Here is a 57,671-nt window from a genome sequence, read left to right on the forward strand (position 1 = left end):
GGTTTTAGGTAATAATACGAATATAACTTTGCCTAGTGTATATAAACTTACTATCCTTATTTTGTTGTTAGTGTCTTTATTATTTTTTCATTTTAAATCTATTCGAATTATAAAAATGTCATTGAATGATTTATCTAATGGAGATTATTTTTCAAAATCGGTCATTGAGAATTTTAAAAAAGCAGGTATATACTTTTTAGTATGTGCTGTATTACAGACTATTTCTAAAATTTTTAGTTCTGTTTATCGTTTTGAAATAGAATTAGGTGTTGATGTAAGTGTCTTACCATTTATAATCACAGGTTTGTTTCTTATGTTTTTAAGTGAATCGTTTTTAAAAGGACAAAAGCTTCAACAAGAAAACGACTTAACTATATAATCATGCCAATAATAGTCAATCTAGATATGATGCTCGTTAAACGAGACATGAAAAGCAAAGAACTCGCTGAAATTATTGGTATTACCACAGCAAATCTATCTATATTAAAATCTGGAAAAGCAAAGGCGATTCGGTTTTCAACTTTAGAAGCCATTTGTAAAGCCTTAGAGTGTCAGCCTAGTGATATTTTAGAGTATGTAGAAGATTAATCATAGACTTTTATTAGACCTGACAGGTTTCAAAAACCTGTCAGGTTTTATATTATAATTCAACGTCGTCGATTTGCCAATAAAGGTGGTGGTTCGCCATTAAAAGGGTTAAAACGACTAATGGTTTTGGCTTCCATACCAGCAGCACTCATTACGGCTCTGTCGCCATAACGTTCGCGCATTTTGTCCATTGCGTTGGTTAGGTTAAGGTGCATTTCGTTGTCTTCAAATAAATTAACTTGATGTCCACCTTCTACCAAATGGCTAAATTTTACACCAATCAGTCGTACCAAAAGTCGACGATGGTATAGTTTTTTGAATAAATCTAACACCACAGGAATAATATTGTGGTCCATAGCATTATAAGGAATCCTTTGCTGTTGCGTGTACGTCTGAAAATCTGAATATCGAATCTTAAACATCACACAAGCTGTTAATTTATTGCCTCGTCGTAATTGATACGCTAAATTTTCTGCCATAGCAATTACCATCCCTTTCAGCTTCGCCACATCTGTAGTATCTTGATTAAACGTACGTTCTGTAGAAATGGATTTACGCTCGTGGTATTGCACCACTGGCGAATTGTCTATACCATTGGCCTTTTTCCAGATGACAAGTCCGTTTTTGCCCAATACTTTATGCATGAGTTCCATAGGCATATCTTGTATGGTTTGAATGCGTTTGACACCCAAATCGCACAAAGCTTTATAAGTGACATTACCAACCATAGGAATTTTTTTAACCGAAAGTGGTGCTAAAAATGGTTTTTCGGTACCAGACAGAATACGTATTTCATTATTAGGTTTGGCTTCGCCTGTGGCAATTTTAGACACCGTTTTATTAAGCGATAAGCCAAAAGAAATCGGTAAGCCAGTTTCTTTAATGATTTTTTGGCGGAGTTCTGAAGCCAGTTTATGGCAGCCGAAAAACTTATCCATTCCGGTAAGGTCTATGTAAAATTCATCGATGGATGTTTTTTCGTAAAGCGGTACACTTTCCTTAATCACATCTGTAACGGCATTAGAAAATTTAGTGTAAACACCAGAGTTTCCTCTAAGCACAATAGCTTCTGGACACAATTGTTTTGCCATACGCATGGGCATGGCAGAATGAATACCAAAAGTTCGGGCTTCATAGCTACAAGAAGCCACAACACCTCTGTCGCTTGTGCCACCAATAAGTATAGGTTTGCCGTTAAGGCTACTATCCATATGCCTTTCGCACGACACAAAAAAGGTGTCTAAATCCATATGTACGATGCTGCGGTTTTTGTTCATTTTTTAATTTGGGAAATTTCCGTCAGTTCGAGTGGCCATTTTTGTAGCTAAAGCTGAAAAAAAATGGTTGTATCGAGAACCTTATGATTAATGAAAGCTTTTCGATACAAATTTGCTCGTGCCTCACAAATTCACTCGAAGTGACGAAATACTGTTTTTAAAATTCTTTAACTGATAGCCCTTCTCAAATCGATAAAACTGCGTTTATTCTGAAACGTAGGATTTAAAGATTTTACCGCATAACGCGGATCTTCAATAATGGCTAAGCGTTCCATTTTTGAAACTTCAATCGTGACACAATCAAACTCTACCATCACTTTTCCTATAATGCTATAAATGCCTTTCCCTCTAAAAGGGTATTTGGCAGCAATAGGAGGAAAGTGAACGGTGTCTAAAAAATCGCCATCGCGATCCAGAAAGGTTCCAAAATGCATTATTTTTCCATTGGCTGTTTTGGTGTTTTTTGTGGTTATTAAATAGCCTTCAATAATAACTAGCTTATTTTCTAGCTTTATAAGGTGTTTTGCTCTTAAGTTACTAATCGAAGGTTTTTCTAGTAGAAAGAAAGGATTACAAAGTGAAAAACCGAGTAATTCGATAGAGTCGAAAGCATTTTCTAATTCTGTACTTGGCAATTCTGGTGTGTTATAGTTAATCCGTTGGGTTTTAAATAGTGTAACGACCTCGTCTTGAATGACGGTTTTACTAATTTTTAAATGCGCTTCCCAAAGCAATTCACGTTTATTAATATTTGTAAACCGAAAAGCATTTATTTTTATTAAAATAGACATCTGCTCAATAGAAATGGGGACACGTTCTATAAAGTCATCTAACGATTGAAAAACCCCATTTTTTTCACGTTCATTAAGTATGCGATTGATGGTTTTAGATTCTAGAGATTGCAAAAACATAAAACCCAAGTAAATGGTTGTGCCTTTTATAAGGGCTTGCGTAAACGAACGATTTATACATGGTGCTTCAATAGTGGCATTGTGCATTCTGGCTTCGTGTACGTAGAGTTCTGTGCTATAAAATCCACCAAAATTATTGATGGTGGCTGTCATATATTCCAACGGATAATAGGCTTTTAAAAACAGACTTTGATAACTTTCTACGGCATAAGATGCGGAATGCCCTTTGGCAAACGCATAGCCAGCAAAACTTTCAATTTGTCGCCAAACATCAGCGACTAAAGCTTCAGGTTTACCGTCGTTTATACAATTATCGAAGAATTTTTGTTTCACTTTTAAAAACTCATTTCGCGAACGGAATTTTCCAGACATACCACGACGCAACATATCCGATTCGCCCAAATCTAAACCACCAAAAAGGTGCGCAACTTTTATCACATCTTCTTGATACACCATAATGCCATAAGTTTCTGGCATAATTTTTTGCAACACAGGATGTGCTTCTTTTCGTTTTTCGGGATAACGATAGCGTAAAATGTATTGCCTCATCATACCGCTTTTGGCAACACCAGGTCTAATGATAGAACTTGCCGCGACTAAACCTAGATAATTATCCACTTGCAACTTTTTTAAGAGCATACGCATGGCTGGCGATTCTACATAAAAGCAACCAATGGCTTTGGCATGTCGTAGTAAATCTTTTATGCGTTCATCTTTTTTAAACCCTTTTATATCATGGATATCAATTGGAGGTTGTTCTGTGTAATTGGCGTCAATAATTTCTACTGCTTCCTTTATTTTTCCTAGACCACGTTGACTCAGAATATCGAATTTGTACAAGCCAATATCTTCGGCAACCACCATATCAAATTGTGTTGTTGCAAACCCTTTTGGTGGCATAAATGTGGCACAATACGTATGAATGGGTTCTTCAGAAATTAAAATGCCACCAGCATGAATCCCTAAATAATTAGGAAAGCCTTGAATGTATTCCGCATATTTAATAACCAATTGTGAGAGTGTATCGAGTTGATTAAGATTGTATTTTCTTCGGGTTAATTTGTCCATTTCGGCTTTTGGTAAGCCAAAAACTTTTCCTAATTCACGCACCGAAGCCTTAAATTTAAACGTATTGTAAACCGCAATAAGCGCTGTGTGTTTAAAGGTTTTGAAAATGTAATTGGTAATATCATCTCTATCGCGCCAAGAAAAATCGAGGTCGAAATCTGGTGGATTTTGTCTGAATAAATTAATAAAACGCTCAAAATATAAGTCGAGCTCAATGGGATCTACATCGGTAATCCGCAACAAATACGCAATAATACTATTGGCACCACTACCACGACCAACATAGTAATAATCTTTGCTGCGTGCGTATTCTAAAATTTTCCAATTGATAAGAAAATAGGACACAAAGTTTTGTTGTTTTATAATATTAAGTTCTTTTTCAATACGGTCATACACCTTTTGCCCTACATCAGTTCCGTAGCGATACGGAATGCCATCGTAAGTCAATTGTTTCAACAGTTGATAATCTGACCTTTCATTGTCTGTCAGGCATTTTTGGTTTTTAGGTGCTACGTTTTCAAAATTAAAATCCGCCTTACAGCGTTGTAAAAGTTGTTCGGTATTACTAATGAGTTTTGGGTATTCGGCATAGGTGTCGCACAGTTCATTATAAGGCAACATGATGTCGTTTTCGCTGCCTTCTTCAGACTTTGGAAGTTTACTCAACAACGTGTTATTATCTATAGCACGTAATAAACGATGGGTGTTGAAGCCTTTTTTATTTTGAAAGGATACCGTTTTTAAAACCACGAGTTTGTGTTTGAATTGGTTCCATTTTGAAAATTTAAGTCGATTAAGGTTTTGAGGAGTGATGCCTAAAAATTCATTGGGTTTTAATTCGAAATCTTTTTCGGATTGATACGGATAAATCACGAAACTATCTGGTATCGCTTCATCTGGTCGTTCAGGAATTTGTACGTCTGAATTATGAAGAAACTTTGAAAGGTAATTATTGATATTGTGAAAGCCATTATTATTTTTAGCAATAAGAATAAATTGTTGTTTGGCGCGGTTTCTAAAATCGACACCAAGGACGGATTTGATTTTATATTTCTTAGATAAACGCATCACATCTAGGCATGCCGATGTGCTGTTGATATCAGTTAATGCAAGGGTTTGTACGCCATTTTCTGAAGCAATAGCGAGTAGTTGCTCTGGCTTTATGGTGCCATAACGAAGACTAAAATAGGTGTGACAATTTAAATACATAAAAACGCTGTTTTTTTGATAAAAGACCGCTTTGCTTTTAGAGATAAGAACAAAGACTAAATTTTAACGAACTGATAAAGAGATATCAATGGATTGCTAAAAATATTTGCGTTCTACCCTTGATTATTTCTATTAGCAGATTGTAAAATTAGCTACTATGTGTAGTTTTTATTGCTTACATTTGTAGTAATATTAAATAAATCTCAAATTGTAATGAAACCTATTCAGGCCAACATAAAACATTTACGCGCGCTTAGAAAGCTGTCTCAAGAGCGTTTTGCAGACGAACTCAACTGGACACGCTCAGTTGTGGGTTCTTATGAAGAAGGGCGTTCTGAGCCACCAATAGACCGTTTAATAGACTTGTCTAACTTCTTTGATATTCCTATTGATATTTTAGTAAAAAACGATTTACGTAAGGCAAAGGACACCTCGTTTATAGAAGTAGGAAATAAGCGTGTGTTGTTTCCGGTAACGGTTAGTGAAAACAATGAAGATCTCATTGAAATTATACCAGCAAAGACCTCTGCAGGATATTTATCTGGTTATGATGACCCAGAATATATAGAGCAACTTCAAAAAATTAAATTGCCGTTTTTGCCCACAGGTACGCACAGGGCATTTCCTATTAAAGGCGATTCTATGTTGCCAGTAAAAGATGGTGCTTTTATAGTTGCAAAATTTTTGGAAGACATTGCTGATATTAAAAATGGACGCACGTATATTATATTAACTAAGGATGATGGTTTGGTTTATAAAAGGGTTTATATTCCGGAAGGAGATATAACGAGTTTATTATTAAGTTCAGATAATAAAACGTATCAACCGTATTTGGTTAAGCGTGAAACTATTTTAGAGGTTTGGGAATTTACTTGTTGTATTAACACTCAAGAATATGATGAAAAGGAATTGAAATTGAGTAGTATTATGATGTTGTTTCAAGAATTGAAAGTTGAGTTGGAGGCTGTGAAGCAGATGTAATTTCAACAGATTAACTGTCGTCGAAAAAGATTAGACATAAAAAAAGCGCGAAATTAATATTTCGCGCTTTTTTAATTTATATAATGAAGAGATTAATCGGCTAAAATAATTAGCTTATTATCTTTCATTTCTAATGTTCCAGAATTGATAGCTAACCAAACACCTTTATCAGATTTAGTGAACTTTTCTTCAACCTCTTTTTCAAGAGTAACTGAACCAGCAACTTTTACATGTCCTTCTTTAAGAATAGAGACAATAGGAGCGTGGTTGGTTAACATTTCAAACTCACCATTTACACCAGGAACCGTTACTGAAGTAACTTCTCCGCTAAATAATGTTGCTTCTGGTGATACAATTTCTAAATACATAATCTTTTAAGTTTGCAGTCGCAGTTTGCAGTTTGCAGTCACACTTTGGGCTGAATACTGAATACTACTAACTGATTTACGCTTCAGCTAACATTTTCTCTCCTGCTTCAATAGCTTCTTCAATAGAACCTTTAAGGTTAAATGCCGCTTCTGGTAAGTGATCTAATTCACCATCCATAATTTGGTTAAAACCTTTAATCGTTTCTTTAATATCTACTAATACACCAGGAATACCTGTAAACTGCTCAGCTACGTGGAAAGGTTGTGATAAGAAACGTTGTACACGTCTTGCTCTACCTACAGCCATTTTATCTTCTTCAGATAATTCTTCCATACCTAAGATGGCAATAATATCTTGTAATTCTTTATAACGTTGTAATAACTCTTTTACACGTTGTGCACAAGCATAGTGCTCATCACCTAAAATATCAGCAGTAAGAATTCTTGATGTAGAATCTAATGGGTCTACAGCAGGATAAATACCTAACTCTGCAATTTTACGAGATAATACTGTTGTTGCATCTAAGTGAGCAAACGTTGTTGCTGGAGCTGGATCCGTTAAATCATCCGCAGGTACGTAAACCGCTTGTACAGATGTAATAGATCCTCTTTTAGTTGATGTAATACGCTCTTGCATAGCACCCATTTCGGTTGCTAATGTTGGTTGGTAACCTACCGCAGAAGGCATACGACCTAATAATGCAGATACCTCAGAACCAGCTTGTGTGAAACGGAAGATATTATCTACGAAAAATAATACATCTTTTCCTTGTCCTTCACCAGCACCATCACGGAAATATTCTGCTATAGTTAATCCTGAAAGTGCCACACGAGCACGAGCTCCAGGAGGCTCATTCATTTGTCCGAATACGAAAGTTGCTTTAGAATCTTTCATAGCTGATTTATCAACCTTTTGAAGATCCCATCCACCATCTTCCATAGAATGCATAAAGTCATCACCATATTTGATAATTCCTGACTCTAACATTTCACGAAGTAAATCGTTTCCTTCACGTGTTCTTTCACCAACACCTGCAAATACAGAAAGTCCACCGTGACCTTTTGCAATATTGTTAATCAACTCTTGAATTAATACTGTTTTACCAACACCAGCACCACCAAATAAACCAATTTTACCACCTTTTGCATAAGGCTCAATTAAATCGATTACTTTAATACCAGTAAATAAAACTTCAGTAGATGTTGATAAATCCTCAAATTTAGGAGCTTGTCTGTGAATAGGTAAACCAGCTTCACCAGCTTTAGGTAAATCACCTAATCCATCAATAGCATCACCAATAACATTGAAAAGACGTCCGTAAACATCATCACCGATTGGCATTTGAATTGGAGCACCAGTTGAATGAACTTCTGTTCCTCTACTTAAACCATCTGAAGAGTCCATAGCAATAGTACGTACTGTATCTTCACCAATGTGAGATTGTACTTCTAATACTAATTTAGAACCATCTTGGTTGTTAATTTCTAACGAATCATAAATCTTTGGAAGCTCTGAACCAGCAGCGAATTCTACATCGATAACTGGGCCTACGATTTGTGCAACTTTACCTGTAACTTTTGACATTACTTATATGTTTTTGTTTTGCAATAGTTTAAATGCGAAAAATTAGCTTACCTAATCAAGTTGAGTGCATGCGTTTTTCGCGCTGCAAAGATAGGAGTTTTAATTTAAAAAACATATCAAAATTTCGGCTTTTTTAAGCATAGAAAACGCTCCCAATTTGAGAGCGTTTTTATAATTGTATTTAATCTGATTTTACTGTAAAGTTGGCGGGTAATTTGTTGGGTAATTACCAATATCTAATAAGCTACCCGAAGCTTCAAAGTTAGAACCATACGTAGCATCTATAGCTTTCATAAATTCATTTGCCAATAATGCGTAACCTCGAGCTGTTGGATGAACACCATCTAATGAAAATGCACCTCCTGTTACTAAACTTGATGTTAATATAAAATCTCCATCTGAATAACCACCATTATCTAATTGTTGCATTAACGTATTAGCATCTACAAAAGCAAATCCTGCAGATGTTGCTGCAGATTGTAATGTCGCATTAAAACTATCCGTTGCAGTTATAATTTCGGCTTGTTCTTCTGGAGTTAAAACCCACTTATCTGCTAAAGGTATCGCAACACCATTAACAGTGGTTGGATTTCCTGGTATAGCCTCTGTACCAATAAAACTAGAGGCAGGTAATACTAATAAATCATCTTCAGTAGCTTGACGCATACTAACCAAAGCAGCGTTTATAGCCGTTAAATCGGTTAAGTTTTCATCCATAATAACAACTGCATTGCCAGCGCCTTCAGAAAAGTAAATTTTTCTTTTAGCTATTTCAGCCGTTGCTAATTCCTCAGATGTCATACTATCATTAGGAGGAAAGAAGAAAGCAAGTTGAGCAGGATTGGCCATTAGAAACGCTAATGTCGCATCAAGTCCGCCGTTATATGCTCCATAAGCACTTGCACTGTTTAAAAAGCCTGCAGTAGCGGCATCTAAAGGAACAGGGTTATGAGGAACAGTTGTAAAATGTGGAATAGTTGTTACATAAGGAATATTTGCCATTACGCCTTGTGCGCCAGATGCTTGTATTGAATTTACAATAGCACCTATAGTTTGGTCGAACCCTACACCTGGAGGACCATCGATTGGAGTTATAGCTGCTGCAGTTTGATCTCCACCAGAAGTTGCATAACCTAATACGTCGTTATTTCCAATCCATAAAGAAACGAAAGTTGGTTGTTGTGCTAATGCATCTCCTAAAACAGTTGCGTTTGGAGCTGAAGCCATACGAACATAATAAGGGTTTGCAGTTGGCGGAGTTGTCAATAAGTTACCTGGATTACCATAACCGTCATACAACAAGTGATAACTTGCGGCACCAGGAACTCCCATATTATTTTGACTACCAACAGAAGGAGCAAAGGCCTCAGTTGTAGAAACAGCAGGTAAACCAGATGGTCCTGAACCGTCAAAAAAGAGTCGAGGTCCAAAACTTCCGTCAACATTTTGCATTCCACCAAAAAGTAATCCACCAATATTATCATCCATTAATGGTTGAGTAAAACTACCGCCACCTATCGATGCGAATTGTTGCGATAACATATTTGGTATTGAGTTTACTTGTCCTTGAATAAATAAGGCATTATCTGTAAAACCCGCAGTTAGAGAATTACCAATAGATACATAATTTGAAAAATTGGCAGAGCCAGCAGTTAAAGGTGGCAATACTTCTTCTGTTAATGGATTATCTAATTGGTCTTCAAAATCACTTTCATCATTACATGCCGTAAATCCTATTAGAACAGCCGATAATAATATATATTTAATATTTTTCATTTTGCGTTTTTTATAAGTTATTAATCGTCCATGATACATAATACATTGAACCAATATATCCAGAACCAAATATTGTGAAATATTCCTTACCTCCAATATTTGTACCGCCTACTTTTATAATAGATTTTAGGCTTGGGATCTTATAGTTAATCTGTGCATCTACCGTATGGAATTCAGGTACTATACCGTCACCAAATGTTGCTTGCCAAAAATAATCATCACTGAATTTGTAAGCGATGTTGAATCCGAAGTTTTTAAATAACTCAGTATTTCCAAAATGCGCTTTAAATTTGTGTTCTGGAGTATTAAAATTAGTTTCAAAATTTGGATTTGCAGCTTGATCAAAATCTTGTTTTGTGAACGTATAGCTTCCTCCTAGGTCAAAATCACCAAATACCTTTGCAGATAACCCAATAGATGCACCATAAGAATTAACATCAGCTTCGGAATTTGTATATGTGCTGTAAGTTCTGAAATCACTATTAGCTATTGCTGCAATTGCCGAACCATCAGCTACTGAACCATATAAAGGAGCAATAACAACTTCAGACGAGATAAAGTCTTCATATTTATTATAATACGTACTGAAATCTACTGTTAACTTATTAATTTTACCTCTATAACCAATTTCAAAAGAAGTGACTTTTTCAGGAGAAACAAGATCTGGGTTTGCAATCTCTAAAACGGAAGGATCACCTGTTGCACCTAATTGTTGTACAGACGTTGCAGTATAAGAATTGTTATATGCCGCAGCACCAGTTTGCGTATAAGTATTACCATCATTGGCTACAAAATCTCTAGAATAACGATCTAGGTTATCTGGTGAAGAACCAACTAATATAGCTCTACCTGCATCTAAACCAATAAATAAATCTTGTGTAGTTGGATTTCTAAATCCTGTCTGAGCGGAAGCTCTAATGTTATGATTTTCATTTAAAGTTAAACCTAGAGAAAGTCTTGGTGAAACGAAACCGTCAAAGAATTCAGACTTATCGTAACGTGCAGAAGCAGTAACTTTTAAAGCCATCATTTCACTTAATTCTAGGTTTTTCTGTATCTGAGTATAAACACCGAATTCACTATATTTAATAGGACCATCATAATCTGTGTAGATTGACCCTAAAGAATTTAAATCATATTGTCTAAATGAACCACCAACTTGAATATCTGCAAAATCTATTAACTCACTAAAATTGTAGTTACCATCTGCATGATAATACTTAGATTGATCTTGAAATTTAGATCCTGTTGCTAAATCTGGGTCTTTAATAATTCTATCAAAAGCATTGTTAAATTCTTCTGATCCTGGTTCAAATCTTCCGTTTTCAGCTGCTGCTCTTGCCGCGGCATGCGCTTGTTCATCTGTTGCGCCACCACCTAAGGTTGCGGCAACATATGTGTTTATGTAATCACCAAACCATTCTTCATCACTTTTCCAAGATCTGTTAATGTTAATTCCAGTAAATACCATATCATATGAATCTCCCGCTCTATCAGCTACGACATAACCTCTTAAAAAGTAATTATCGTTTTTTACTTCTAATTTGTGTTGTTGTTGAAAGAAACCGTCAATGTTATATCGGTTAGTTCCTTGGTAAATAGTTGTACCTGTACCTACTTTACCAACATATTGGATTTCAAAATTGCTATCAGTAATCGGACGGTAATATAAGCCCCAATCAGCTTTAACACTTTCAGCTTTATGTTCTGTAAGGTCACTTTCGTTATAACCTGTTCTACTAACAAACACGTCTGGTACAATTCCGGTACCACCTGCTAAATCGTTAAGGTTTGCAGATACTTCATCGCCATATACGTTAATACCGTTATAATTTCTGTTGGTTGCTCTCGTACCACCTGGCATATCACTATCAACTTCGCTAGTTGCTGCCCAATCCTTACCATGTAAGTAACCAAAGTTAACCTTTGCAGCAAATTTATCACTAAACTTATATGCCATTCTAACACCTAAGTCAGTATACGCATTATCTCCAGCAGCTTCTTGTGAAGTAATTCCTCTTTTTACAAAAGCACTTATACCTTGATGATCAAAAGGGCTTTTACTTCTCATAAAAAGTATACCATTAAAAGCGTTGGCACCATATAATGCCGATGAAGCTCCTGGAAGTAATTCAACACTTTGAACATCAGTTTCAATCATACCAACTAAATTTCCAATTGGAAAGTTTAAGGCTGGAGTAGAGTTATCCATACCATCAACTAATTGCATGAAACGTGTATTAGCTGTAGTTGCGAAGCCTCTTGTGTTTACGGACTTAAATGTTAAACTACTCGTATTAACATCTACGCCCTTTAAGTTCTCAAGACCTCCATAAAAATCTGCAGATGCCGTATTTTTTATCTCTTTAAGCCCAAAACGCTCTACTGTTACAGGAGATTCAAAAATTCGTTCTGGAGTACGAGAAGCTGAAATTACGACTTCATCTAGCTCATTCCCTTCTTTTAAAGAAATATCCACAGTTTGATTATTTGTAGTTATCTCAACGGTTGCTGTTTCGAATCCTGCATAACTTATTTGGATTGAAAAAGGAGGATCTTGATTTACGGTTAAAGAATAGTTACCATCAAAATCAGTTATAGTACCCGAACTGGTACCTAAAACAACAATATTTGCTCCAGGTAAGGGTAACCCAGTATTGTCAGTAATTTTACCTTTTACTGTGGTTTGTGCAAAAGATACCACGCAAAAAAGCATTGTGAAAAGCTTTAAGATTGTCTTCATGTTAGAAAATTAGTTAATTTATTAGACGAGCAATTTAATTAAATATATGATAATTCGGTAAGAAATCCATAAAAAATTATGCACGCATAGGAAAATTTAAAAAAATAAACGCCTTTAAATTGATGATTTCTCAATTTAAAGGCGTTTTAATGAAAATTTAATAGTCTAAATGTTACTATTCTACAGTAACTGATTTTGCTAAATTTCTTGGTTGATCCACGTTTTTATCTAACAAGACTGCGATATGATAAGATAATAATTGTAATGGAATTGTAGTTAACAGTGGTGTAAGGCATTCTAGTGTTTCAGGTACTTCAATAACGTGATCAGCTAATTCCTTTACACTCTCATCGCCTTTAGTAACTATGCCAATAATCTTACCTTTTCTAGATTTAATTTCTTGAATATTACTTACAACTTTTTCGTAATGTCCTTTCTTAGTTGCAATTACAAATACTGGCATTTGCTCATCTATTAATGCAATAGGGCCATGCTTCATTTCAGCAGCAGGATAACCTTCTGCATGTATATAAGAAATCTCTTTTAGTTTTAATGCACCTTCTAATGCAACAGGAAAATTAAAACCTCTACCTAAGTAAAGACAATTTTTAGAATCCTTGTAAATCTCTGCTACGGTTTTTACATAAGCATCTGACTTTAAGGCTTCTTCTACTTTACCTGGAATAGTTTCTAATTCTATTAAGTGATGTCTAAATTCTGAACTTGACATAGTTCCTTTTGCACGAGCTAAACGTAAAGCAATTAACGTTAAGACAGTAATTTGAGTTGTAAATGCCTTTGTAGAAGCAACTCCAATCTCAGGTCCTGCATGTGTGTATGCGCCTGCATCTGATTCTCTTGCAATAGAAGATCCTACAACATTACAAACACCAAATACAAATGCACCTTTAGATTTTGCTAACTTTATTGCAGCTAAAGTATCTGCTGTCTCACCAGATTGAGAAATTGCAATTACAATATCCTTTTCTGTAATTACCGGATTTCTATATCTAAACTCTGAGGCATATTCCACTTCTACAGGAATTCTTGCTAAATCTTCAAATATATATTCGGCTACTAAGCCAGCATGCCAAGATGTACCGCAGGCAACTACGATAATCCTATCTGCAGCTAAGAATTTTTTCATATTATCCTCAACTCCTGCCATTTTTATTATGGCTTCGTTACTTAATAAACGACCCCTAAATGTATCTAAAATAGCTTCAGGTTGTTCATAAATTTCTTTAAGCATAAAATGATCATAACCACCTTTTTCAATTTGCTCTAAATTTAATTGCAATTCTTGTACGTAAGGATCAACTAAGCTATCATTTTTGATTTTTCTAATCTTGATGTCTTTTCCTCGTCTAATAATAGCCATCTCTTCGTCTTCAAGATAAATGGCATTCTTAGTATATTCGATAAAAGGCGATGCATCACTAGCAATAAAAAATTCATCTTCACCAACACCAATAGCCAAAGGGCTACCAAGTTTTGCTACTACAATTTCATTAGGTTTGTTTTTATCAAAAACCGCAATAGCATAAGCTCCTACAACTTGATTTAATGCAATTTGAATAGCTTTACCAAGTTTAATGTTTTCGTTTTTCTTTACATCTTCAATGAGGTTGACTAATACTTCAGTGTCAGTATCGGACTTAAAAGTGTAACCACGTTTTATTAATTCTTTCTTAAGTGAATCATAATTTTCAATTATCCCGTTGTGAATAATCACAAGATCACCTGAGTTAGAATAGTGTGGGTGAGAGTTTACATCATTAGGCACACCATGTGTTGCCCAACGCGTATGTCCTATTCCTAAAGTACCATCAATAGAAATTTCATTTTCAAGTTTCTCTTTTAAATCAACGACTTTACCTTTGGTTTTAGAAAGTTTAATTTCTTTTCCGTCGTAAAGAGCAATACCAGCACTGTCGTAGCCACGATATTCTAATCTTTGGAGTCCTTTTATTACAATAGGATAGGCCTCTCTATGGCCAATATATCCAACAATTCCACACATAGGTTAATTTTTTAGTTATTTGGTTCTGTATAATAAATTTCTAAATAAACACGCTTATCGGCATCGCTTGTAGCGTTACCATGTAATATTAAACCTCTCGGTGAAACGGTAGAACTTGCAGGTATATTAAAATCTAAATTAGTTGGGGTTTGTACTTCTCTTTGTGTGATCGCTTCTTCAATATTAACATTTAAAGAAACAGCCAAACCTAGTTCTACATTAGTAGAATCCCTCAAAAGAAGATTATTTATATGCTCTGTAATTCTAAATTTATATTTAACACCTTCACTATTTGGATCATCGTTATCAACTCGTTCTAATGGACCAAGATGGTTTACTATTGAAAACGAAGGTAACGTATTATTAATACCATCTAAATAATAATCTACCAACGGTGACTTATTATCTATATCATACAAATAGAGGCGATTAGGTTCGTTGTTCTGCTCATTATTTTGGTCAACTAAGTAAAATATTAGGTTAGCTTCATTGACTAAACGTTTAGAACTTTCAAACTCATTGTTTTCATCGAGATTTACAAAATCACTTCTAAATTTATCAAAGTTTGTAATACCAGCACCTTCATCGTAGAAACCTTGAAACAATTTAATTCCGGCTACAGCTCCTTCACCTCCTTTTAAGTAAATTTCACTATCACCTGTTTCTGAATTACCTTCAGCTATTGGTTGCGTAAAATCGTTGTCGAAAAAATTGATTTTATTTGGGCCAAAGTTTAAAACATAAGTATCTGAGTTTGTAGAATCCACACCATCAGTAGATGTTGTTGTGTTACTGTAATAAATGGTAATATTGGCGTTAGCATTATTTGTATTTAAAATAAAGAAATCACCATCGTTATCTTCATTAGGTTCTGCTACAAAATATAAACCTCTAAAATAGTCCTCAAAATTGTTTTGACTACTTAAAACCGCATCACCTTCTTTGTCTATAATTTTGTTTTGCCAAAATGCATGATCTAATTTAATTCTAATACCTGGATTTTGGGTTTCTAATATAGTTTCAATACCATCATCATCTACATCATTAACATCAGTTAGAATAAAAGGGTCTGAATTGATTTTAATAGTGTTACCCACAACACTGCCTTCAGGATCTTCATTATCAGTAAATTCTAATTCTTCACCCATTAGCGTTGTAATAGTCTCAGTATTAGACGCTGTTTTATTTGAAAAATAAGCTTGACTTTCATTAAAATCGCCTTCAGGATCAAAATCTCTAATGAAATATTCATTCTCATAGATTCGCAATTTTAAATCTTTATAAGTATCACCATTTGGTATAATTGAATCTACATCGTAAACAACGTTTCCATCATCATCAAAACTAGAAGCTGTACTGAAAAATGGAATAGTTACAACCACGGAATCTATTATTGTTTCGTTGCCAAAATCTGGATCAAAAGTTTCAGGCGATAATTGGGTTACGAAACTAGCTGTGGTTCTACCATATACATCATCATAAATACCTAAAGTACTTAAACCTGTTCCAAAATCATTGGTTTGTACAGGGCCCAAAGGCTTTGTGTAAGTGATAATGTTGCTTGTAAAATCTTCTATAGTGAAGTTTGTTGCATTATCTGAATTAACAACATCTGATTCGATCGCTGCAAAATCATTATCACATGCAATAAAACTAAATACAATTAATCCAAAAACTAATAATTGTAAGGCAAATTTATTTCTTTTCATAGTAATTATTTACTGTTAAGTACAGTATTGGTATAAAAATCAGTATATGGATCTGCAAATTCTTCAATAGAAAAATAATCTAAAACTGGTTTTGATAAATCGTTTAAATAGGTATCTAACTCTTCAGATAAATTTTCAGATCCTCTAATAATTGCATCAGAATTATCAATTGCAATTTTCATTAAATTATTATAATCTGGCTGCTCTAATAATTTAGTCGATTCAGTGTCTAGTCCGTCAAAGTTAATTTTAGAGATCATGTTTTTATCTAACGTACCATCAAAAGATTGATTGTATACAGAGGTTACAATTTTGCTTTCAGTAAAAAGAGGTTCCGTTTTGTAAAATTCCTTTAGATATAAAGGTAATAGTGAGGCTAACCATCCATTTACATGAATAATATCTGGAGCCCAATTTAATTTTTTTACAGTTTCTATTACACCTTTAGCAAAGAAAATAGCACGTTCATCATTATCTGAAAACAACTTTCCATTTTCGTCAGTTAAAGTGGCTTTTCTTTTAAAATAATCTTCGTTATCTATAAAGTAAACTTGAATTCTTTCTTTAGGTATAGAAGCTACTTTAATTATCAATGGCATATCTAAGTCATTAATCACTAAGTTTATACCAGATAGTCTAATCACTTCATGAAGTTGGTGTCTTCTTTCGTTAATGTTTCCAAAACGAGGCATAAATATTCTTATCTGACCTCCTTGTTTGTTTACCATTCGAGGCGCTTCAAATGACATTGAAGAAATCTCTGTTTCTGGTAAATATGGAACTACTTCCGAGGACACATACAATATTCGTTTATCTTTCATAAATCTGCTTCTTTTGAAAATTAAGAGTAAAAAACATGCAAAATTACAAAATTTTGGGCAGATTGCTAGTATTATATTATGTTTGCACGCGTTAATTTTTTGTTAGAATTGTGAAAGTATATTACAATAAATCCGAATTATCTAAATATTTAGACAGCCTAAGAGAAAACGGAAACTCCATAGGGTTTGTTCCTACAATGGGAGCATTACATAACGGTCATTTATCTTTAGTTAATAAAGCGCTTAGCGAAAACGACTTTCTTGTAGTTAGTATTTTTGTAAACCCTACACAGTTTGATAATCAAGAAGATCTCGTAAAATACCCAAGAACTTTAGAAGCAGATGTTAATTTATTAAAAACGGTTAATGAAAATGCAATTATTGTCTACGCACCAACTGTAGACGATATTTACGGCGATAAAATAGAATCTAAATCTTTTAAATTTGATGGTTTAGAACATCAAATGGAAGGTGCTTTTAGAGCAGGTCATTTTGATGGTGTAGGAACTATTGTTAAACGATTGTTTGAAATTGTTGAGCCTAAAAGCGCTTATTTTGGAGAAAAGGATTTTCAACAACTACAAATAATTAGAAAGCTAGTAGAATTATACAATCTGCCAGTAAATATAATTGGCTGCCCAATCCACAGAGCTAAAGATGGTTTGGCAATGAGCTCTAGAAATACGAGGTTAACTTCAGCGCATAGAAATGCAGCACCATTTATATATAAAACTTTAGTTGAAGCTAAAAATAAGTTTGAAACTAGAAGTGCACAAAATGTGACAGAATGGGTAGAAATACAATTCAAAACACAAGAACTTTTAGAGTTAGAGTATATCATAATTGCAAGTATTGATACCTTAAAAACTGTAAAAAGAAAATCGTTGAAAAAGAAATATAGAGCATTTATTGCGGTATATGCAGGCGATATTAGACTAATTGATAATATCGCATTAAATTAATTATCTTTGTAAAATGCAAATACAAGTCGTAAAATCAAAAATTCACCGTGTAAAGGTTACAGGTGCAGCACTAAATTATATTGGTAGTATTACTATTGATGAAGATTTAATGGATGCAGCTAACATTATTCAAGGTGAAAAAGTTCAGATTGTAAATAATGACAATGGTGAACGTTTAGAAACCTATTGTATTCCTGGTCCTAGAAAAAGTGGAGAAATTACTTTAAATGGAGCTGCAGCTAGAAAAGTTTCTATAGGTGATACATTAATTCTTATTACATATGCCTTTATGGATATTGAGGACGCTAAAGTTTTTAAACCATCTTTAGTATTTCCTGATGAAGCTACAAATCTTCTAAACTAAGAAGTTGGCTTCCCCTAAATCCATCCTAAAAGTTGTCATTCCTCTTCTATTAGGTGTAGGTTTGGTATGGTATTCACTATCTAAAATTTCTGTACCAACGTTATTACAGTATTTTAAAGATGCGGACTATTCTTGGATAATTCTGGGTGTGTTTATGGGCCTTTTAAGTCATGCATCTAGAGCCTACCGTTGGCTTTTTATGGCAGAACCATTGGGTTATAAACCAAAATTTGGAAACAGTTTTATGGCAGTGTACGCCGCATATCTCATTAATTTTACCATTCCAAGAGCAGGAGAAATTGCAAGAGCATCCATATTAACAAATTATGAAGAAATTCCATTTGATAAAGGTATAGGATCTATAGTTGCAGAACGCGTGGCAGATACTATAATGTTATTGTTAATTATTGCAATAGCATTTTTTTTAGAATTTGAATTTATCTATGATTTTTTCGCTTCAAAATTTAATTCGACCTTGATTTTAGTTGGTATTGCTGTGCTCTTTATTGGTGCATTGATTGTGTTTCTCTTAATAAAAAAAAGCCACAGAAAGTTTGCCTTAAAAGTAAAAGGATTCGTTTCTGGTCTCATTGAAGGTGCGTTGAGTATTTTTAAAATGAAAAAGAAATGGGCTTTTATAGGTCACACCATATTTATTTGGGTTATGTATGTGCTAATGTTCTATATCACAACATTTGCGTTGCCAGAATTACAGAACATTTCTATAGCAGCTATATTAATTGGCTTCATTCTTGCAAGCTTTAGTATTGCAGCCACTAATGGCGGAATTGGATCATTCCCTGAGGCAGTAGTCATTGCTTTTTCGTTATTTAGTATGTTAGAAGAACCAAGTAGAGCATTTGGTTGGATAATGTGGTCAACTCAAACTTTAGTTATTATTGTGATAGGTGGCCTATCGTTATTATATTTGCCTATCTATAATAGAAATAAAACGGCAGCTTAGAAATATTTTTTAACTTGCTAATATTATCAATATAAATATGAAGAATTTTTACCTACTTCTAATAAGTTTCTTTTTTGTGTATAATCTTCAAGCACAAGCTATTTATAAAACAATAGATTCTTATAAACTTGAAGGAAAACGTGAATTAAAAATTCAGTTACCGAGAAATTATGATCCTGAAGAAAAACGAACCTATCCATTAATTATCGTTTTAGATGGAGATTATCTGTTTGAGCCAATAGCTGGTAACATTGATTATCAGTCTTATTGGGAAGACATACCAGATTGTATTGTAGTTGGTATTAAACAAGGAACTACCAGAAATGATGATTTCTTCTATGACGATGAATCTTTTTTTCCAGCGCATGAAGGTGCCGCTTTCTACGAGTTTATGGCAGCTGAATTATTACCATATATTGAGGATAACTACAAGGCATCAAACTTTAGAATAATTGTAGGGCACGACCTTAGTGCTAATTTTATTAATTATTATTTGTTTAAAAACGAGCCTCTTTTTAGAGCATATGTGGCCTTGAGTCCAGATTTTGCACCAGAGATGAAAGATAGATTGAAACAGCGTTTAGAAATTCTGCAACAAGAAACATTTTATTATCTAGCAACTGGTGATGCGGATTTAAAAAGTTTAAGATCTTCAATTATAGAAAGTGATTCCATTATTTCTACCATAGAAAATGAAAAATTACTTTACACATTTGATGATTTTGAAGATGCCAACCACTACGGTTTAGTAGGTAGAGGAATTCCCAAGGCTTTAAATCAAATTTTTGGGCTCTTTAAACCTATAAATGCCAAAGAATATAAAGAAAAAGTTCTCACTTATGAAGGTTCTCCGTACGAGTATCTGGTTAAAAAATACGAAGACATAGAATATTTCTACGGATTTGAAAAAAAGTTGATTGAAAATGATATTAGAGCCATAGCAGCAGCAAGCAATAAAAAAGACGATTTAGAATCTTTAGAAAAATTAACGAAGTTGGTTAAGAAAAATTTTCCAAAATCGATGCTAAGTTCTTATTACTCAGGTATGTTATATGAAAAAGAAGGTAATCTGCGAAAGGCCTTAATTCAATATAAATCTGGATTATTATTGCAGCCTTCACAATTTATAGATAAGGAAATTATGCTCGAAAAAATGTACGATACGCAAGAAGCCTTAAACGATTAAGTGCATTTCATCGAAAAAAATTGACTATTTGACGATAATTAACTATGTTTGGTGTCCCAAAACTAAACCTACTTAATTATGAGAAAAACTATCTTAGTAGTTCTTACTTGTTTTATTTGCGTGCTATCCTATGCGCAAATTTCATACGAAGAGATTTCTTCGTCTCGCTTAAACTCTATTCGACAATTAAAAATTAAGTTACCAACCGATTATGATTCTAAAGCAGATAAAAAGTATCCGCTTATTATCGTTTTTGATGGTGATTACTTATTTGAACCCGTAACTGGTCAAGTAGATTTTCAAACCTATTTTGATGATATGCCAAGCTCAATTGTCGTTGGTGTAATGCAAGGTGAAGAACGAGTTTATGATAGTTACTACGAACCACAAACAGGATTACCTACAGAGTCTGGTATAAGATTCCACGAGTTCGTATCAGAAGAATTATTACCGTATTTAGATGACAAATACAAAACAAGCAAATTTAGAGTTGCCGTAGGTCATGATATAATGGGTAATTTTATAAACTCATATTTATTTAAAGAAGACCTAGAGTTTCAGGCCTATGTATGTATTAGTCCTGATTTCGTTGGTTCCTTGAGAAATTTTGTATCTAAGCGGTTAGCACTTTATAAGAGCGATGTCTTTTATTATATGGCAACTGCAGAAAAAGATATTCCAGCAATAAGAGAGAATATACTATCTACAAACGAATTAATTAAAACCGTTGAAAATAAAAACTTAACGTACTATTTTGATGATTTTAAAGGCGAAACACATTATACTTTAGTAACAGGAGCCATATCAAGATCTTTTGATAAAATTTTCTCAATCTATAATCCACTTCGTGAAAAAGAATTAGAGGAAAAGGTCTTAACATATGAAGGGACTTTAGATGAGTATTTAGTTGATAGATATAGAAGAATAGAGAAACTATTTGGAATTGAAAAAGATATTAGTGAAGAAGAGTTAGAAAAAGTGGCAAAAGTAGCCGAGCAAAGAGAAGATTATAAATCTTTATTTAAGTTAGGAATTTTGGCAAATAAATTGCATCCAGAGACCTTATTAGGTACATTTTACTTGGCTCAATCTGCTGAAAAATTGGGAAAAACTAAGAAGGCAAAAAAGCTTTATGAAGATGCATTAACTTTAAATGATGTAAGTCATATTAATAGAGATTTTATTTTCTCTAAAATTGATGAACTTGCATTGACATTAGTCGATACAGACGATGAGGATGCCGAAGAAGAGGAGGAGGTTGAAGATGAAAAATAAAAAGAAAACACCTTCAACAGATTATTTTTTTGAATCAATATTTAGAAAATCTAAGCAATTCTTGTTATTTAACTTACCTTCAAAATTAGCGGCATTAAAAATTATGGCAATTATATCTTGGTTTAGAGACATCAACTAAAATTGTTTTAATTTAGCTGTTCTTAATTTAAAAATTGATTGTTGTGTAAGCAGCAAAAGAACATGGCTAAAGTAAAAACAACTTTTTTTTGTCAGAATTGTGGAAGTCAGTATGCAAAATGGCAAGGGCAGTGCACGTCTTGTAAGGAATGGAATACCATTGCAGAAGAAGTTATTCAGAAACCTGAAAAAAGCGATTGGAAAACTCCGACAACAACCACTAAGCGCGTATCAAAACCATTACTTATTAATGAAATTGATACCTCCCAAGAGGCACGTTTAGATATGCAAGATGGCGAGTTTAATCGTGTTCTTGGAGGCGGAATGGTTAATGGGTCCTTAACACTTTTAGGTGGCGAACCAGGTATAGGAAAAAGTACGCTTTTACTTCAAATTGCTTTAAAATTACAATACAAAACACTTTATGTTTCTGGAGAAGAAAGTCAGAAGCAAATTAGAATGCGTGCAGAACGTATTAATCCTAATAGCAATAATTGTTACATTCTTACAGAGACTAAAACTCAAAATATATTTAAACAGATTGAAGCTTTAGAGCCAGATATTGTGGTAATAGATTCAATTCAAACCTTACATAGCGATTATATAGAATCGTCTGCAGGAAGTATTTCTCAGATTAAGGAATGCACAACCGAACTTATAAAATTTGCCAAAGAAACGTCAACACCAGTTTTATTAATTGGTCATATTACTAAAGATGGAAATATTGCAGGTCCAAAAATTTTAGAGCATATGGTAGATACGGTTTTGCAGTTTGAAGGCGACCGCAATCATGTGTTCAGAATTTTAAGAGCTAATAAAAACCGATTTGGTTCTACTAATGAACTCGGTATCTACGAAATGCAAGGCAAAGGATTAAGAGAAGTTTCTAATCCTTCTGAAATACTAATTTCAGAAAAAGATGGCGAGCTTTCAGGTAACGCCATCGCTGCAACTTTAGAAGGCTTACGACCTTTAATGATAGAAGTACAGGCTTTGGTAAGTACAGCAGTTTATGGAACACCACAACGTTCTGCCACAGGTTTTAATGCTAAGCGTTTAAATATGTTATTAGCCGTTTTAGAGAAACGTGCAGGTTTCCGTTTGGGAGCAAAAGATGTATTTTTAAATATTACTGGAGGCATCACTGTGGATGATCCTGCAATAGATTTAGCCGTTGTTGCAGCTATTTTGTCTTCTAACGAAGATGTAGCATTACAAAGTGATTTTTGTTTTGCAGCAGAAGTAGGTTTATCTGGTGAGATAAGACCAGTACAACGTGTAGAGCAACGTATTTTAGAAGCTGAAAAATTAGGGTTTTCTACCATATTTGTTTCCAAGTACAATAAAATAGCCTTAAAGAATACGGTTATTAAGATTCAATTGATTTCTAAGATTGAAGATTTGGTTGGATTTTTAGTTTAAAATTCCTTTGAAAAAAGGAATCTCACAGTTATTTACAATTCACGAAGATGAAAAAGCCACTATCATCTACATTAGGACAATTATTCGCATTTATTTGTTATGCTTTATTGGCAGCTTCTATTGGCATTATAGCATATTCATTGGTGGTTAAGGACTGGCCAGGAATAATTGCCGGAATTTTATTTGGAACATTCAATTATATCATCTTTGGAAGAAAATTATTCAGAACACAAGCCATAACTTTTGATGAAAACTATTTCTATTTTAAAGACCAATCTAAAGTTGAATTATCCCGAATTCAAAATATAGAAGATGGAAAAATCACATATTTCCATGATGGCATAGAGAACATTATATATGTAAATCCTTATTATCCTTCAAAAAATCATCAATTATTCTACAAATATTTTAAACTAAAAACCTAAAAATTTAGTAATCTATACATAGCATATAAAACCTTTAACTATTTCCACAAAATTCTGTAATTTCGCACCTCGAAAAGAAAACAGAATAATGAGTACAAAGTTCCCTGAATATAAAGGACTTAACTTGCCAAACGTTGCCGATGAAATCGGTAACTATTGGGAAGCTAATAATATCTTCGATAAAAGTGTAACTACAAGAGAAGGAAAACCACCTTTTGTGTTTTTTGAAGGACCACCTTCTGCAAACGGTTTGCCTGGTGTGCATCACGTTTTAGCACGTGCTATTAAAGATATTTTTCCACGTTACAAAACCATGAAAGGGTTTCAGGTTAAACGTAAAGCCGGTTGGGATACGCACGGACTGCCAGTTGAACTTGGAGTAGAAAAAGAACTCGGAATTACCAAAGAAGATATTGGTAAAAAAATCACTGTAGAGGAATATAACGAAGCTTGTAAAAAAGCCGTTATGCGTTACACTGATATTTGGAACGACCTAACTCAAAAAATGGGGTATTGGGTAGATATGGACGATCCATATATTACTTACAAATCCAAATATATGGAATCTGTTTGGTGGTTACTAAAACAGATTTATGAGAAAGATTTAATCTACAAAGGTTACACTATTCAGCCATATTCACCAAAGGCAGGAACGGGTTTAAGCTCGCACGAGTTAAACCAACCAGGAACGTACCAAGATGTTACAGACACAACGGTTGTAGCACAGTTTAAGGCGAATGCAGAGTCGTTACCAGATTTTCTTCAAAATGAAGGCGATATTTTCTTTTTAGCTTGGACAACAACACCTTGGACCTTGCCAAGTAATACCGCATTAACGGTTGGGCCAAAGATTGAATATGTCTTAGTTGAAACCTATAATCAATATACATTTAAACCTATGAATGTGGTTTTGGCTAAGAATTTAGTCAACAAACAATTCGATGGAAAATTTAAACGTGTTGAAACAAAGCCAGAATTACTAGAGTACAAAGAAGGCGATAAAAAGATTCCTTACTTCGTAGTTAAAGATTTTGTGGGTAAAGATTTAGTTGGCATCACATACGAACAATTGTTACCATACGCCTTACCAAATGATAACCCTCATGATGCTTTTAGAGTAATTTCTGGAGATTTCGTAACGGTTGAAGACGGAACAGGTATTGTACACACTGCACCAACTTTTGGAGCAGATGATGCTATGGTTGCAAAACAAGCAACACCAGAAATTCCACCATTATTAGTTAAAGATGAGAATGGCAATTTAGTACCATTAGTAGATTTACAAGGTAAGTTTAGACCAGAATTAGGCGAATTTGCAGGTAAATATGTAAAGAATGAATATTACGATGATGGCGAAGCACCAGAACGTTCTATTGATGTTGAATTAGCCATTAAATTAAAAACAGAAAACAAAGCCTTTAAGGTTGAAAAATATAAGCACAGTTACCCAAATTGTTGGAGAACTGATAAGCCAATTTTATACTACCCATTAGATTCTTGGTTTATTAAAATCACGGATGTAAAAGGGAGAATGCACGAGCTAAATACCACGATTAACTGGAAACCTAAATCTACAGGAGAAGGGCGTTTTGGTAATTGGTTAGCAAATGCAAACGACTGGAATTTATCGCGTTCTCGTTTCTGGGGAATTCCATTGCCAATCTGGAGAACAGAAGATGGAAAAGAACAATTATGTATTGGTTCTGTTGCTGAGTTAAAAGAAGAAATGGCAAAGTCTGTGGAAGCAGGCGTAATGTCTGAGGATATTTTTGCGGAGTTTGAAGTAGGCAATATGTCTGAAGAAAACTACGAAACTATCGATTTACATAAAAATGTAGTTGATAAAATTGTATTAGTTTCAACATCAGGTCAACCCATGAAACGCGAAAGCGATTTAATAGATGTTTGGTTCGATTCTGGTTCTATGCCTTATGCACAATGGCATTATCCATTTGAGAATAAAAACTTTATTGATAAAAACGAAGCATTTCCAGCGGATTTTATTGCAGAAGGTGTAGACCAAACACGTGGATGGTTCTATACATTGCATGCTATCGGAACTATGGTTTTCGATTCTGTGGCTTACAAAAATGTCGTTTCAAACGGATTAGTTTTAGATAAAAACGGTCAAAAAATGTCTAAGCGTTTAGGTAATGCTGTTGACCCTTTTGAGACGTTATCTAAATACGGAGCAGATGCCACACGTTGGTACATGATTAGTAATGCCAATCCTTGGGATAACTTAAAATTTGATAGCGAAGGGATTGCTGAGGTAAGCAGAAAATTCTTCGGAACATTGTATAACACCTATTCATTCTTCACGTTGTATACAAACATTGATGGTTTCAATTATAGTGAAGCAGATATTGCTTTAAATGAAAGACCAGAAATAGACCGTTGGATTTTATCTGAGTTGAATACTTTAATTCAGAAAGTAGACGATTATTATGCAGAATACGAACCAACCAAAGCTGCGCGAGCAATTTCAGACTTTACACAAGATTATTTAAGTAACTGGTATGTACGTTTAAGTAGAAGACGATTCTGGAAAGGCGATTACCAAACAGATAAGATTTCGGCATATCAAACACTTTATACATGTATTGAAACCATTGCAAAGTTAGGCGCACCAATAGCACCTTTCTTTATGGATCGTTTGTATTTAGATTTAAATGCAGTGACTAAAAAAGAAACGTTTGAGAGTGTACACTTAGCAGATTTCCCTGTTGCAAATACCACTATTATAGACAAGGTATTAGAACGAAAAATGGAAAGTGCGCAAACAATATGTTCACTAGTATTATCGTTAAGAGCTAAGGAGAAAATTAAAGTACGTCAGCCGTTACAGAAAATTATGATTCCTGTTGATAATCAGCAACAAAAGGAAGAAATTGAAGCAGTTGCAGATTTAATTAAACACGAAGTAAATATAAAAGAAGTTGAACTTTTAGAGGATGCTTCAGATATATTAGTGAAACAAATAAAACCAAATTTTAAGGCTTTAGGACCTAAGTTTGGTAAGGATATGAAGTTGATTGCTAGTGCGATAAGTGCTTTTGATGCAAATGACATTAAAAATATCGAGCAAAACGGTAATATTGACGTTGAAGTTAACGGAAAAAAGATTAATTTGGGACTTGATGATGTTGAGATTACATCGCAAGATATTGAAGGATGGCTTGTTGCTAACGAAGGTGCATTAACTGTGGCTTTAGATGTTACAATCAATGAAGAATTACGTAAAGAAGGAATTGCAAGAGAGCTTGTAAATCGTATTCAAAATTTACGTAAGGATTCAGGATTTGAGGTTACAGACAGAATTGACGTACAACTTCAAAATGATTCTCAAGTAGCAGCAGCAATTGTTTCAAATGAGGCGTATATTAAATCAGAAACATTAACTGAAGATTTAAAAATTATGGACACCGTAGACAATGGTATAGAAATTGCGTTCGATAACGTAAATACTAAATTGTTTATTAAAAAACATTAAAAAATATGGCAACAGATACTACAAGCAGATACTCTGATAAAGATTTAGAGGAATTTAGAACTATCGTTTTAGATAAAATTAAAAAGGCAGAGCACGATTTAGAGTTAATTAAAAGTGCATATATGAATGACCATAATAATGGTACAGATGATACTTCACCCACATTTAAAGCATTCGAAGAAGGAAGTGCGACGATGAGTAAAGAAGCGAATTCGGCTTTGGCTATACGTCAAGAGAAGTTTATTAGAGACTTAAAGAATGCTTTAATTCGTATTGAAAATAAGACTTATGGTGTATGTCGTGTAACTGGTAAATTAATTAAAAAAGAGCGTTTAAAGTTAGTGCCTCATGCTACATTAAGTATTGAAGCTAAGAATATGCAGTAACCAATTCCTACGAAGGTAGGAATCTCTATAATTGAGGACTTATTTTGAATAATACAGAAATCATAAAGCCGTGGAATTTTAATTTCATGGCTTTTTTTTTGCTTTTTATATTTAACCTTACAGCTATAGAATCTCAGAATGTTATAGAGAATACTATACAAGCCGATGGTATCACTTCTGTTTCTATTAATGGAAATGATATTTTTAATATTTCGGTGTCAACTTCAGAAACAGATCAAATTAAGATTACTTCAACTTTAGATGGCGAATACCAAAATGATTTTCAAATTGTTGTAAAAGAAGGAAAATCAACATTAAATCTAAGCTTAGAACACGTATCCTTAGAAGAAATACCAGACGATAAACGTAATGCGCATAAGGTAATTGCAGCCACATTACACCTTGAAATTCCTGAATCTCTTAAAGTAAATATTCTTAGCGATATTGGCTCTGTGAGCTTATTAGGGACTTTTAATACGCTAAATGTTGAATTATTACGAGGACAATTTAATATAAAAGGAAAAGTTAAAACAGCAACTGTAAATACGTTAGACGGAAATATTCACGTTATTACTAATAGTGCTACAATTGAAGCAAATTCTAATCATGGTGAAATAGAACTAGATGAGTTTTTTAATACATCTTCTGTTTGGATATTGAGGTCAATTCATGGTGATATTAGAGTAGTAAATAGCTAATTATATATGAGAAACTTAATATTAACTTTTTTATTAATACTAATAAGTTTCACAACAAAAGCCCAAGCCAACGATACTGAAGCCGCCTTGTACAATGTAGGTTTTGGAGCTGTATTTGGTACTGTAGGAGCAATAATCAATAAATCTCCAGATGAGCCTTTAGGTAAAGTGATTAAAAAATCTTTATGGCAAGGCGCTTTAGGCGGTTATATTACTTTTGAGAGTAAGCGTGTTTTAAGAGAAGCAAGAAGACAAGAACAGTGGGAATATTTTTGGATGGCTAAATTGATTAATGCGGCTGGCACTTCTATTAAGGAAAATACAGCGTTAAATAAGAATTTTTACGAGAAATGGCACTTAAATATTGGTTTTAGTAGACTAGAATTTAATACAAAGGATGAGTTCTCTGTAAAGTATAAATTGATGCCTGTAGCATTTGTGTATAATGTAGATGCTCTATTTAGGTATAAATTTGAATTAAAACATAGTCTGCGTGTTGGTGAGTTTGTTTATTCAATTAATCGAAGATTAGAAAATAGTAATTATGACGAAATTGTGGCTTCTGCTACCGCTGGCTATATGGTTTTTAATAAATCATATTTAAATCAAATAGATATTAATGTACACGAAATAATACACTTATATCAATCTAATGACTTTTCTATTTTCAACACTTATCTTAATAAGCCATTAACGAAATGGTCTGCAGAAAACAAAACGGTTAAATGGTTAAACGAACATTTATATACGGAATATCATTATTTAATCTTAAGACCACTTTATATTTTTGAAGCTAATAAAGCAGAGACTCATTATGATAACATCTTTGAACATGAAGCTCAGTACTATGGTAGAGGTTTTTAAAAGGAAAGGTTAAAACAGCAACTGTGAATACGTTGGAAGGAAATATTCGCGTTACTACTAATAATGCTACAATTGAAGCAAATTCTAATCATGGAGAAATAGATTTAGATACATTTTTTAGTAAAATTTCTATTTGGACATTGATTTCAATTCATGGTGATATTACAGTGCTTAAACAGGAATAATCCTTTATTTTTGCCTTTCATTATTTTTAAATATGTCCTTAAAAAAAGCCTCAATTCTCATCGTTTTAATTCTACTGATTGATCAAATCAGTAAAATCTACATCAAAACTCATTTTCAATTAGGTGAGGATGTTAAAGTATTCTCATGGTTTCATATTGCATTTATAGAAAATGATGGTATGGCTTGGGGAACAAAATTGAGCGATTTCACAACCTTAATTTCAGACCGTTCTGCAAAGCTTATTTTAACTTTGTTTAGAATTATAGCCGTTACAGGTATTGCCTTTTGGTTGCTAGATGTTATAAAAAAGAAGAAATCTAAGACTTTAGTATTCGCTATTTCTATAATATTTGCTGGTGCTTTAGGGAATATATTAGATTCTGTGTTTTACGGATTTTTATTTAGTGATAGTATTATGCAGGTTGCTACTTTTTTACCAGCAGATGGTGGTTATGAAAGTGTTTTTCATGGTAATGTAGTAGATATGTTATATTTTCCTTTGTGGAGTGGTGTTTTACCAGAAGGTATTCCTTTAATTGGTGGTAAATACTTTTCGTTTTTCGATCCTGTTTTTAACATCGCAGATGTTGCAATAAGCACGGGAATTGGGATTTTAATTGTATTTAATAAAAAGGCATTTAAATAAATTATGCTGTTTTATTAAATACAGCTTCTAATTCATCTATTCTTACAGGTTTTACAAGGTAATTATGGACTGTAGACAATGATTTAGCTTTGTCTATATCTATTGCGTTAATGGAAGAACTAACCACATATAGTGTAATTGGGTTATTAAACTTATTTTTAATTTTTGTGAAACGCTCTAAAAATTCCCATCCGTCCATAATTGGCATATTTAGATCGAGTAAAATCACTTCTGGTATTTGTTCTTCTTTAAAGTTTTGAAGTAAGGTTTCAAAATAATCGATTCCTTCTTTTCCATCTTTAAATATGAGTAAGTGATCACAGAGTTTTTTAGTCTCAATGATTTTTTTAACCAAATTCACATAGATTTTGTCATCATCAATTATACAAGCGAGTTTTATTTTATTCTTCATGTTATTTAAAATTTAATTGTGAAGGTTGTACCGATATTTAGTTCACTTTCTACTTGTATTTCGCCATCTAATGACTCTATTTGGTTTTTAGTTATAAATAAGCCTATACCTCTAGCGTCTTCATTATAATGAAACGTTTTGTACATACCAAAAATTTTGTCTCCAAACTTCTTCATGTTAATACCAGAACCGTTATCAGAGATTTTTAAAACTACACGGTCATAATTTTTATAGTCTCTAGATGCAGAGATATTAATTACTGGATCTCTGTCTTGGTGTTTATATTTAATAGCATTAGTGATTAAATTTAAAAAAATACTATCTAAATATGCGGGAATATACTTAATAAATTCTGCTTTGCTAAAATCAGCATTTATTGTTACATTATTATTGTCAATAATTTGATTAATTGATGTTGTAACTTGCTCTAAAGTATCGGCAAAATTAACTTCAACTTTAAGCTGGTTAGAATTGGTTTGAATAGAAACCACTTCGTTTAAATGTTCTATAGTAGTATTTAGACTCTCTGAAACATGAGAAATATTATCAAGCAGTTCTAGTTTTTCCTCTACTGTATTTAAATCGTTTATAAGTTGAACTATTAACGTTAAATTACTAGAATGTGATCTTAAGTTGTGTGAAACAATGTGAGCAAAATTGAATAATCTAGAGTTTTGAGACGCCACAATTTCTGAGGCTTTCTCTAAATTAATTTCCTTTTGTATAATGTAGTCTATATCTTGAAAGATTCCGCGTACACCAATAATTTTTTGATCGTCATTATATACCGGTTTACCAATTGCTCTCGCCCAAAACTTTCTTTTGTTGGCCGTTAACATTAATACTTCTGTATCAAAAGGAATACCAGAAATTGCACATTCTTTAAATGTATTGGCAATAAAACTATGATGTTCTTCTGCATATAAAGTCATCGCTATTTTTAGCGAAGGAACAAAATCTACTGGATATTCTAATAAATTTCTAGTAATATCATCCCAGTAACTTTTTTTGTTAACAAAATCTATGTACCAACTTCCTGTAGAGGTCATTAGAGCTGATTCTCGGTAATAGAAATTGTCCTCTTCTAGTTTTCTGCTAGAGATAATATGTTGTGTCAGGTCAGATTCCAGCATTCTACAACTTAAATTTTAAAGAAATGTATTTTTTCGTATTGCAATATACAACAATTTTACACTTAATCTAATTAAAGTGCATTTCGACGATAAAAAATATGTTAAAATTTGTAAATTTTATTGGGTGTTATGCAGAAATCTAGTGCAACATCATCTGTGGAACTATTGAAAATTTCGGTTTCTACTTCAAAGAAGGACAGTCCAATTTTTAAAGTTTCTGGTTGACATTGATTTAAAAAACGGTCGTAAAATCCTTTACCATAGCCAATTCTGTTTCCAACCTCATCAAAAGCTAAAAGTGGAATAAAAACTACTTGTAATTGGTTTGAAGCAATAGGAATGCCATCTATAGGTTCTGGAATATTATAACTGTTTTTTTTAATAGTCGTACTATCAGTTAGTAAGTAGTGCGACATACTGTAATCTTCAAAATTACTTTTAGAGATAATAATATGCTTGTCTTTACCAGCCAATATATTGAGGATATAATCAGTGTTAATTTCCTTTTGTTCTTCAATAGTTAAAAAGATATGGTAGAATGATTTGTTCCATATGTCTAAATTTAATAACCGATTGGCTATAGCTATGCTATGCTCATCAATCTCGGATTCTGTAAGCGATTGCCGTAACGCTTTATACTTAAGTCTTAATTGTTTTTTAGTCACTTTTTTACTTTTGTAGAAATATGAAAAATGGCATCGCCTTGATAGATGATAGGTGATTCATTAATATTAAAAACATAGCCATCATTTGGCGCTTTCACAAAATGGTTAAAACTACCATAAGGATCTGTAATATTGCCTAAGTCATCCCCTTTTTTAACTTCAGAATTAATAGCAACTGTAGCTTTAAACATGCCAGAATATTTTGCTCTTATCCATTTGCTTTCTAACAGATGAATGCAAGTTTGTTTAGGTGGCGAAACTTTAAATTTACTGCTAAGCATTTCAAGATGATGTAAAACACGTTTAACGCCATTTACACCAGTGTTAGTGATAGTATTGTCTATATTAAAAGATTTTCCGCCTTCAAATAATAAAATAGGGATTCCTAATTTGTGACAGGTGTTTCTAAAAGATTTACTTAGGTTTTTAGAGTAATAAATAAAGGGAGCGCCAAAAATTTTAGCCAGTTCATCTAAAGTTTTTTCATCTTTTATGATTCTAATTTGTGCCGCATTAAAGCGATCTGCACCACCAGTATGAAAGTCCATTACTAAATCTGCATGAGGCAAAATTTCCGTTACCAATTTAAAAGCAACTCTGCTCGCTAAAGAACCACCTTTAATTCCTGGAAAAACACGATTGAGATCACGACCATCGGGAAATTCACGATTCATATTTAAAAATCCAAAAACATTAATCACAGGCACACAGATTATTGTACCTCTTTTTGGTTTGTTAATACCTTTAGAAATAATTTGACGTACTATTTCTACACCATTCACTTCGTCACCATGAATACCAGCTGTAATTAAAACAGTAGGTCCTGGTTTTTTAGACCGTTCAATAATTACAGGAACATCAATAGTATTCTGCGTATGCAGTTTTGCGACATTAAAACTCACTTGAGCGCTTTCGCCTAATGCCACTTCTTTACCTAATATATGAAGTATGTCTTTTTGGCTCATATTTAATTATTGGTAAAATTTTAGTTTTTACTACGTTCTATAAATGTAATTATAGCTCTAGCAATATTTTTATGTGTTGCACCTTCAATACCTTCTAGTCCTGGTGTGGAATTCACTTCTAATAATAAAGGACCACGAGCAGATTGTAGCATGTCTACACCACAAACAGGGAGTTTTAAAACCTTCGCAGCATTCATCGCTAGCTTTAGTTCGTCTTGGTCTAGTTTTATAATATTAGCAGATCCACCACGATGCAAGTTAGATCTAAATTCACCTTCCTTACCTTGGCGTTTCATAGCGCCAACAACCTGGCCATCTACAACTAGAGCTCTTAAGTCTGCGCCTTTAGCTTCTTTTATAAATTCTTGTACAATGACTCTAGCTTGTAAGCCATTAAACGCCTCTAAAACGGATTCAGCAGCGTTTTTACTTTCTGCTAAAACAACACCAAGACCTTGTGTACCTTCTAGTAACTTAATAATTACTGGTGTTCCGCCAACATGCTCAATAACCTCTTCTACATCTCTAGAGTAATTAGTAAAAACAGTTTTTGGCATTCCAATTCCGGCTTTACTTAGCCGTTGTAAACTTTTTAGTTTATCTCTAGATCTTAAAATAGCCTCAGAGGATGCAATGGTAAATACACCCATTTCTTCAAATTGACGTACAACAGCGCAACCATAAAACGTTACAGAAGCTCCAATTCTAGGAATAATGGCATCAACATAATCGAGATATCTATCTCTATAATAAATAGTTGGCTTTTCTTTTTCTATTATAATATCGCATTTTAAGGGGTCTATTATTTCTATAGAATGACCTCTTTTTTCGCCTTCTTCAACAAGCCGTCTTGTCGAGTAAAGTTCAGGGTTTCTAGAAAGAATTACAATGTTCATTTAATAAAGGATTTTTTAAAGGATTGGTTTTCTAAATCAACATCGACCATAAATTTTAGTTTTAAAAATTGACGACCAATTAAAACAGGAAACTTCATATCGTCTCTAGTGCTTAAAGTTAAGTTAATCTTATAAGTTTTTCCAAAGAATATAACGGTAGTTTTAATTTTGTATCGGTTTTCTTTGTGCCCATTACTACTTTTTACATCCGTATATGTATAGGTGTTAAAAACAACTTCATCGCTTTTAAAGTTTGGATGCCTATTACTATCAAAAATACAATATAGTTTACCATCTACTTCTCTGATTTTAGAGCAATGAATGGCAGACGTATATGCGCCAGTATCTATTTTAATATCAATATTGTTAAGCTGTAAATCCGGAAAATTAACTCTATCAACACGTCCTAAGATTTTTTTTGTCATAACTTAATTATATAAAAAAGAGGCGCAAGATATAATAACTTTAAGTACTTGTAACTCTTAACTTATAAGTTTTATTTACCTTTGGTTATATGCCAGATTCTCCTTTAGAAATACAAATTAAAACCCTTCCTCATCAACCTGGTGTGTATCAATATTTTGATGCAGATGAGCGCATAATATATGTTGGTAAGGCTAAAGATATAAAAAAGCGTGTAAGCAGTTATTTTAATAAACACCACGATTATGGTAAAACACGTGTTCTTGTAAAAAACATAGCGTCAGTAAAACATATTGTTGTAGAGACTGAAAATGACGCTTTACTTCTAGAGAATAATCTCATTAAAAAGTATAGACCAAAGTATAATGTTCTATTAAAAGATGACAAATCTTATCCGTGGATTTGTATAAAGAAAGAACGTTTTCCAAGAGTTTTTCCAACTAGACGTGTTATAAAAGATGGATCAGAATATTTTGGACCATATACCAGCATGAAAACGGTAAAAACACTCTTAGGATTAATAAAAGGATTATATCAACTACGCACTTGCAATTATGATTTATCTGAAGCAAAAATAGAAGCAGGCAAATACAAAGTATGTTTAGAGTATCATTTAGGTAATTGCAAAGGTGCTTGTGAGGGTTATGAAACTGAGGAAGAATATCAGGCAAATATCATTGCTATTAGAGAGATTTTAAAAGGAAATTTTAAAGATTCTTTACAACAATTTAAAATACAAATGAGGCGTCATGCAGAAGCTATGCAGTTTGAAGATGCTCAAAAAATTAAAGAAAAACTTGAGGTACTAGAAAATTACCAAGCCAAATCAACTATTGTAAATCCTAAAATCAGTAATGTAGATGTATTCTCTATTGTTAGTGATGAGACGTATGCATATGTTAATTTTTTACAGCTAAGTTATGGCTCTATAATAAGGTCTCATACGCTAGAATTGAAGAAAAAACTGCAAGAATCTGATGCAGAATTATTAGAGTTAGCAATTACAGAAATAAGACAACGTTTTGATTCAAGATCTAAGGAAATATACGTGCCTTTTAAAGTTAATTTGGGAGATGATATAAAGGTTACAATCCCAAAACTTGGCGATAAAAAAAGCATCCTAGATTTATCACTTAGAAATGCCAAATATTTTAGGATGGATAAATTTAAGCAAGTAAAACTTGTGGATCCAGATAGGCACGCTAATAGAATAATGGCTCAAATGAAAGCAGATCTGCGTTTGTCTGAAGAGCCAAGACATATCGAATGTTTTGATAATTCTAATATACAAGGTACAAATCCGGTTGCTGCTTGTGTGGTTTTTAAAAACGGAAAACCAAGCAAAAAAGATTATCGTAACTTTATTATAAAAACAGTTGAAGGCCCAGATGATTTTGCGTCTATGGAAGAAGTTGTTTATAGACGTTATAAACGCTTAGTTGAAGAAGAGCAGCCATTACCACAATTGATTATTATCGATGGAGGAAAAGGCCAATTATCATCAGCGTTAAAAAGTTTAGATGTTTTAGGATTGCGAGGTAAAATTGCTATTATTGGTATAGCCAAACGATTAGAAGAATTATTTTATCCAGATGATCCAATTCCATTGTATTTAGACAAGAAAAGTGAAACATTAAAAATAATTCAACAATTAAGAAACGAAGCGCATCGTTTTGGTATAGAACATCACAGAAATAGAAGAAGCAAAGGAGCGCTAACAACTGAGTTGGAGAACATACCTGGTATAGGAGAGCAAACCATTATAGATTTAATGAAGCAATTTAAAACCGTTAAGCGTATCGCTAATGCAAAAGTAGACGAGTTAGAGGCCATAGTAGGCGTTTCTCGCGCAAATAAAGTTTATAATTATTACCATAAAGAATAAATTGTAACTAGTAAAACCCTACCGTGAATAATCAATCGGTTTATAATCAATGAAAATAAAATACCTTATATTATTCATATTACTTACGGCTTTTTTAAATGTAAATGCTCAGGATTCTATAGTTAAAAAAGAACCCAAAGTAGGTTTGGTGTTAAGTGGAGGAGGAGCTAAAGGTTTTGCACATATTGGTGTTTTAAAGGTTATTGATAGCTTAGGTATAAAAGTAGATTACGTTGCAGGTACAAGTATGGGAGCCATTATTGGCTCATTGTATGCGTCGGGATATTCTGGTAAGCAATTAGAAGTAATGTTCGAGGCTCAAAATTTTGATGAGTTAATTAATGACTCATTTCCTAGAGGTTCTAAATCATTTTATGAGAGAGAAAATGCTGAGAAATACGCAGTAACCTTGCCATTTGATAATTTTAAAATTAGTCTGCCGTCTGCATTATCTCGTGGTCAAAATGTGTATAATCTTTTGTATCATTTAATGCTTCCTGTTGATTCTACTGAGGATTTTAGCAAATTACCAATTCCATTTTTTTGTATTGCTACAGATATAGAAACAGGTGAATCTCTTGTTCTAGAAAGAGGCAAATTGGCAGAAGCAGTCTCAGCTAGTGCAGCATTACCATCCTTGTTTCAGCCCGTTATAATAGACGATAGGATTCTTGTGGATGGAGGTGTAACAAATAATTTTCCAGTTGAAGAATTACGTGCAAAAGGCATGGATATAATTATTGGAGTTGACGTGCAAGACGGTTTAAAGGATCGGAAATTATTAAAATCTGCTCCAGATATTTTATTTCAGATTAGTAATTTTAGAACCATTAATGCTATGAGAACTAAATCGAAGTTAGCAGATGTTATTGTTAAACCAGATATTACTAATTATTCCGTAATTTCATTTAATGAAGGCGAAAATATAATAAGTAATGGAGAGGCAGCGGCAAGAGTTCAGCTTTTAAAACTAGAAGAAGTAAAAAGACAACAGGTAAAAACTAGAGAGTATAAAGAATTAACTGTATTGGATAGTCTTAAAATAAATAAGGTTAGTTTAGACGGTAATGAACGTTATACAAGATCTTATTTAATTGGAAAACTAAAATTAAAAGGTAATGAGAAAATAAGTTATAAAGATTTTAAGGATGGTATAAGCAGTCTTATTGCTACAAATAATTTTGATACATTTAGATATCATTTAGAGCCAACAGAAAATGAAGGCGAGTATAATTTTGCAGGGAAAGTAATAGAGTCGCAAACATCTACCTTTCTTCGATTAGGTATACATTTCGATGAACTTTACAAAAGTGCCATATTAGCCAACTTAACAAAGAAAAAGTTGTTGTTTAGTAATGATATTGCTTCTTTGGATATTATTCTAGGCGATAATTCGAGGTATAATTTCGATTACTTTATAGATAAAGGGTATTATATAAGTTTAGGAGCAAAATCGCGTTATAACCAATTTCGTAAGAGCATTAGTCCATCTTTAGCTCTAGATGAAGATTCGCCATTATTAGAAGGGGTAAATAAATTAGATGCTAGAGCGTCAGATTTTACAAACCAATTGTTTTTACAAACTATTTTTCAGAAAGATTTTGCTTTACGTTTAGGAGGAGAGCATCGTCGTTTTAAAATTACATCTGAAACTATTACGGAAGATGATCAATCTGATAGGATAACTTTTGATAACACAAACTACTTTAGTGTTTATGGTAATTTGCTGTATGATGATTATGACAATGCGCATTTCCCAAAAAGTGGATTTTATGTTAATGCTAATTTTCATTTGTACTTAAATGCTTATGGTTTTAATAAGGACTTTAATGAGTTTTCTATAGCTAAAGCAGATTTAGGATATGCCTTTAGTTTTAATGATAAACTAGCCTTGAAAACAGAAGTTAATGGCGGATTTAAAATAGGAAATAAATCTACGAATACTTTAGATTTTGCCTTTGGAGGTTATGGCGCCAATTTTATAAGTAACTTCTATTCATTTTATGGTTATGATTTTATCTCCATTATAGGTAATAGTTTTGTAAAATCTACCTTTACCTTAGATTACGAATTTCATAAAGGGCATCATATCCTTGGTGCAGCTAATTTTGCTAATATTGATGATGATTTGTTTGAAACAGGTCAGTTTTTCTCATCTCCAGATTACACAGGTTACGCTTTAGGCTATTCCCTCGAAACATTTATTGGGCCATTAGAAGGGAAGTATTCTTATTCACCAGAAACTGGTAATGCCTATTGGTATTTTAATCTTGGGTTTTGGTTTTAATAAAAAGAATGTTTTGTCATGCTGAACTTGTTTTCAGCATCTCACTAAAGATTATAACTAATCTTAAACATCAAAATTCTAGGTAATACAAATGTTTTGTTATCACGTATAAGATAAGAATTAAATGAATTTTGTTGTTTAAATGTTACATCAAATAAATTAGTCCCATTAATCTCAAAACCCCAAGGGCTATCTTCTTTTTGGTAAAATAGGGATGCATTTGCAGTATCAAAAGTGTTGTTAATACTTTGATTTTTATTGTTGTAATTATCAAAGGTGTAGTCTGCCTTAAAGATAAAGTCTTGTAAAAAATCGTATTCTAGAATGATTTCTAATTTGTCGTTTTCAAACTTAGACGTGTTGTTAGAAGCTTTATAATTACTGAAATCTTTAGTGTAATTAATTTCTATATTGGGATGATTTTTAAAAAACGTTTCAATACCAACCGTTGAGGATATAGATTTTGAAATATTAAGATTGGTGTCCTCATTTAAGATTTGATAAACATCATTATAACTATAACGACCACTCAAGTTATAACGTATTTTTTTTATCTTTTTTGAAACACGTCCACTAACGGTCCAATTATGTTCTGGTTGATTAAACATAATTGCTGTATTAAAGGATTCTATACCATTGAGTTCTGTAACTGTTTTTATGCTTTTTGTACGTTTGTTAAAACTAGTATTAAGGTTAAAATTTAAGTTTCTAAATAAACTAAATTTATAGTAACTAAGGGTTGCGGAATGATACAATTGATTTTCTAAGTCGCTATTCCCTTTGTAAACGCTATTAAAACTAGATAATAGAAAATTATTAGCCAATTGGTTAATACCAGGAAAACGCGCATTAAGTTTATACCTAAAATTTAGTTTCTCACTATTATTAAAATCTACTTTGGTTGTAAATTGTGGTAAAAACAAATTTTTAGAAAATGTTTCTGCGTTCTCAAACTGTTGTGTGCTCCATAGATAACCATGATAAAATAGTGCAGGCTTAAAAGTAGCAATACCAACCTGAAATTTATATTCTAAGCCTAAATACGTATCTGCGAAACTGTATTTAAAGTCATTACCAAAACCAGCAGAACTAAAATTATTGACACTTCCATCATTTAGTAACTGTACATCTTTATTAAAGAAGTCATTAAATGATAAATTAACACCAACACTTGTATAAAGATGATTAAAGTTATTAAGCACCCAATAATCTTTAACAATGGCATTAAAATTATGCGATTTAGAAGTTTTAGTCTGCAGAATATTGAACACATTTTCATCTTCTAAAGGAATTAAACCTTGCAATATTTGCTGATTAGTCAGCCATTCTGTTAATGGTTTGTCATTCTGAAAATTATAAGTAGCTTCTAAAGTAGCTGTATGTACTTTTGATAGTTTACGGCTATAACTTATATTTTGTTTTAGATTAAAAGAGGTGACATCAGTTAGTGTAGTAATATTATTAATATCATCTAAGCTTATAGTATTTATTAAGCCATAACTATCATTATTGGTCACTTTCACAAAAGCATTATACGCAAAGTCTTCTTTATAACTTGGGTCATAATCTATGGTTAGTTTACCAATGGTAAAAAAGTTGTTTAGGTTGTTAGTAACCGTTCTATCTTCTGTAAAAGGGTCGCTAATATTTTGGTAAGTATTTAAAGTGTTACTTGCTGTTTGCGTTTTAGAGTTAGAGGTAATTAAATACCCACTAACATCTGTATGTTTAGAAACCGACTGCCTAATATTTAAAGCGCCAAATTGGTTAATATTATCTGTAAAATCTTGGTTGTTGAGGTATTGCGCAAAATCACTATTAAAAAGACTAAAATAACTACCAGCATCATCTAAGAGTTTGCCAAAACCTCCTTCAAACTCTAAGTAATCACTGAAACTAAAGCTTTTTATACCTTGGTTATTTAAGTCTCCAATAAAGTTTAGATTCGTTTTTGGGCTATAATAAAAAAGATTAGGATGCACAAGGTAACGTTCCTTAATACCAGCACCAACCTCAATATCGCCAAACACAAACTTCTTTTTATCTTCTTTTAGTAATATATTCATTGCCATATCCTCAGAGTTTTGCAAACCTTTAAGCATGGCAACCTCATTATAGTTGTCTAAGACCTCTACTTTTTCTACAGCATCTGCAGGTATATTATTTACAGCGAGTTTACTGTTGCCAGTAAAAAAGGTTTTATTTTCTACTAAGACTTTGGTTACTTTTTTACCCTGTACCATTACATTACCTTCCCTATCTACTTCTACACCAGGTAATTTTTTTAAGGCATCTCGTAGTTTACGTTCTTCGCCAGTTACAAATTTTGTTATATCATAGGTAGTAGTATCTGTTTTTACTACAACTGGTGGTATATAATTGATAGTAACCTCATCCAATTGGTTTGGTTTTTCGATTAAAACAAAATTTTTAATTAAATCCTGGTTGATTGAAATTAAGGAATGAATATTGGGTTTATAGCCCAAATAACTAACTGTTATGTCGTAAGAAATATTTTTTACTAAGCTTAATTTATAGCTGCCGTCTTTTTCTGTAATGGCAAATCTTATTTCCTGATTCTCGGTATTTGGTACAGCAAGGATATTAGCATAGGGAAGTTGGTTTTGAGATGAGTCAGTTACTTTGCCTGTAACTTGGATTTCTTGAGCATTAATCATAGAAGAAAACCCTACTTTAATAAGTAGGATTGACAAATAAAATAAATTGTTATTTAAATTTTTAATTATCAAAAAATGAGGGAACTTTTTTCTTAGCCAAAAGATTAAACTCCTTAATGGTTATAATTTCTGCATCAATTGGCTTTTCGACACGAACATTTTTTTTGTTTATTTTAATTTTTTTTGCAATGTAAGTCATCTTTGAATATTTCAATTCAATAATCAATCCTGGTAAACCAAAAAATTCTACAGGACCATAACTTAATGGAATACTTGGGCAAAACCAGGCTATTGCACCAATTTTATCAGTTATATTTTCATCATCATTTTTATTGTTAGATTTAATGGTATATGCTTTATAACAGGTTAAGTCATCAATTTTTTTTGTTTCTTTAGTTATAATCCATTTAGGCGCATCACGTTTTATGAGATATGTCTTGCCAAGTGAAGAATTTGATTGAAGTAAACTTAAAGAATCTTTAGAGTGATAAAAGACATTATTTCCACCAGCAAATAAAAAGGTAATATTTATTCCTCCTTCTTTGTCAATATTTAGTTTTTTATCGGTCGAATAGGAAGATTCATTTTCATTAAAACTTAATGTAGCAGTAATACTTTCTGCGTCACTAATTAGTTTGTTTGCACCTTCAATTCCTTCTTTATCTCCAAACTCGCTATCTAATGAAATTAATGTGTTGTCATAAGTTACTTCGTAAGTAACTTCTCCGCATTTATTATTTTGACCTTGAATGCTCATATACAAGGTCAAAATAAATATTGACAAATATTTTGTCTTAATCATTTAGACAGCCATTATAACCAATCATATAAGCTTCCATATAACTCATAGTTGGATTTATCATATCTGTATTAGCATCGGCTCCATTGTTAGCTGCTAAAGTTAGTATTGCATTTCTCCAATACCTTGCGCAATCAGATGCCCTTCCAAACTCTTCGAACTTTACTTTTGGAGTTGCACTTACTATTGTGCTCATAAACATTACCACAGCCATAAGGCTAAATACTTTTTTCTTCATAATTTAAGATTTTAAACCCATCACATTTTTTTATAGACAGGTTGATTAATTAATAAATTTGCCCTAAAACTTAGGAAATAGAAGTTTTTTAAATTTAGAAGTTATTTGTTGTCTCATATTAAGGGTATGAGATGCAGAAGTTATTTTTGCGCTATTATTATAATTTTTAAGGGATAAAATTAAAAAAGCTAGCACAAGCTATATGTTAACATTTTTGTTGTTTGCAATTATATAAGTAACTTCTAAATATCTTATAATCATGCTTGCAACTTTGTAAATCTAAAAAAAAAAAAAATAGAAACGACCAAAGGAAATGTGAGAATTTTCTAAAAATTTTTCAATTACGGGAAAACCGTAATCAGCTCATTAACAAAACTTAAACTTTAACAGTTTTCTGTTTGGAGTTTAATAAAATTTTTTTGTAAAGATTTATACTACCCCCTTTTATCTCGTTTCAGTATCTCAAATAATTTTTCGATATTTGTAAAACATGAAACCATTCTGGCAAAACATAAAACTTCACTTACACTTCCTTATTAAGAGGAATCCAGAATAGCACGCCTAATTCCTGTGAAGACAGGAATCTCTACAAATTTTGTACCTTTAGATGTAGTCTATAGTTAACTGTAAATTACCACAGTTAATAATAAGATCAACTTTGAACTTTAAACAAAAAGCAAATGCCATTCTATCATAAATTAGGGAAAATTCCACCAAAACGTCACACACAGTTTAAAAAACCAAACGGCGATTTCTATTACGAGCAATTATTCGGTACCATTGGTTTTGACGGCATGTCAACCAACAGTTATCATGAGCAACGCCCAACACAAGTAAAAGACATAAAAAAACAATATAGTGTTGCACCTAAAATTGCGAAAGCAAATAATATGCAATCGTATCGTTTGCATGGTTTTAAAACAAAGCCAGAAAACGATTATTTAGAGAGTAGAAAAATTGTGCTCACTAACAGTGATTGTCATATTATATTGGCAGCACCAAAAGAATCAACACGAGATTATTTTTACAAAAATACAGATGCAGACGAGTTAATTTTTATTCATAAAGGCACTGGGAAATTAAGAACACACTTAGGGAACTTAGATTTTAAATATGGCGATTATTTATTAGTGCCAAGAGGTGTGATTTATAAACTCGATTTTGATACAGAAGACAATCGCCTGTTTATTGTAGAATCTCGTAGACCAATTTATACACCAAAACGTTACAGAAATTGGTTTGGACAATTATTAGAACATTCCCCATTTTGTGAGCGCGATCTACGTCAGCCACAAGAGTTAGAGACGTATAACGAATCTGGCGACTTTTTAATTAAAATAAAAAAACAAGGCGATATTTTTGATATGGTCTATGCCTCGCATCCTTTTGATGTTGTAGGTTACGACGGTTACAATTATCCTTATGCCTTTTCAATTCACGATTTTGAACCCATAACAGGACGCGTGCATCAGCCACCACCTGTGCATCAAACTTTTGAAACTGATGCCTTTGTAATTTGTAGCTTTGTACCAAGATTATATGATTATCATCCATTAGCTGTGCCAGCTCCTTACAACCATAGTAATATAGATAGTGATGAGGTATTGTATTACGTAGATGGCGATTTTATGAGTAGAAACGATATTGCTGCAGGTCATATTTCTTTGCATCCAGCAGGTATTCCTCATGGTCCACATCCTGGCGCTATGGAGCGTAGTATTGGTAAAGTAAAAACAGATGAATTGGCTGTTATGGTAGATACTTTTAAGCCATTACAAGTTACGGAAGAGGCAATGAAAATTGCAGATGAGGATTATTATAAATCGTGGTTAGAGCATTAAAAGAAAAAATAAATGTATAAAAATAAATTATCGGCTGATCCATTATCTCTTATTTTAGGCGTATTGGCATTGATTATTGGTTTAGTGGGTTGCTGTTGTTATGGTGTAACGGCAATTGTTCCGCTTGTTATGGCAATAATTGGGTTAGTAACGGCTAATAAAAGTATTAGAGATTTTCATAATAATCCTGAAGCCTATGATCCACAATCACTAAGCAATGTTAATACTGCCAAAATCTTAAATATAATAGCGGTTATTTTAAACGGAATAATTTTTCTTGTTGCTTTCGCTGCATTAATTTTTTACGGAACCATAATATCCTCAGCAGTGTTAGATGGTATAAGAAGTGGAAATTACGAAGAAGATGACTTTCATTATGAATACGAAACAGATAGTATTGAAGATTGGGAGGAAGACGATTACATTCTAGAATCTGAAGTAGATTCTATATAATAGATTAAAAAACTAATAAGATAATTAAAAAGCATATAATTTTTAAAATATAAAATTATGACTAAAGAAATAGAAAACGTTAACTACGGTTTAGAAAAAATATTTGAAGACGCTCAAGATTTCCTACCGCTTTTAGGTACAGATTATGTAGAGTTTTATGTTGGTAATGCCAAGCAATCTGCACATTTTTATAAAACCGCATTTGGTTTTCAGTCGTATGCATATAAAGGGTTGGAGACGGGTTCTACGGATTCGGTAAGTTATGTCTTAAAGCAAGATAAAATCCGATTAGTTTTAACCACACCATTAAATAGTAAATCAGAAATTAATAACCACATCGTTAAGCATGGTGATGGCGTAAAGGTAGTTGCACTTTGGGTAGAGGATGCGCGTAAATCTTATGAAGAAACTACAAAGCGAGGTGCAAAATCGTATATGGAACCTACTGTAGAAAAAGACGAATTTGGTGAAGTCGTTAGAGCAGGTATATATACTTACGGAGAAACAGTACATATGTTTGTGGAGCGTAAAAACTACAAAGGCGCATTTATGCCAGGTTTTGTAGCGTGGAAAAGTGATTACAATCCAGAACCAGCAGGCTTAAAGTATATAGACCACATGGTTGGTAATGTTGGTTGGGGTGAAATGAATACTTGGGTAAAATGGTATGAAGATGTTATGGGCTTTGTTAATTTCTTGTCTTTTGATGATAAACAGATTCATACAGAATATTCAGCATTGATGAGTAAGGTAATGAGTAATGGAAATGGTAGAATTAAATTTCCTATTAATGAACCAGCAGAAGGTAAAAAGCGTTCTCAAATTGAAGAATATTTAGACTTTTACGAAGGCGCAGGAGTACAGCATATCGCTGTAGCAACAGATGATATTATTAAAACAGTTTCGCAATTAAAATCTAGAGGTGTAGAATTTTTATCTACACCACCAGAAGAATACTACAGCGCTGTACCAGGTCGTTTAGAAGAGCATAGTCATGCATTAAGAGAAGATATTGAAACCTTAAAAGGCTTAGGTATTATGATAGATGCAGATGAAGAAGGCTACTTACTTCAAATATTTACAAAACCAGTAGAAGACAGGCCAACTTTGTTTTTTGAAATAATACAAAGAATGGGAGCACGTGGATTTGGTGCAGGTAATTTTAAGGCCTTATTTGAGTCTATTGAGCGCGAACAAGCTAAAAGAGGTACGCTATAAACTGACTTAAATAAGTTTTTATTGATTTGGTTAAATATCAAGAGGTGTTTTTAGTTTTTTAACTGTTTCTAATATTTGGAATAGTAATTGTATTTAAGATAATTGTAACACAAAAAATGCGTTACATTAATTATATTTACAATCTATAAAGTTTATGCTTTGAGACTTAAGTATTAAGTGCTGATGGTAAAAGATTTATAGAAATCACATGTGACCGTAAATATTAAAACATAAAACACATGAAATATTTATTTACAATCATATTATTTTTTGTTGGATTTCAGGCCTCAGACCTTGAAAAGGAATCCTCTTTTCAAGAAGGAGAGTGGTTTAAATTTGAAATGAGTTATAGTGGCTTTGTAAAAGCAGGAAACGCTACAATGTCAGTAAAAGAAACCAATTTAGATGGAAAAGAAGTTTTTCATGTTGTTGGCAAAGGGTGGACAACAGGTGCAATAAAATGGTTTTTTAAAGTAAAGGATCGTTACGAAAGTTATTTTGATAAAGACACAGGAGTACCATACAAGTTTATTCGTAAAATTGATGAAGGTGGACATACTAAGGATATTGAAATAAAATTTGATCATGTTAAACAGAAAGCCGAGGTTTATAATAAAAAGAAAAAGAAAGTAACCACTGTTACTACTGAACAAGATGTTCAGGATATGGTGTCTATGTATTATTATCTAAGAAATAAGATTGATATAGATGCTTTAAGAACAGGTGATGAGATTAAAACAAACATGTTTTTTGATGAAGAAAACTATGGTTTTAAACTAAAGTTTTTAGGTAGAGAAACGATAGAGGTAGACGTTAACGGATCTGATGTAAAAGTAAAAACGCTTAAGTTTAGACCTTATGTAATGGCTGGCCGAGTGTTTAAAGAAGAAGAAAGTTTAACCCTTTGGGTAAGTGCAGATAAGAATAAAATTCCTTTAAAAATTAAAGCAGATTTGGCAGTAGGTTCCTTACGTGCAGATCTTATAGAGTTTAAAGGTTTAAAGCACTCTTTTAAAATAGAATTCTAAGATATTATTGATAATATGACAGATCAACCTAACTATGATGAGGTTATAAAAGCACTTCAAGAGAAGTACGAAAAAATAGATCAAGACACCGACGACCATTTACATGGTTTATTATATAGTAAGCCTATAACGTATTGGGACTACATACAAACAGATGCATTGTTAAATCTTCAAATTCAGCGTACAACTCTACCTGATGAGATGGTGTTTATTGCGTATCACCAAATTAATGAGCTAATTTTTAAAATGATACTCTGGGAAATTTCTCAGGTAGCAGAAAAGGAAGATTTAGATGTTACTTTTTTTGAAAGTAAACTAATGCGTATTAGTCGCTATTTTGATATGTTATCAACTTCTTTTAATATTATGAGAGAAGGCATGGAAGTAGAGCAGTATATGAAGTTTAGATATACACTTACACCAGCTAGTGGATTTCAAAGTGCACAGTATAGACTTGTAGAGTTTGCATCAACCGAATTAATTAATCTTATTGATTATAGGTTTAGAAAGGATATAGATAGAAACACGCCTTTTATGCATGCATTTGAGCATTTATATTGGCAAGCCGCAGGAAAAGATCATAAAACCGGAAAGAAATCTACCCTTTTAGTTAATTTTGAGAAACGTTATAAAGATGAGTTTTTAAGATTTATGGAAACATATAACACTAAAAACCTTTGGTCACGCTTTAAAGAACTTCCAGAAAAAGATCAAAAAAATGAGGAGTTAGTAAAAGCTATGCGTCATTACGATTATACAGTAAATGTATCATGGGTAATGTGTCATTATAATGCAGCAAAACATTATATAGATAGTGGTATTGGTGATGGTGAAGCTACAGGCGGAAGTGATTGGAAAAAATACATGCATCCAAAATATCAAAAGCGTATCTTCTTTCCAGAATTATGGAGTAAAGAAGAAATAGAAAATTGGGGAAATAATTTATAATTAGCTTAATTAATGCAATTAAAAACATTAATCGCAGTACTAGTAATTGCTATGAGTATTCTTGCTTGCAAAGAGGATAACTCAGCAGAAATTGAATATGAAAACGAACTCGCAGAAATTGTAGAAGAAGAAAAAATTCTTGAGTTTGGTTTTGATATAAATAACTACATAGTTAAACGAGATACTATTCAAAAAGGGGATAGTTTTGGCGAGATTTTACAACGCAATAATATTGGGTATCCACAGATTTTTCAGATAGCTGAAAAAACAAAAGACAGTTTTGATACCAGAAAACTTCATCCAGGAAAACCATATACTTTATTGTTTTCAAAAGAATCATCCACTGATAGTCTTCCTAGTCCAGAAACATTTATTTATCAAGCAGATCAAGTAAAATATGTCGTTGTAAATTTAAAAGATTCTATCTACGCATATTCAAATAAAAAACCAGTAACCTATATTGAAAAAACAGCTACAGGTGTAATAGAAAGTAGTATTTCAAAGACCTTAGAGGAAAAAGGATTAAGCCAGAAATTGGCCTATAAAATGGCTGATGATATATATGCATGGACTATAGATTTTAGAAGATTGCAAAAAGGAGACCGTTTTAAAGTTATTTACACAGATAAATATATAGACGATTCAATTTATGCAGGTGTACACAATGTAAAGGCTGCTTATTTTGAGCACAATAGTGAATCTCTGTATGCCTTTCAGTTTGAAACGGATTCTATAAAAGGAATTGTAGATTATTTTAACGAAGATGCTAAAAATTTAAGAAGGGCTTTCTTAAAAGCACCAGTTCAATTTAGTAGAATATCGTCACGATATAATTTAAAAAGACGAATAGCGGTTTATGGGTACAAAGTTCGTCCACATAAAGGAACTGATTTCGCTGCTCCAGTAGGTACACCAATTATGGCAACGGCTAATGGTACTGTTATAGAATCTACACGACGAGGCGGTAATGGTAAATATGTAAAAATTAGGCATAACGATACTTATACTACACAGTACCTTCACATGAGTAAACGTCTTGTTAAAAAAGGAGATTTTGTAAAACAAGGTGATATAATTGGTAAAGTAGGAATGACAGGTAATACAGGTGGACCACATGTCTGTTATCGTTTTTGGAAGAATGGAAAACAAGTAGATCCGTTTAAGCAAAAGTTACCAGAAGCGAAACCGATTTCTGATAGTTTAAAAGTTAAGTTTTTAGAACATATAAAACCTATAAAGCAAAGATTAGATAATATATTCTTTTTAGAAGCAGAACCAAAAGAAACAGAAAACACAATAACGGAAGATCCGATTTTATAATAACAAAATATGGCATTAAAAGCAACTAACGCAACAACATCAAATGCTTGGAAAAAATTACAAGCACATTTTGACAGCATTAAAACAGAGCATTTAAAAGATTTGTTTAAAGCAGATGCCAATAGAGCAAATGATTTAACTATAAAATGGGAAGATTTTTATGTCGATTTTTCAAAAAACAGAATGACAACAGAAACGGTTGATTTGTTAGTTGAACTAGCAAATGAACTAGATTTGAAAAATGCTATAGCCAAATATTTTGAAGGAGATATTATAAACGCAACGGAAGGAAGAGCTGTTTTACATACAGCATTACGTGCACCAAAAGATGCTAAGGTTTTAGTAGATGGCGAAAATGTAATTCCTGAAGTACATGAGGTAAAGAAGAAAATAGAAAAATTTACGAATTCTGTAGTAAGTGGAAATCATAGAGGGTACTCAGGTAAAAGTATAACAGATGTTGTTAATATAGGAATTGGAGGTTCTGATTTAGGTCCAGCAATGGTTGTGGATTCGCTTCAATATTATAAAAATCAATTAAATACACATTTTGTAAGTAATGTTGATGGTGATCATTATCAAGAGGTTATTAAAGATCTAAATCCTGAAACAACATTATTTGTAATTGTGTCTAAAACATTTACAACCCAAGAAACTTTGTCTAATGCCAATTCAATTAGATCTTGGTTCTTAAAATCACAGCCAAAAGAGGCTGTTGCTAACCATTTTGTAGCGGTTTCTACAAATATTGAAAGTGTAAAAAGCTTTGGGATTGATGAGGCTAACATATTTCCAATGAAAGATTGGGTTGGTGGTCGTTTTTCATTGTGGAGTGCAGTAGGTCTTTCAATTAGTTTGGCTGTAGGTTATAAAAATTTTGAAAGTCTGTTAGATGGAGCGCATCAAATGGATGAGCATTTTAGAACTGCAGATTTTAATAATAATATTCCTGTAATTTCAGCATTATTGACCATCTGGTATAATAACTTTTTTAAATCTGAAAGTGAAGCAATTATTCCCTACACGCAATATCTAAATCAATTTGCGACCTACCTTCAACAAGGTATAATGGAAAGTAATGGTAAGAGTGTAGATAGAGGTGGTAATAAAGTAAATTACCAAACAGGGACATTGATTTGGGGAGAACCAGGAACCAACTCACAACACGCATTTTTTCAATTAATACATCAAGGCACTAAATTAATACCAACCGATTTTATTGGGTATGTAGAGTCATTGTATGGAGATAAAGATCATCATGATAAATTGATGTCTAATTATTTTGCTCAAACTGAAGCGTTAATGAATGGTAAAACGGAAGAGGAAGTAATGTCTGAATTAAAAGGGCAATCTGCTTCAGCTGAAGAAATAGAACAACTGTTAGCTTTTAAAGTGTTTGAAGGAAATAAGCCAACGACATCAATATTAATTCAGAAATTATCTCCTAAGAGTTTAGGAAAATTGATAGCTATGTATGAACATAAGATTTTTGTACAAGGTATAATTTGGAATATTTATAGCTATGACCAATTTGGTGTAGAATTGGGTAAACAACTTGCTAAATCTATACTAAATGAACTCTCAAATGATGATGTTACGGCAAATCATGATTCATCGACTCAAAATTTAATATCATTTTATAAGAACAATTGTTAAAAATTGTTAAAAACATTTGATAAAATCTATTATGCATGCATAAAATTTAAGGATTTTATAATTAACTTCGTTTTGCTTAATTGTTAACATTAAGTTAATATACTAGCTCATTGAGCTGTGTAATTTTGCGATAATTATAAAACCAATTAACTTAAATTTTATATGAAAAAATTTAATCTTTATTTATGCTTTGTTGTATTAACATGCTTAACAACATTTGCATATGCCCAAACCACTATTACGGGTAAAATTATTGATAGTGACATGAGCTCACCGCTTCCTGGTGCTAATATCATAGTGAAAGGAACTTCAAATGGTGCAACTACAAATTTTGATGGTGATTTTACTTTAACAACTGATTCAAAATCAGGTGAAGTGGTAATCTCTTATGTAGGTTTTATATCTCAAACTATAGCCTTTAGTGGAGATACTGATTTAGGTACAATTACTTTAATGTCTAGTAATGTAGGTTTAGATGAAATTATGATTGTTGCTTCTGTAGCTGTGGATAGAAAAACTCCAGTAGCTGTTTCTACAATTAAGGCAGAAGAAATTGCAATTAAATTAGGAACGCAAGAATTTCCTGAAATTTTAAAATCTACTCCAGGTGTTTACGCAACGAGACAAGGTGGTGGATATGGTGATAGTAGAATTAACCTTAGAGGGTTTAGTTCTGAAAATGTCGCTGTAATGATTAACGGTGTACCAGTAAACGACATGGAGAATGGAGCTGTTTATTGGAGTAACTGGGCAGGTTTAGGAGATGTAACTTCTACAATGCAGGTTCAGAGAGGTTTAGGTGCATCTAAAGTAGCTGTAGCATCAGTTGGTGGTACAATTAATATTATAACAAAAACGACAGACGCTGAAAAAGGTGGAAACGTACTTACAAGTATTGCTAATGATGGCTATTTAAAATATGGAATGACATATTCTACTGGTTTATCAGATAAAGGATTTGCTGCAACAGTTAGCGCATCTAAAATTGATGGTGACGGTTATGTAGACGGAACTGAGTTTTCAGGATACAATTACTTTGTAAGTTTAACGCAACAAATAAATGATGCTCACAGATTATCATTTACAGCTTTTGGTGCGCAACAAGAACACGGTCAACGTTTTAATCGTTCTACAATTGCTGATTTAAAGGATACTGATTCTGGTCCACAAAAAGCCAACAGAGATTGGGGTTACAAGAACGGTGAAGTTTATCATCAATCTTACAACTTCTATCACAAACCTCAAATGTCTATAAACCATTTATGGAAAATTAATGACGCTTCTGCATTATCTACAGCAGTTTATGCATCATTTGGTTCAGGTGGTGGACGTAGAGATGAAGGTTCTAAAATTGGATCTGATGAATATAGAATAGGGTCTTCTGGATTAACTCCTATTGATTTTGATAGGGTAATTGCAGAGAATCAAGCAAACGGTGTAAATGGATCAACGGATATTATTTCGTCTTCTAGAAACTCTCACGAATGGTATGGTGTTTTATCAACGTATAAAAACAAAGTGAACGATCAGTTAACAATTTCTGGTGGTTTAGATGGACGTTATTATGTAGGTTCTCACTGGTACCAAGTAGATGATTTATTAGGAGGTCAGTTTTTCCTTGATAATGAAAGTGATACATTTGCTTTTGGTCAGCCTTTAAAAGTAGGTGATAGATACAATAAAGATTATGATGGTATTGTATTAAGATATGGACTTTTTGGACAAGCAGAATATCAAGTAAATGAATCAGTGAATTTATTTGTTGCTGCAGACGTTTCTAATAGTAACTATAAGCAAGAGGAGTTTATGAACAATACTATCACAGGTGATAGATTATCTGAAGCTGTAAACTTTACAGGATACGGAATTAAAGGTGGTGGTAACTATAATCTTGATGGTAATAATAATGTATTTGTAAATGTTGGATATTTCTCTAAAGCACCATTTTTAGATGATGTATTTTTAGATGAAGACGGAATTATTCCAAATGAAGACGCAGTAAACGAAAAAGTATTTAGTGCAGAATTAGGATACGGTTTCCGTGGAGAAAAATTAAGTGCCAATGTAAATGTTTATTATACAAATTGGTTAGATAAATCTTTAGGTGGTTCTATAGGAACAGGTGAAGACTTATTTTTCTATAACTTACAAGGAATTGATGCATTACACCAAGGTATCGAAGTTGACTTTAGATATAGAGCAACTGATAAATTAACTGTAACAGGTATGGCATCTTTAGGTGATTGGCAATGGAAAAGTAATGTTTCTGCAGATATTAGAGATCAAGCAGGTGATGTTGTTGATGTAGTAGAAGTATATGCTGAAGATTTAAAAGTAGGTGACGTTGCTCAAACTACATTTGCATTAGGTGTTGATTATAAATTAGCGCCAAAATCTAATATCTATGTAGATTATAACTTTGCAGGAGATAACTATTCTTCTTACGATGTTACTAACAGAGGTAGTTTAGATTTACCAGATGTATGGAAGCTTCCTGATTTTGGTTTATTTGATATAGGTTTAAGACATAGTTTTGTAATGGGATCGTTTGATGCTCAATTAATAGGAAAAGTAAATAATGCTTTTAATACAGAATATGTATCTGATGCAAATGATTTAGACGGGACTTCTTCTACTGCTCAAGTTTATTTTGGTCCAGGAAGAACTTATAGTGTTGGATTGAAAGTTAATTTTTAAAAAATATTGAAAATGAAAAGAATAATTTATTGTTTAGCAATTTTAGGATTAGCCTTTTACGGTTGTGATCCTATGGATGACATTTATGACGGATTAGATTCAAGTGCAGAACCAATTGTAGGTTCAGAATCATATACTCTTGTTAGTGATGATTATGACGAATTAGAATTGACTTATGGAAGTTTCAATTCAGTTGATGAAGCCAAAGTTTTATTACCAGGATTTTTAGCTGATAAATATCCGTTTTGGGGAGAAGGTTCATCAGTTGTAGTAGGTTATGATCTATATATTGGTAATGCAGAAGGTTTAAGTGATTTTACTTATTCTGATATTTATGAGTTTACAAACTCTGATTATGCTACAACTGGTAGTGATGCTTTTGGGTTTTATCCAGATGTAAATGCAGCAGATCAAATACCAGCTATTTTAGATGCTCAGGTTACAGATCCTGTAGAGGGGCAATTAATATTAGCTAAGTATGACCAATATACTCAAGATCCTGTAGTTGGTTTAGCTGACTTAGTTTCTTACAATTTTGCAGGAAGCATGGAAGGATGGACTGTTGGTGAAGAGTTTGGTGATGATGCTGTTTGGACATCTGAAACAGGTTATGTTCAAGGAAACAGTTATTTTGGCGGACAAGTAGCAAATACAGAATGGATTGTATCACCTACTATAGATTTATCTGCTGAGAGTGATCTTAAATTTCAAATTACTCACGAACTTGATTACGCTGGTGACGCATCATTATTGAAAATAATGGTTACAACAGATTATACAGGTGATGTTTTAACAACAACTTGGGATGAAATTACTTTAGCAAATCCTGCTACAGGAGATATGGCTTCATCTGAAGATTACGATTTTTCGGCATATGACGGTGAAACAATTAATGTAGCTTTTAAATATGAATCTACTGATTCAGATGCTGCAAGATGGAGAATAGAAAGCATGGCGATAAAAGCTTTAGGAGCAACAGGAGATATAAACTCTAAAGGTGAGTACTTTATGTATTCTGGTGGTTCTTGGGAAGCAGTTGAAGGTGTTTATTACTTAAGTTCTAAAGATTTTGATTCAATGGGTGAAGATTTTAACCAACCTGGTCAATACGATAACTTTGGTAGTTCTGTACCACCAGATAACTATTTACCAACGTTTTTAGACCTAACGTTCCCTTATGCACAGGAAGAAGAAGAGTTATTTATAATTTATGATTATTACTCTAGTTCTAGTGGAGCACAAAGAAGAGGTAATCTTTATACTGTCACTAACGGTGAGTTTGTTGGTCATGAGTCTACAATATCTACAACTTTACAGTTTGGTTTTGAAGATGGAATTTGGGTGCCAGATAACACTATTAGATATACATTTTCTGCAGATGATTACGTATTAGTAGCAACAGAATTAGGAGATGTTTACCCTAATGCAACAGCTAGTATGAGTAACTACGGAAACATGGATAGAAGAGCTGGTAATGCAGCGGAGTGGACAAATCCAATGGTACTTGAAGCAGCTGCAGTAGTCTTAGATAATTTAGATCCTAGTGCTGCTGAAGAGCAAAAGTATATTGTTACTATAGAAGTTTATAATGGTAGTAATACCACTGAAGATTTCGCAGTAATAAAAATGGGAGGAGAATGGGTTTACCAAGATTAAGGTAAGCAGAACATCCTATTAAATAATAAAAAAAAATGCCACTGAATTTCAGTGGCATTTTTTATGTTATAAATTGAAGCTTATTCTTTCCAATGAACACTTTCCATAATGTGTCTAATATCCTTTTTTAGATACTCTGCAGCTGGATAGATAGAATCATAATTAGGTTTAGCATAAAAGTAAAGTGAGCCACTTAAAAAGTGGTTGATGCTATCAGTAACATAAAATTGAGATTGAGAGGCTGCATCGCCTCCAATTTCGTATATCATTCCATAAACATTCTGAGTTTTGTTTTCATACAAATTGCTAGAAATTTCATCAGCCTTAATGGTGTGCTTTTGAGTAAGGTTTTGAGCATCTCGCAGTAGGCTATCTAAATTTCCATTATTAACTTCTTTATACGTAAGGTAAATAGTAGCTTTTAAAGCTGGATATTTAATATCAACACCTTTAGAATTAGGCGTAGATTTTACCGCACTAATTGGGTTGGCTAATTCATTTTTTTCAAAAGAAAAAGGCAAAGGCACAATAGCTTTTTTATAGTTGGCATTAGGGTATTCTAATCGTAAATAGCCTTTAGGTTTTGGTAATGGGTCATTACCACAGCTTAACATTAATAAACTTAATATAGGAAGAGCTAATCGTTTCATTATGGTTATTCTAATAAAGTGAGTTTAATTTGTTTAATGCGTTTTCGTTCTAGAGACTCTATAGTAAAAACGTAATTATGAAAATTTATTTTACTTCCAACTCTAGGAAATCCACCTGAAATTTCTAATACAAAGCCTGCGAGTGTTTCTGCTTCTCCTTTCTTAGATTCAAAAAGCTCATTATTTGTATCAATTCCAATTATTTTATATACATCCTTTAGAGGTGTTTTACCTTCAAAACTATAGTTGTTATCGTCTAATTTAGAATATATTAAATCATCATCGTCGTATTCATCGCTAATATCACCTACTATTTCTTCAATAATATCTTCTAATGAAACTAAACCAGAAGTACCACCATACTCATCTACCACAACAGCGAGATGAACTTTTTTGGTTTGAAACTCAACCATTAGATCATCTAATTTTTTATTGGCAGGTACAAAAAAGGGTTCACGTAAAATGGTGGTCCAATTAAATTTTTTCTTGTTTATATGTGGAAGTAAATCTTTTACATAAAGTACACCAGTAATAGTATCTATACTTTCTTCGTATACAGGAATTCTAGAATAGCCATTGGCAATAATTTCCTTAATAATAGTTTCAAAAGGAGTATCAATTTTAAGAGCAAATAAATCCATCCTAGGACGCATTACTTGCTTTGTATCTGTATTTCCGAAGGAAACAATACCTTGTAATATTTTTTGTTCTTCTTGTGTAGTATCGTCATTATTTGTCAATTCTAACGCTTGTGACAATTGGTCTACACTAAGATTAGAACGTTGCTTACCAAAATTGTCTTGTATTTTTATAGTTACAAAGCGCATAGGTAAGCTAATAGGCGAAAATAAAACATCTAATACCTTTAAAGGTCTAGACATAAACGAAGAAAATTTCACACTATTTCTACTCGCATAAATTTTTGGAATTATTTCTCCAAACAATAAGATTAAAAACGTAGCAGAAACCACTTCAACCAAAAACCTTAATAGTGTACTAGAAATACTACTAAAAATGGTTTCTCCTATAAAAGCAAACAGTAAAACTACGGCAATATTTATAAAGTTATTGGCAACCAAAATTGTAGCTAATAATTTTTTGGGACGTTCTAATAGCGTAACAATGATTTGCATGGCTGGTAATTCATTTTCTAAACCTTCTTTGAGATCAGATTTTGTAAGTGAAAATAAAGCAACCTCTGCACCAGAAATTAATGCTGAGCAAATAAGTAATATTATAAGTAATAGAATACTCGAAATAAATGAAGTACTATTTACAATTAAATTAATTATTAAAACCGTGGGTTCTGGGTCCAAGATAACGTTAGATTAAAAATTAAAATGGTAAATCATCATTATCTTCTGCAATGTCAGCATTTTTAGCCGATTGCTGCGATTGAGGATTGGCCTTTGGTAAATTAGGTTTTTGCGATTGATTGGGCTGTTGGTCGTTTTTAGGTGTTAAAAACGTAAATTCATCACATTGTATTTCTGTAGAATAGCGTTCCATACCTTTGTCGTCTGTCCACTTTCTAGTTTTTATTTTACCTTCAATGTATACCTTATCTCCTTTAGATAAATATTTTTCGCAAATTTCTGCGGCCTTATTTCTTACTACAATATTGTGCCATTCAGTATTGGTAATACGTTCATTGGTTTGCTTACTAACATAAGATTCGCTAGTAGCGATAGGAAAACGACCAACACAATTTTTATCATCAAAATAATGCATTTTTACTTCGTCACCTAAGTTTCC

General features: G+C 32.8%; 49 protein-coding genes (1 of these 49 running past the window's edge). 28 read left to right on the forward strand and 21 right to left on the reverse strand.

Going from position 1 to position 57,671, the window contains the following annotated elements; all coding sequences use genetic code 11:
- Positions 1 to 379, forward strand: a 379-nt coding sequence (locus ACJBCC_RS04565) for a DUF2975 domain-containing protein (protein ID WP_407556529.1), incomplete at its 5' end; no start/stop codon positions are given.
- Positions 380 to 381: 2 nt separating this feature from the next.
- Positions 382 to 588: a helix-turn-helix transcriptional regulator gene (locus ACJBCC_RS04570; RefSeq protein WP_299102485.1), complete on the forward strand. Its 207-nt coding sequence runs from the start codon at positions 382 to 384 to the stop codon at positions 586 to 588.
- A 59-nt stretch (positions 589 to 647) separates the two neighbouring features.
- On the opposite strand, the gene dinB is transcribed toward ACJBCC_RS04570, so the two are convergent.
- Positions 648 to 1,865: a DNA polymerase IV gene (gene dinB, locus ACJBCC_RS04575; protein ID WP_407556530.1), complete on the reverse strand. Its 1,218-nt coding sequence runs from the start codon at positions 1,863 to 1,865 to the stop codon at positions 648 to 650.
- Positions 1,866 to 2,032: 167 nt separating this feature from the next.
- Positions 2,033 to 5,053, reverse strand: coding sequence for a DNA polymerase III subunit alpha (locus ACJBCC_RS04580; RefSeq protein WP_407556531.1), 3,021 nt, complete (start codon positions 5,051 to 5,053; stop codon positions 2,033 to 2,035).
- A 213-nt stretch (positions 5,054 to 5,266) separates the two neighbouring features.
- On the opposite strand from ACJBCC_RS04580, the gene ACJBCC_RS04585 reads away from it, so the two are divergent.
- Complete coding sequence (locus tag ACJBCC_RS04585) at positions 5,267 to 6,034, forward strand: LexA family transcriptional regulator (RefSeq protein ID WP_299102479.1); 768 nt, start codon at positions 5,267 to 5,269, stop codon at positions 6,032 to 6,034.
- A gap of 92 nt (positions 6,035 to 6,126) precedes the next feature.
- Here ACJBCC_RS04585 and ACJBCC_RS04590 read toward each other — a convergent pair whose 3' ends face one another.
- The 7 genes from ACJBCC_RS04590 to ACJBCC_RS04620 all read right to left on the reverse strand — a co-directional run bounded on the left by ACJBCC_RS04590 (position 6,127) and on the right by ACJBCC_RS04620 (position 17,059).
- On the reverse strand, positions 6,127 to 6,402 hold the full coding sequence (locus tag ACJBCC_RS04590; RefSeq protein WP_299102477.1) for a F0F1 ATP synthase subunit epsilon: 276 nt from the start codon (positions 6,400 to 6,402) through the stop codon (positions 6,127 to 6,129).
- A 76-nt stretch (positions 6,403 to 6,478) separates the two neighbouring features.
- Positions 6,479 to 7,987: a F0F1 ATP synthase subunit beta gene (gene atpD / locus ACJBCC_RS04595; RefSeq protein ID WP_299102475.1), complete on the reverse strand. Its 1,509-nt coding sequence runs from the start codon at positions 7,985 to 7,987 to the stop codon at positions 6,479 to 6,481.
- A gap of 192 nt (positions 7,988 to 8,179) precedes the next feature.
- Positions 8,180 to 9,763, reverse strand: coding sequence for an SGNH/GDSL hydrolase family protein (locus tag ACJBCC_RS04600; protein WP_299102473.1), 1,584 nt, complete (start codon positions 9,761 to 9,763; stop codon positions 8,180 to 8,182).
- A 10-nt stretch (positions 9,764 to 9,773) separates the two neighbouring features.
- Positions 9,774 to 12,506 carry a TonB-dependent receptor domain-containing protein gene (locus tag ACJBCC_RS04605; RefSeq protein ID WP_299102471.1) on the reverse strand — a complete coding sequence of 911 codons (2,733 nt, stop codon included), beginning with the start codon at positions 12,504 to 12,506 and terminating at the stop codon, positions 9,774 to 9,776.
- A gap of 175 nt (positions 12,507 to 12,681) precedes the next feature.
- Positions 12,682 to 14,529 (reverse strand): glutamine--fructose-6-phosphate transaminase (isomerizing), encoded by a 1,848-nt coding sequence (gene glmS / locus ACJBCC_RS04610; protein ID WP_299102469.1) that lies wholly within the window; start codon positions 14,527 to 14,529, stop codon positions 12,682 to 12,684.
- Between the two features lie 11 nt (positions 14,530 to 14,540).
- Positions 14,541 to 16,238: a DUF4270 domain-containing protein gene (locus tag ACJBCC_RS04615; RefSeq protein ID WP_299102467.1), complete on the reverse strand. Its 1,698-nt coding sequence runs from the start codon at positions 16,236 to 16,238 to the stop codon at positions 14,541 to 14,543.
- 5 nt (positions 16,239 to 16,243) lie between these two features.
- Entirely contained in the window at positions 16,244 to 17,059 is an 816-nt protein-coding gene (locus tag ACJBCC_RS04620) for a glycogen/starch synthase (protein WP_299102465.1), read from the reverse strand.
- Between the two features lie 110 nt (positions 17,060 to 17,169).
- Here ACJBCC_RS04620 and panC point away from each other — a divergent pair, with 110 nt between their 5' ends.
- The 14 genes from panC (at position 17,170) to ACJBCC_RS04690 (ending at position 30,068) form a co-directional block, all read left to right on the forward strand.
- Positions 17,170 to 18,021, forward strand: a complete 852-nt coding sequence (gene panC, locus ACJBCC_RS04625; RefSeq protein WP_299102463.1) for a pantoate--beta-alanine ligase — start codon at positions 17,170 to 17,172, stop codon at positions 18,019 to 18,021.
- Positions 18,022 to 18,034: 13 nt separating this feature from the next.
- Positions 18,035 to 18,385, forward strand: a complete 351-nt coding sequence (panD, locus tag ACJBCC_RS04630; RefSeq protein WP_173299659.1) for an aspartate 1-decarboxylase — start codon at positions 18,035 to 18,037, stop codon at positions 18,383 to 18,385.
- A 4-nt stretch (positions 18,386 to 18,389) separates the two neighbouring features.
- Positions 18,390 to 19,349 carry a YbhN family protein gene (locus tag ACJBCC_RS04635; protein WP_407556532.1) on the forward strand — a complete coding sequence of 320 codons (960 nt, stop codon included), beginning with the start codon at positions 18,390 to 18,392 and terminating at the stop codon, positions 19,347 to 19,349.
- A gap of 37 nt (positions 19,350 to 19,386) precedes the next feature.
- On the forward strand, positions 19,387 to 20,535 hold the full coding sequence (locus ACJBCC_RS04640; protein ID WP_299102458.1) for an alpha/beta hydrolase: 1,149 nt from the start codon (positions 19,387 to 19,389) through the stop codon (positions 20,533 to 20,535).
- A gap of 78 nt (positions 20,536 to 20,613) precedes the next feature.
- Entirely contained in the window at positions 20,614 to 21,810 is a 1,197-nt protein-coding gene (locus ACJBCC_RS04645) for an alpha/beta hydrolase (RefSeq protein ID WP_299102456.1), read from the forward strand.
- Positions 21,800 to 21,949: a hypothetical protein gene (locus ACJBCC_RS04650; RefSeq protein WP_299102454.1), complete on the forward strand. Its 150-nt coding sequence runs from the start codon at positions 21,800 to 21,802 to the stop codon at positions 21,947 to 21,949. The genes ACJBCC_RS04645 and ACJBCC_RS04650 overlap by 11 nt, the downstream gene beginning before the upstream one ends.
- A gap of 62 nt (positions 21,950 to 22,011) precedes the next feature.
- Positions 22,012 to 23,370 carry a DNA repair protein RadA gene (gene radA / locus ACJBCC_RS04655; protein WP_299102452.1) on the forward strand — a complete coding sequence of 453 codons (1,359 nt, stop codon included), beginning with the start codon at positions 22,012 to 22,014 and terminating at the stop codon, positions 23,368 to 23,370.
- Positions 23,371 to 23,417: 47 nt separating this feature from the next.
- The gene (locus ACJBCC_RS04660) at positions 23,418 to 23,795 is read left to right on the forward strand and encodes a hypothetical protein (RefSeq protein ID WP_299102450.1); all 378 of its coding nucleotides are present in this window, start codon (positions 23,418 to 23,420) and stop codon (positions 23,793 to 23,795) included.
- Between the two features lie 88 nt (positions 23,796 to 23,883).
- A complete protein-coding gene (gene ileS, locus ACJBCC_RS04665) occupies positions 23,884 to 27,288 on the forward strand; it encodes an isoleucine--tRNA ligase (protein WP_407556533.1) in 3,405 nt (1,134 codons plus the stop codon).
- Positions 27,289 to 27,293: 5 nt separating this feature from the next.
- Positions 27,294 to 27,674 (forward strand): TraR/DksA C4-type zinc finger protein, encoded by a 381-nt coding sequence (locus ACJBCC_RS04670; RefSeq protein ID WP_299102446.1) that lies wholly within the window; start codon positions 27,294 to 27,296, stop codon positions 27,672 to 27,674.
- Between the two features lie 86 nt (positions 27,675 to 27,760).
- Positions 27,761 to 28,372, forward strand: coding sequence for a hypothetical protein (locus ACJBCC_RS04675; protein ID WP_299102445.1), 612 nt, complete (start codon positions 27,761 to 27,763; stop codon positions 28,370 to 28,372).
- Positions 28,373 to 28,378: 6 nt separating this feature from the next.
- Entirely contained in the window at positions 28,379 to 29,236 is an 858-nt protein-coding gene (locus ACJBCC_RS04680; protein ID WP_299102443.1) for a hypothetical protein, read from the forward strand.
- Between the two features lie 23 nt (positions 29,237 to 29,259).
- Complete coding sequence (locus ACJBCC_RS04685) at positions 29,260 to 29,421, forward strand: hypothetical protein (RefSeq protein WP_299102441.1); 162 nt, start codon at positions 29,260 to 29,262, stop codon at positions 29,419 to 29,421.
- Between the two features lie 32 nt (positions 29,422 to 29,453).
- Complete coding sequence (locus ACJBCC_RS04690; protein WP_299102439.1) at positions 29,454 to 30,068, forward strand: lipoprotein signal peptidase; 615 nt, start codon at positions 29,454 to 29,456, stop codon at positions 30,066 to 30,068.
- Between the two features lies 1 nt (position 30,069).
- Here the strand turns inward: ACJBCC_RS04690 and ACJBCC_RS04695 are convergent, their stop codons facing one another.
- From ACJBCC_RS04695 to ACJBCC_RS04720, 6 genes are all read right to left on the reverse strand, one after another.
- Entirely contained in the window at positions 30,070 to 30,480 is a 411-nt protein-coding gene (locus tag ACJBCC_RS04695; protein ID WP_299102437.1) for a response regulator, read from the reverse strand.
- Between the two features lie 5 nt (positions 30,481 to 30,485).
- Complete coding sequence (locus ACJBCC_RS04700; RefSeq protein WP_299102435.1) at positions 30,486 to 31,613, reverse strand: PAS domain-containing sensor histidine kinase; 1,128 nt, start codon at positions 31,611 to 31,613, stop codon at positions 30,486 to 30,488.
- Between the two features lie 101 nt (positions 31,614 to 31,714).
- On the reverse strand, positions 31,715 to 32,278 hold the full coding sequence (locus tag ACJBCC_RS04705) for a 5-formyltetrahydrofolate cyclo-ligase (protein ID WP_407556534.1): 564 nt from the start codon (positions 32,276 to 32,278) through the stop codon (positions 31,715 to 31,717).
- A complete protein-coding gene (locus tag ACJBCC_RS04710; protein WP_299102431.1) occupies positions 32,275 to 33,243 on the reverse strand; it encodes a succinylglutamate desuccinylase/aspartoacylase family protein in 969 nt (322 codons plus the stop codon). Before ACJBCC_RS04710 ends, ACJBCC_RS04705 begins: the two co-directional genes overlap by 4 nt.
- 20 nt (positions 33,244 to 33,263) lie before the next feature.
- Positions 33,264 to 34,139 carry a 30S ribosomal protein S6--L-glutamate ligase gene (rimK, locus tag ACJBCC_RS04715; RefSeq protein ID WP_299102429.1) on the reverse strand — a complete coding sequence of 292 codons (876 nt, stop codon included), beginning with the start codon at positions 34,137 to 34,139 and terminating at the stop codon, positions 33,264 to 33,266.
- Positions 34,136 to 34,564 (reverse strand): RimK/LysX family protein, encoded by a 429-nt coding sequence (locus ACJBCC_RS04720; RefSeq protein ID WP_299102427.1) that lies wholly within the window; start codon positions 34,562 to 34,564, stop codon positions 34,136 to 34,138. The genes rimK and ACJBCC_RS04720 overlap by 4 nt, the downstream gene beginning before the upstream one ends.
- Before the next feature lie 89 nt (positions 34,565 to 34,653).
- On the opposite strand from ACJBCC_RS04720, the gene uvrC reads away from it, so the two are divergent.
- Together uvrC and ACJBCC_RS04730 are read left to right on the forward strand one after the other, a co-directional pair.
- Positions 34,654 to 36,447 carry an excinuclease ABC subunit UvrC gene (gene uvrC, locus ACJBCC_RS04725; RefSeq protein ID WP_407556535.1) on the forward strand — a complete coding sequence of 598 codons (1,794 nt, stop codon included), beginning with the start codon at positions 34,654 to 34,656 and terminating at the stop codon, positions 36,445 to 36,447.
- Positions 36,448 to 36,496: 49 nt separating this feature from the next.
- Complete coding sequence (locus ACJBCC_RS04730; RefSeq protein WP_407556536.1) at positions 36,497 to 38,734, forward strand: patatin-like phospholipase family protein; 2,238 nt, start codon at positions 36,497 to 36,499, stop codon at positions 38,732 to 38,734.
- Between the two features lie 44 nt (positions 38,735 to 38,778).
- On the opposite strand, the gene ACJBCC_RS04735 is transcribed toward ACJBCC_RS04730, so the two are convergent.
- The 3 genes from ACJBCC_RS04735 to ACJBCC_RS04745 are packed head-to-tail and all read right to left on the reverse strand — an operon-like array spanning position 38,779 to position 42,449.
- Positions 38,779 to 41,448 carry a carboxypeptidase-like regulatory domain-containing protein gene (locus ACJBCC_RS04735; RefSeq protein ID WP_407556537.1) on the reverse strand — a complete coding sequence of 890 codons (2,670 nt, stop codon included), beginning with the start codon at positions 41,446 to 41,448 and terminating at the stop codon, positions 38,779 to 38,781.
- 25 nt (positions 41,449 to 41,473) lie between these two features.
- Complete coding sequence (locus tag ACJBCC_RS04740; RefSeq protein ID WP_407556538.1) at positions 41,474 to 42,214, reverse strand: GLPGLI family protein; 741 nt, start codon at positions 42,212 to 42,214, stop codon at positions 41,474 to 41,476.
- Entirely contained in the window at positions 42,207 to 42,449 is a 243-nt protein-coding gene (locus ACJBCC_RS04745; protein WP_407556539.1) for a hypothetical protein, read from the reverse strand. Before ACJBCC_RS04745 ends, ACJBCC_RS04740 begins: the two co-directional genes overlap by 8 nt.
- Before the next feature lie 680 nt (positions 42,450 to 43,129).
- Here ACJBCC_RS04745 and ACJBCC_RS04750 point away from each other — a divergent pair.
- From ACJBCC_RS04750 to ACJBCC_RS04790, 9 genes are all read left to right on the forward strand, one after another.
- A complete protein-coding gene (locus ACJBCC_RS04750; RefSeq protein WP_407556540.1) occupies positions 43,130 to 44,290 on the forward strand; it encodes a homogentisate 1,2-dioxygenase in 1,161 nt (386 codons plus the stop codon).
- A 12-nt stretch (positions 44,291 to 44,302) separates the two neighbouring features.
- Positions 44,303 to 44,743, forward strand: coding sequence for a CCC motif membrane protein (locus ACJBCC_RS04755; protein ID WP_407556541.1), 441 nt, complete (start codon positions 44,303 to 44,305; stop codon positions 44,741 to 44,743).
- Positions 44,744 to 44,800: 57 nt separating this feature from the next.
- Positions 44,801 to 45,961 carry a 4-hydroxyphenylpyruvate dioxygenase gene (hppD, locus tag ACJBCC_RS04760; RefSeq protein WP_299102411.1) on the forward strand — a complete coding sequence of 387 codons (1,161 nt, stop codon included), beginning with the start codon at positions 44,801 to 44,803 and terminating at the stop codon, positions 45,959 to 45,961.
- Between the two features lie 239 nt (positions 45,962 to 46,200).
- Positions 46,201 to 46,989, forward strand: coding sequence for a DUF3108 domain-containing protein (locus ACJBCC_RS04765; protein WP_299102409.1), 789 nt, complete (start codon positions 46,201 to 46,203; stop codon positions 46,987 to 46,989).
- Positions 46,990 to 47,004: 15 nt separating this feature from the next.
- Positions 47,005 to 47,937, forward strand: a complete 933-nt coding sequence (locus tag ACJBCC_RS04770) for a tryptophan 2,3-dioxygenase family protein (RefSeq protein ID WP_407556543.1) — start codon at positions 47,005 to 47,007, stop codon at positions 47,935 to 47,937.
- A gap of 12 nt (positions 47,938 to 47,949) precedes the next feature.
- Complete coding sequence (locus ACJBCC_RS04775) at positions 47,950 to 49,257, forward strand: peptidoglycan DD-metalloendopeptidase family protein (protein WP_407556544.1); 1,308 nt, start codon at positions 47,950 to 47,952, stop codon at positions 49,255 to 49,257.
- A gap of 9 nt (positions 49,258 to 49,266) precedes the next feature.
- Complete coding sequence (pgi, locus tag ACJBCC_RS04780; RefSeq protein WP_407556545.1) at positions 49,267 to 50,913, forward strand: glucose-6-phosphate isomerase; 1,647 nt, start codon at positions 49,267 to 49,269, stop codon at positions 50,911 to 50,913.
- A gap of 162 nt (positions 50,914 to 51,075) precedes the next feature.
- On the forward strand, positions 51,076 to 53,610 hold the full coding sequence (locus ACJBCC_RS04785) for a carboxypeptidase-like regulatory domain-containing protein (protein ID WP_299102401.1): 2,535 nt from the start codon (positions 51,076 to 51,078) through the stop codon (positions 53,608 to 53,610).
- Between the two features lie 12 nt (positions 53,611 to 53,622).
- Positions 53,623 to 55,266, forward strand: coding sequence for a choice-of-anchor J domain-containing protein (locus tag ACJBCC_RS04790; protein ID WP_407556546.1), 1,644 nt, complete (start codon positions 53,623 to 53,625; stop codon positions 55,264 to 55,266).
- Between the two features lie 80 nt (positions 55,267 to 55,346).
- Here the strand turns inward: ACJBCC_RS04790 and gldD are convergent, their stop codons facing one another.
- The 3 genes in view from gldD to ACJBCC_RS04805 are tightly spaced (at most 19 nt apart) and all read right to left on the reverse strand, a layout consistent with a single transcriptional unit that may run on beyond the window.
- Positions 55,347 to 55,916 (reverse strand): gliding motility lipoprotein GldD, encoded by a 570-nt coding sequence (gldD, locus tag ACJBCC_RS04795; protein ID WP_407556547.1) that lies wholly within the window; start codon positions 55,914 to 55,916, stop codon positions 55,347 to 55,349.
- A 5-nt stretch (positions 55,917 to 55,921) separates the two neighbouring features.
- The gene (gene gldE, locus ACJBCC_RS04800; RefSeq protein ID WP_299102395.1) at positions 55,922 to 57,232 is read right to left on the reverse strand and encodes a gliding motility-associated protein GldE; all 1,311 of its coding nucleotides are present in this window, start codon (positions 57,230 to 57,232) and stop codon (positions 55,922 to 55,924) included.
- 19 nt (positions 57,233 to 57,251) lie between these two features.
- Positions 57,252 to 57,671 carry the 3' portion of a single-stranded DNA-binding protein gene (locus tag ACJBCC_RS04805; protein ID WP_299102393.1) on the reverse strand. The gene runs 33 nt beyond the window's last position, so the window shows 420 of its 453 coding nt (coding positions 34-453); the start codon falls outside the window, past its right edge; it ends in the stop codon at positions 57,252 to 57,254.

Source organism: Winogradskyella sp. 4-2091 (assembly GCF_045765065.1).
In the GTDB taxonomy this organism is placed as follows: Bacteria; Bacteroidota; Bacteroidia; order Flavobacteriales; family Flavobacteriaceae; genus Winogradskyella.

Bases quoted from the DNA above. Each gene is read 5' to 3' on its own strand.
- ACJBCC_RS04570 (WP_299102485.1), top strand. From the start codon at position 382: ATGCCAATAATAGTCAATCTAGATATGATGCTCGTTAAACGAGACATG.
- dinB (WP_407556530.1), bottom strand. From the start codon at position 1,865: ATGAACAAAAACCGCAGCATCGTACATATGGATTTAGACACCTTTTTT.
- ACJBCC_RS04580 (WP_407556531.1), bottom strand. From the start codon at position 5,053: ATGTATTTAAATTGTCACACCTATTTTAGTCTTCGTTATGGCACCATA.
- ACJBCC_RS04585 (WP_299102479.1), top strand. From the start codon at position 5,267: ATGAAACCTATTCAGGCCAACATAAAACATTTACGCGCGCTTAGAAAG.
- ACJBCC_RS04590 (WP_299102477.1), bottom strand. From the start codon at position 6,402: ATGTATTTAGAAATTGTATCACCAGAAGCAACATTATTTAGCGGAGAA.
- atpD (WP_299102475.1), bottom strand. From the start codon at position 7,987: ATGTCAAAAGTTACAGGTAAAGTTGCACAAATCGTAGGCCCAGTTATC.
- ACJBCC_RS04600 (WP_299102473.1), bottom strand. From the start codon at position 9,763: ATGAAAAATATTAAATATATATTATTATCGGCTGTTCTAATAGGATTT.
- ACJBCC_RS04605 (WP_299102471.1), bottom strand. From the start codon at position 12,506: ATGAAGACAATCTTAAAGCTTTTCACAATGCTTTTTTGCGTGGTATCT.
- glmS (WP_299102469.1), bottom strand. From the start codon at position 14,529: ATGTGTGGAATTGTTGGATATATTGGCCATAGAGAGGCCTATCCTATT.
- ACJBCC_RS04615 (WP_299102467.1), bottom strand. From the start codon at position 16,238: ATGAAAAGAAATAAATTTGCCTTACAATTATTAGTTTTTGGATTAATT.
- ACJBCC_RS04620 (WP_299102465.1), bottom strand. From the start codon at position 17,059: ATGAAAGATAAACGAATATTGTATGTGTCCTCGGAAGTAGTTCCATAT.
- panD (WP_173299659.1), top strand. From the start codon at position 18,035: ATGCAAATACAAGTCGTAAAATCAAAAATTCACCGTGTAAAGGTTACA.
- ACJBCC_RS04640 (WP_299102458.1), top strand. From the start codon at position 19,387: ATGAAGAATTTTTACCTACTTCTAATAAGTTTCTTTTTTGTGTATAAT.
- ACJBCC_RS04645 (WP_299102456.1), top strand. From the start codon at position 20,614: ATGAGAAAAACTATCTTAGTAGTTCTTACTTGTTTTATTTGCGTGCTA.
- ACJBCC_RS04650 (WP_299102454.1), top strand. From the start codon at position 21,800: ATGAAAAATAAAAAGAAAACACCTTCAACAGATTATTTTTTTGAATCA.
- radA (WP_299102452.1), top strand. From the start codon at position 22,012: ATGGCTAAAGTAAAAACAACTTTTTTTTGTCAGAATTGTGGAAGTCAG.
- ACJBCC_RS04660 (WP_299102450.1), top strand. From the start codon at position 23,418: ATGAAAAAGCCACTATCATCTACATTAGGACAATTATTCGCATTTATT.
- ileS (WP_407556533.1), top strand. From the start codon at position 23,884: ATGAGTACAAAGTTCCCTGAATATAAAGGACTTAACTTGCCAAACGTT.
- ACJBCC_RS04670 (WP_299102446.1), top strand. From the start codon at position 27,294: ATGGCAACAGATACTACAAGCAGATACTCTGATAAAGATTTAGAGGAA.
- ACJBCC_RS04675 (WP_299102445.1), top strand. From the start codon at position 27,761: ATGGCTTTTTTTTTGCTTTTTATATTTAACCTTACAGCTATAGAATCT.
- ACJBCC_RS04680 (WP_299102443.1), top strand. From the start codon at position 28,379: ATGAGAAACTTAATATTAACTTTTTTATTAATACTAATAAGTTTCACA.
- ACJBCC_RS04690 (WP_299102439.1), top strand. From the start codon at position 29,454: ATGTCCTTAAAAAAAGCCTCAATTCTCATCGTTTTAATTCTACTGATT.
- ACJBCC_RS04695 (WP_299102437.1), bottom strand. From the start codon at position 30,480: ATGAAGAATAAAATAAAACTCGCTTGTATAATTGATGATGACAAAATC.
- ACJBCC_RS04700 (WP_299102435.1), bottom strand. From the start codon at position 31,613: ATGCTGGAATCTGACCTGACACAACATATTATCTCTAGCAGAAAACTA.
- ACJBCC_RS04710 (WP_299102431.1), bottom strand. From the start codon at position 33,243: ATGAGCCAAAAAGACATACTTCATATATTAGGTAAAGAAGTGGCATTA.
- rimK (WP_299102429.1), bottom strand. From the start codon at position 34,139: ATGAACATTGTAATTCTTTCTAGAAACCCTGAACTTTACTCGACAAGA.
- ACJBCC_RS04720 (WP_299102427.1), bottom strand. From the start codon at position 34,564: ATGACAAAAAAAATCTTAGGACGTGTTGATAGAGTTAATTTTCCGGAT.
- uvrC (WP_407556535.1), top strand. From the start codon at position 34,654: ATGCCAGATTCTCCTTTAGAAATACAAATTAAAACCCTTCCTCATCAA.
- ACJBCC_RS04730 (WP_407556536.1), top strand. From the start codon at position 36,497: ATGAAAATAAAATACCTTATATTATTCATATTACTTACGGCTTTTTTA.
- ACJBCC_RS04740 (WP_407556538.1), bottom strand. From the start codon at position 42,214: ATGATTAAGACAAAATATTTGTCAATATTTATTTTGACCTTGTATATG.
- ACJBCC_RS04745 (WP_407556539.1), bottom strand. From the start codon at position 42,449: ATGAAGAAAAAAGTATTTAGCCTTATGGCTGTGGTAATGTTTATGAGC.
- ACJBCC_RS04750 (WP_407556540.1), top strand. From the start codon at position 43,130: ATGCCATTCTATCATAAATTAGGGAAAATTCCACCAAAACGTCACACA.
- ACJBCC_RS04755 (WP_407556541.1), top strand. From the start codon at position 44,303: ATGTATAAAAATAAATTATCGGCTGATCCATTATCTCTTATTTTAGGC.
- hppD (WP_299102411.1), top strand. From the start codon at position 44,801: ATGACTAAAGAAATAGAAAACGTTAACTACGGTTTAGAAAAAATATTT.
- ACJBCC_RS04765 (WP_299102409.1), top strand. From the start codon at position 46,201: ATGAAATATTTATTTACAATCATATTATTTTTTGTTGGATTTCAGGCC.
- ACJBCC_RS04770 (WP_407556543.1), top strand. From the start codon at position 47,005: ATGACAGATCAACCTAACTATGATGAGGTTATAAAAGCACTTCAAGAG.
- ACJBCC_RS04775 (WP_407556544.1), top strand. From the start codon at position 47,950: ATGCAATTAAAAACATTAATCGCAGTACTAGTAATTGCTATGAGTATT.
- pgi (WP_407556545.1), top strand. From the start codon at position 49,267: ATGGCATTAAAAGCAACTAACGCAACAACATCAAATGCTTGGAAAAAA.
- ACJBCC_RS04785 (WP_299102401.1), top strand. From the start codon at position 51,076: ATGAAAAAATTTAATCTTTATTTATGCTTTGTTGTATTAACATGCTTA.
- ACJBCC_RS04790 (WP_407556546.1), top strand. From the start codon at position 53,623: ATGAAAAGAATAATTTATTGTTTAGCAATTTTAGGATTAGCCTTTTAC.
- gldD (WP_407556547.1), bottom strand. From the start codon at position 55,916: ATGAAACGATTAGCTCTTCCTATATTAAGTTTATTAATGTTAAGCTGT.